This is a genomic window from Methylorubrum podarium (assembly GCF_040270385.1).
Lineage (GTDB): Bacteria > Pseudomonadota > Alphaproteobacteria > Rhizobiales > Beijerinckiaceae > Methylobacterium > Methylobacterium podarium.
Genome location: NZ_JBELQE010000030.1, coordinates 55,411 through 109,333 on the forward strand (window position 1 = coordinate 55,411; position 53,923 = coordinate 109,333).

Annotated in this window: 58 protein-coding genes, 1 tRNA gene and 1 pseudogene (2 of these 60 running past the window's edge); 31 read left to right on the plus strand and 29 right to left on the minus strand. The window is 69.9% G+C overall.

Features of this window, described 5'->3' with window-relative positions; translation table 11 throughout:
• On the plus strand, window positions 1-851 hold the 3' portion of the coding sequence (locus ABS772_RS04310; protein WP_350392423.1) for a hypothetical protein. The gene continues 376 nt to the left of window position 1, outside the view; the window shows 851 of its 1,227 coding nt (coding positions 377-1,227); the start codon falls outside the window, past its left edge; it ends in the stop codon at window positions 849-851.
• On the opposite strand, the gene ABS772_RS04315 is transcribed toward ABS772_RS04310, so the two are convergent.
• The gene (locus ABS772_RS04315) at window positions 839-1,264 is read right to left on the minus strand and encodes a GtrA family protein (protein WP_238255181.1); all 426 of its coding nucleotides are present in this window, start codon (window positions 1,262-1,264) and stop codon (window positions 839-841) included. The two genes, ABS772_RS04310 and ABS772_RS04315, sit on opposite strands and share 13 nt — an antisense overlap.
• Complete coding sequence (locus tag ABS772_RS04320) at window positions 1,264-2,805, minus strand: UbiA family prenyltransferase (RefSeq protein WP_350392425.1); 1,542 nt, start codon at window positions 2,803-2,805, stop codon at window positions 1,264-1,266. The genes ABS772_RS04315 and ABS772_RS04320 overlap by 1 nt, the downstream gene beginning before the upstream one ends.
• A gap of 321 nt (window positions 2,806-3,126) precedes the next feature.
• Between ABS772_RS04320 and ribH the strand changes: the two genes are divergently transcribed.
• The 4 genes from ribH to ABS772_RS04340 all read left to right on the plus strand — a co-directional run bounded on the left by ribH (window position 3,127) and on the right by ABS772_RS04340 (window position 5,556).
• Window positions 3,127-3,636, plus strand: a complete 510-nt coding sequence (gene ribH, locus ABS772_RS04325) for a 6,7-dimethyl-8-ribityllumazine synthase (RefSeq protein WP_238255179.1) — start codon at window positions 3,127-3,129, stop codon at window positions 3,634-3,636.
• Window positions 3,633-4,154 (plus strand): transcription antitermination factor NusB, encoded by a 522-nt coding sequence (nusB, locus tag ABS772_RS04330; protein ID WP_350392427.1) that lies wholly within the window; start codon window positions 3,633-3,635, stop codon window positions 4,152-4,154. The genes ribH and nusB overlap by 4 nt, the downstream gene beginning before the upstream one ends.
• A 5-nt stretch (window positions 4,155-4,159) precedes the next feature.
• Window positions 4,160-5,137 carry a thiamine-phosphate kinase gene (gene thiL, locus ABS772_RS04335; RefSeq protein ID WP_350392429.1) on the plus strand — a complete coding sequence of 326 codons (978 nt, stop codon included), beginning with the start codon at window positions 4,160-4,162 and terminating at the stop codon, window positions 5,135-5,137.
• Window positions 5,138-5,340: 203 nt separating this feature from the next.
• Window positions 5,341-5,556 (plus strand): hypothetical protein, encoded by a 216-nt coding sequence (locus ABS772_RS04340; protein WP_350392431.1) that lies wholly within the window; start codon window positions 5,341-5,343, stop codon window positions 5,554-5,556.
• 118 nt (window positions 5,557-5,674) lie between these two features.
• On the opposite strand, the gene ABS772_RS04345 is transcribed toward ABS772_RS04340, so the two are convergent.
• The 3 genes from ABS772_RS04345 to ABS772_RS04355 all read right to left on the minus strand — a co-directional run bounded on the left by ABS772_RS04345 (window position 5,675) and on the right by ABS772_RS04355 (window position 8,127).
• The gene (locus ABS772_RS04345) at window positions 5,675-6,520 is read right to left on the minus strand and encodes an SDR family oxidoreductase (protein WP_350392433.1); all 846 of its coding nucleotides are present in this window, start codon (window positions 6,518-6,520) and stop codon (window positions 5,675-5,677) included.
• 16 nt (window positions 6,521-6,536) lie between these two features.
• Window positions 6,537-6,716, minus strand: a complete 180-nt coding sequence (locus ABS772_RS04350) for a DUF1328 domain-containing protein (protein ID WP_017486406.1) — start codon at window positions 6,714-6,716, stop codon at window positions 6,537-6,539.
• A 73-nt stretch (window positions 6,717-6,789) separates the two neighbouring features.
• On the minus strand, window positions 6,790-8,127 hold the full coding sequence (locus tag ABS772_RS04355; RefSeq protein ID WP_350392436.1) for a chloride channel protein: 1,338 nt from the start codon (window positions 8,125-8,127) through the stop codon (window positions 6,790-6,792).
• Between the two features lie 270 nt (window positions 8,128-8,397).
• Between ABS772_RS04355 and ABS772_RS04360 the strand changes: the two genes are divergently transcribed.
• On the plus strand, window positions 8,398-8,835 hold the full coding sequence (locus ABS772_RS04360) for a DUF3429 domain-containing protein (protein ID WP_350392438.1): 438 nt from the start codon (window positions 8,398-8,400) through the stop codon (window positions 8,833-8,835).
• Between the two features lie 78 nt (window positions 8,836-8,913).
• On the opposite strand, the gene ABS772_RS04365 is transcribed toward ABS772_RS04360, so the two are convergent.
• From ABS772_RS04365 to ABS772_RS04380, 4 genes are all read right to left on the minus strand, one after another.
• On the minus strand, window positions 8,914-10,032 hold the full coding sequence (locus tag ABS772_RS04365) for a heme-binding protein (RefSeq protein WP_350392440.1): 1,119 nt from the start codon (window positions 10,030-10,032) through the stop codon (window positions 8,914-8,916).
• A 90-nt stretch (window positions 10,033-10,122) separates the two neighbouring features.
• Window positions 10,123-10,353, minus strand: a complete 231-nt coding sequence (locus tag ABS772_RS04370; RefSeq protein ID WP_350392442.1) for a hypothetical protein — start codon at window positions 10,351-10,353, stop codon at window positions 10,123-10,125.
• Between the two features lie 23 nt (window positions 10,354-10,376).
• A complete protein-coding gene (pdeM, locus tag ABS772_RS04375; protein WP_350392443.1) occupies window positions 10,377-11,090 on the minus strand; it encodes a ligase-associated DNA damage response endonuclease PdeM in 714 nt (237 codons plus the stop codon).
• 41 nt (window positions 11,091-11,131) lie between these two features.
• Window positions 11,132-13,801, minus strand: a complete 2,670-nt coding sequence (locus ABS772_RS04380; protein ID WP_407942960.1) for a ligase-associated DNA damage response DEXH box helicase — start codon at window positions 13,799-13,801, stop codon at window positions 11,132-11,134.
• A gap of 431 nt (window positions 13,802-14,232) precedes the next feature.
• Here ABS772_RS04380 and ABS772_RS04385 point away from each other — a divergent pair, with 431 nt between their 5' ends.
• From ABS772_RS04385 to ABS772_RS04400, 4 genes are read left to right on the plus strand one after another with little or no spacing between them, the layout of a single operon-like run.
• On the plus strand, window positions 14,233-15,150 hold the full coding sequence (locus tag ABS772_RS04385; protein WP_350392445.1) for a DUF6662 family protein: 918 nt from the start codon (window positions 14,233-14,235) through the stop codon (window positions 15,148-15,150).
• Window positions 15,151-15,163: 13 nt separating this feature from the next.
• On the plus strand, window positions 15,164-15,688 hold the full coding sequence (locus ABS772_RS04390; protein WP_350392446.1) for an FMN-binding protein: 525 nt from the start codon (window positions 15,164-15,166) through the stop codon (window positions 15,686-15,688).
• A gap of 8 nt (window positions 15,689-15,696) precedes the next feature.
• A complete protein-coding gene (locus ABS772_RS04395) occupies window positions 15,697-16,515 on the plus strand; it encodes an FAD:protein FMN transferase (RefSeq protein ID WP_350392448.1) in 819 nt (272 codons plus the stop codon).
• Complete coding sequence (locus ABS772_RS04400; RefSeq protein ID WP_350392450.1) at window positions 16,512-17,000, plus strand: hypothetical protein; 489 nt, start codon at window positions 16,512-16,514, stop codon at window positions 16,998-17,000. The genes ABS772_RS04395 and ABS772_RS04400 overlap by 4 nt, the downstream gene beginning before the upstream one ends.
• On the opposite strand, the gene ABS772_RS04405 is transcribed toward ABS772_RS04400, so the two are convergent.
• Complete coding sequence (locus tag ABS772_RS04405) at window positions 16,948-17,898, minus strand: alpha/beta hydrolase (protein ID WP_350392452.1); 951 nt, start codon at window positions 17,896-17,898, stop codon at window positions 16,948-16,950. The genes ABS772_RS04400 and ABS772_RS04405 overlap by 53 nt on opposite strands.
• Before the next feature lie 216 nt (window positions 17,899-18,114).
• Here ABS772_RS04405 and ABS772_RS04410 point away from each other — a divergent pair, with 216 nt between their 5' ends.
• The 8 genes and pseudogenes from ABS772_RS04410 to ABS772_RS04445 all read left to right on the plus strand — a co-directional run bounded on the left by ABS772_RS04410 (window position 18,115) and on the right by ABS772_RS04445 (window position 24,619).
• Window positions 18,115-18,471: a DUF6460 domain-containing protein gene (locus ABS772_RS04410; RefSeq protein ID WP_238256493.1), complete on the plus strand. Its 357-nt coding sequence runs from the start codon at window positions 18,115-18,117 to the stop codon at window positions 18,469-18,471.
• Window positions 18,472-18,622: 151 nt separating this feature from the next.
• Window positions 18,623-20,011, plus strand: a complete 1,389-nt coding sequence (locus ABS772_RS04415) for a heterodisulfide reductase-related iron-sulfur binding cluster (RefSeq protein ID WP_350392455.1) — start codon at window positions 18,623-18,625, stop codon at window positions 20,009-20,011.
• Window positions 20,012-20,124: 113 nt separating this feature from the next.
• Window positions 20,125-20,511, plus strand: a complete 387-nt coding sequence (locus ABS772_RS04420; protein WP_238256491.1) for a response regulator — start codon at window positions 20,125-20,127, stop codon at window positions 20,509-20,511.
• Window positions 20,512-20,651: 140 nt separating this feature from the next.
• Entirely contained in the window at window positions 20,652-21,947 is a 1,296-nt protein-coding gene (locus ABS772_RS04425) for an O-acetylhomoserine aminocarboxypropyltransferase/cysteine synthase family protein (protein ID WP_350392457.1), read from the plus strand.
• Window positions 21,948-21,954: 7 nt separating this feature from the next.
• On the plus strand, window positions 21,955-22,503 hold the full coding sequence (locus ABS772_RS04430; RefSeq protein ID WP_350392459.1) for a L,D-transpeptidase family protein: 549 nt from the start codon (window positions 21,955-21,957) through the stop codon (window positions 22,501-22,503).
• A 50-nt stretch (window positions 22,504-22,553) separates the two neighbouring features.
• Window positions 22,554-22,755, plus strand: a pseudogene (locus ABS772_RS04435) (methyl-accepting chemotaxis protein); the annotation flags it as partial.
• Between the two features lie 482 nt (window positions 22,756-23,237).
• The gene (locus ABS772_RS04440; protein WP_350392461.1) at window positions 23,238-24,251 is read left to right on the plus strand and encodes a zinc-dependent alcohol dehydrogenase family protein; all 1,014 of its coding nucleotides are present in this window, start codon (window positions 23,238-23,240) and stop codon (window positions 24,249-24,251) included.
• A gap of 23 nt (window positions 24,252-24,274) precedes the next feature.
• The gene (locus ABS772_RS04445) at window positions 24,275-24,619 is read left to right on the plus strand and encodes a hypothetical protein (protein ID WP_407942962.1); all 345 of its coding nucleotides are present in this window, start codon (window positions 24,275-24,277) and stop codon (window positions 24,617-24,619) included.
• A 2-nt stretch (window positions 24,620-24,621) separates the two neighbouring features.
• Here the strand turns inward: ABS772_RS04445 and ABS772_RS04450 are convergent, their stop codons facing one another.
• The 4 genes from ABS772_RS04450 to ABS772_RS04465 form a co-directional block, all read right to left on the minus strand.
• A complete protein-coding gene (locus tag ABS772_RS04450) occupies window positions 24,622-25,359 on the minus strand; it encodes an RNA methyltransferase (RefSeq protein WP_350392465.1) in 738 nt (245 codons plus the stop codon).
• Between the two features lie 31 nt (window positions 25,360-25,390).
• Entirely contained in the window at window positions 25,391-25,687 is a 297-nt protein-coding gene (locus ABS772_RS04455; protein ID WP_350392467.1) for a type II toxin-antitoxin system RelE/ParE family toxin, read from the minus strand.
• Window positions 25,684-25,944, minus strand: coding sequence for a type II toxin-antitoxin system ParD family antitoxin (locus ABS772_RS04460; protein ID WP_350392469.1), 261 nt, complete (start codon window positions 25,942-25,944; stop codon window positions 25,684-25,686). Before ABS772_RS04460 ends, ABS772_RS04455 begins: the two co-directional genes overlap by 4 nt.
• Window positions 25,945-26,047: 103 nt before the next feature.
• Complete coding sequence (locus tag ABS772_RS04465) at window positions 26,048-26,596, minus strand: formaldehyde-activating enzyme (RefSeq protein WP_003597938.1); 549 nt, start codon at window positions 26,594-26,596, stop codon at window positions 26,048-26,050.
• A 349-nt stretch (window positions 26,597-26,945) separates the two neighbouring features.
• Between ABS772_RS04465 and ABS772_RS04470 the strand changes: the two genes are divergently transcribed.
• Entirely contained in the window at window positions 26,946-28,160 is a 1,215-nt protein-coding gene (locus tag ABS772_RS04470) for an NADP-dependent isocitrate dehydrogenase (protein ID WP_350392471.1), read from the plus strand.
• A 162-nt stretch (window positions 28,161-28,322) separates the two neighbouring features.
• On the opposite strand, the gene ABS772_RS04475 is transcribed toward ABS772_RS04470, so the two are convergent.
• From ABS772_RS04475 to glgX, 3 genes are all read right to left on the minus strand, one after another.
• Window positions 28,323-28,640, minus strand: coding sequence for a plasmid stabilization protein (locus ABS772_RS04475; RefSeq protein ID WP_238255094.1), 318 nt, complete (start codon window positions 28,638-28,640; stop codon window positions 28,323-28,325).
• A 26-nt stretch (window positions 28,641-28,666) separates the two neighbouring features.
• On the minus strand, window positions 28,667-30,262 hold the full coding sequence (locus tag ABS772_RS04480) for a hybrid sensor histidine kinase/response regulator (RefSeq protein WP_350392473.1): 1,596 nt from the start codon (window positions 30,260-30,262) through the stop codon (window positions 28,667-28,669).
• A 206-nt stretch (window positions 30,263-30,468) separates the two neighbouring features.
• Entirely contained in the window at window positions 30,469-32,739 is a 2,271-nt protein-coding gene (gene glgX / locus ABS772_RS04485) for a glycogen debranching protein GlgX (protein WP_238255096.1), read from the minus strand.
• Window positions 32,740-32,978: 239 nt separating this feature from the next.
• Here glgX and ABS772_RS04490 point away from each other — a divergent pair, with 239 nt between their 5' ends.
• The 3 genes from ABS772_RS04490 to ABS772_RS04500 all read left to right on the plus strand — a co-directional run bounded on the left by ABS772_RS04490 (window position 32,979) and on the right by ABS772_RS04500 (window position 35,455).
• Window positions 32,979-33,758, plus strand: a complete 780-nt coding sequence (locus tag ABS772_RS04490; protein WP_350392475.1) for an SHOCT domain-containing protein — start codon at window positions 32,979-32,981, stop codon at window positions 33,756-33,758.
• Between the two features lie 58 nt (window positions 33,759-33,816).
• Entirely contained in the window at window positions 33,817-34,881 is a 1,065-nt protein-coding gene (locus ABS772_RS04495) for a spore photoproduct lyase family protein (RefSeq protein WP_350392477.1), read from the plus strand.
• A gap of 112 nt (window positions 34,882-34,993) precedes the next feature.
• A complete protein-coding gene (locus tag ABS772_RS04500; RefSeq protein WP_350392478.1) occupies window positions 34,994-35,455 on the plus strand; it encodes a nucleoside deaminase in 462 nt (153 codons plus the stop codon).
• Between the two features lie 9 nt (window positions 35,456-35,464).
• Here the strand turns inward: ABS772_RS04500 and ABS772_RS04505 are convergent, their stop codons facing one another.
• From ABS772_RS04505 to ABS772_RS04515, 3 genes are all read right to left on the minus strand, one after another.
• Window positions 35,465-35,776 carry an ETC complex I subunit gene (locus ABS772_RS04505; protein WP_238255100.1) on the minus strand — a complete coding sequence of 104 codons (312 nt, stop codon included), beginning with the start codon at window positions 35,774-35,776 and terminating at the stop codon, window positions 35,465-35,467.
• Between the two features lie 28 nt (window positions 35,777-35,804).
• Window positions 35,805-35,881, minus strand: a tRNA-Pro gene (locus ABS772_RS04510).
• Window positions 35,882-35,932: 51 nt separating this feature from the next.
• Window positions 35,933-36,103, minus strand: coding sequence for a hypothetical protein (locus tag ABS772_RS04515; RefSeq protein ID WP_350392480.1), 171 nt, complete (start codon window positions 36,101-36,103; stop codon window positions 35,933-35,935).
• 216 nt (window positions 36,104-36,319) lie between these two features.
• Here ABS772_RS04515 and ABS772_RS04520 point away from each other — a divergent pair, with 216 nt between their 5' ends.
• Window positions 36,320-37,027, plus strand: a complete 708-nt coding sequence (locus ABS772_RS04520) for a glutathione binding-like protein (RefSeq protein WP_350392482.1) — start codon at window positions 36,320-36,322, stop codon at window positions 37,025-37,027.
• A 58-nt stretch (window positions 37,028-37,085) separates the two neighbouring features.
• On the opposite strand, the gene ABS772_RS04525 is transcribed toward ABS772_RS04520, so the two are convergent.
• From ABS772_RS04525 to ABS772_RS04535, 3 genes are all read right to left on the minus strand, one after another.
• Window positions 37,086-37,613 carry an SMI1/KNR4 family protein gene (locus ABS772_RS04525; RefSeq protein ID WP_350392484.1) on the minus strand — a complete coding sequence of 176 codons (528 nt, stop codon included), beginning with the start codon at window positions 37,611-37,613 and terminating at the stop codon, window positions 37,086-37,088.
• 25 nt (window positions 37,614-37,638) lie between these two features.
• Window positions 37,639-38,505 carry an NAD(P)-dependent oxidoreductase gene (locus ABS772_RS04530; RefSeq protein ID WP_350392485.1) on the minus strand — a complete coding sequence of 289 codons (867 nt, stop codon included), beginning with the start codon at window positions 38,503-38,505 and terminating at the stop codon, window positions 37,639-37,641.
• A gap of 66 nt (window positions 38,506-38,571) precedes the next feature.
• Entirely contained in the window at window positions 38,572-39,594 is a 1,023-nt protein-coding gene (locus tag ABS772_RS04535) for an alpha/beta hydrolase (protein ID WP_350392547.1), read from the minus strand.
• Between the two features lie 247 nt (window positions 39,595-39,841).
• Here ABS772_RS04535 and ABS772_RS04540 point away from each other — a divergent pair, with 247 nt between their 5' ends.
• Together ABS772_RS04540 and ABS772_RS04545 are read left to right on the plus strand one after the other, a co-directional pair.
• On the plus strand, window positions 39,842-41,146 hold the full coding sequence (locus tag ABS772_RS04540; RefSeq protein WP_407942963.1) for an MFS transporter: 1,305 nt from the start codon (window positions 39,842-39,844) through the stop codon (window positions 41,144-41,146).
• 82 nt (window positions 41,147-41,228) lie between these two features.
• Complete coding sequence (locus ABS772_RS04545) at window positions 41,229-42,020, plus strand: SDR family NAD(P)-dependent oxidoreductase (RefSeq protein WP_238255107.1); 792 nt, start codon at window positions 41,229-41,231, stop codon at window positions 42,018-42,020.
• 88 nt (window positions 42,021-42,108) lie between these two features.
• Here ABS772_RS04545 and ABS772_RS04550 read toward each other — a convergent pair whose 3' ends face one another.
• Entirely contained in the window at window positions 42,109-42,441 is a 333-nt protein-coding gene (locus ABS772_RS04550) for an SWIB/MDM2 domain-containing protein (RefSeq protein WP_017486375.1), read from the minus strand.
• A gap of 346 nt (window positions 42,442-42,787) precedes the next feature.
• Here ABS772_RS04550 and ABS772_RS04555 point away from each other — a divergent pair, with 346 nt between their 5' ends.
• The gene (locus ABS772_RS04555) at window positions 42,788-43,228 is read left to right on the plus strand and encodes a PRC-barrel domain-containing protein (RefSeq protein ID WP_238255108.1); all 441 of its coding nucleotides are present in this window, start codon (window positions 42,788-42,790) and stop codon (window positions 43,226-43,228) included.
• A gap of 49 nt (window positions 43,229-43,277) precedes the next feature.
• Here ABS772_RS04555 and ABS772_RS04560 read toward each other — a convergent pair whose 3' ends face one another.
• Window positions 43,278-43,652, minus strand: a complete 375-nt coding sequence (locus ABS772_RS04560; RefSeq protein ID WP_350392490.1) for a hypothetical protein — start codon at window positions 43,650-43,652, stop codon at window positions 43,278-43,280.
• 383 nt (window positions 43,653-44,035) lie between these two features.
• On the opposite strand from ABS772_RS04560, the gene ABS772_RS04565 reads away from it, so the two are divergent.
• The 4 genes from ABS772_RS04565 (at window position 44,036) to ABS772_RS04580 (ending at window position 49,193) form a co-directional block, all read left to right on the plus strand.
• Entirely contained in the window at window positions 44,036-44,683 is a 648-nt protein-coding gene (locus ABS772_RS04565; protein WP_350392492.1) for a PRC-barrel domain-containing protein, read from the plus strand.
• Window positions 44,680-46,050, plus strand: a complete 1,371-nt coding sequence (locus ABS772_RS04570; RefSeq protein ID WP_350392494.1) for an MFS transporter — start codon at window positions 44,680-44,682, stop codon at window positions 46,048-46,050. The genes ABS772_RS04565 and ABS772_RS04570 overlap by 4 nt, the downstream gene beginning before the upstream one ends.
• A gap of 204 nt (window positions 46,051-46,254) precedes the next feature.
• Complete coding sequence (locus ABS772_RS04575; protein WP_350392495.1) at window positions 46,255-48,021, plus strand: ABC transporter ATP-binding protein; 1,767 nt, start codon at window positions 46,255-46,257, stop codon at window positions 48,019-48,021.
• Between the two features lie 131 nt (window positions 48,022-48,152).
• Window positions 48,153-49,193: a threonine aldolase family protein gene (locus tag ABS772_RS04580; protein ID WP_350392497.1), complete on the plus strand. Its 1,041-nt coding sequence runs from the start codon at window positions 48,153-48,155 to the stop codon at window positions 49,191-49,193.
• Window positions 49,194-49,217: 24 nt separating this feature from the next.
• On the opposite strand, the gene ABS772_RS04585 is transcribed toward ABS772_RS04580, so the two are convergent.
• Window positions 49,218-49,409, minus strand: coding sequence for a hypothetical protein (locus tag ABS772_RS04585; RefSeq protein WP_350392498.1), 192 nt, complete (start codon window positions 49,407-49,409; stop codon window positions 49,218-49,220).
• 355 nt (window positions 49,410-49,764) lie between these two features.
• Here ABS772_RS04585 and parE point away from each other — a divergent pair, with 355 nt between their 5' ends.
• A complete protein-coding gene (parE, locus tag ABS772_RS04590; protein WP_350392500.1) occupies window positions 49,765-51,822 on the plus strand; it encodes a DNA topoisomerase IV subunit B in 2,058 nt (685 codons plus the stop codon).
• A 9-nt stretch (window positions 51,823-51,831) separates the two neighbouring features.
• Here parE and ABS772_RS04595 read toward each other — a convergent pair whose 3' ends face one another.
• The 3 genes from ABS772_RS04595 to ABS772_RS04605 form a co-directional block, all read right to left on the minus strand.
• Complete coding sequence (locus ABS772_RS04595; protein WP_350392502.1) at window positions 51,832-52,233, minus strand: type II toxin-antitoxin system VapC family toxin; 402 nt, start codon at window positions 52,231-52,233, stop codon at window positions 51,832-51,834.
• On the minus strand, window positions 52,230-52,505 hold the full coding sequence (locus ABS772_RS04600) for a type II toxin-antitoxin system Phd/YefM family antitoxin (RefSeq protein WP_350392504.1): 276 nt from the start codon (window positions 52,503-52,505) through the stop codon (window positions 52,230-52,232). The genes ABS772_RS04595 and ABS772_RS04600 overlap by 4 nt, the downstream gene beginning before the upstream one ends.
• A gap of 136 nt (window positions 52,506-52,641) precedes the next feature.
• Window positions 52,642-53,923, minus strand: the 3' portion of a protein-coding gene (locus tag ABS772_RS04605; protein ID WP_350392549.1) for a cyclic peptide export ABC transporter. It continues 392 nt past the right edge of the window; 1,282 of the gene's 1,674 nt are visible here — the last part of the coding sequence; its start codon lies beyond the right edge, outside the window — the gene reads right to left on this strand; its stop codon occupies window positions 52,642-52,644.

Genomic DNA, 53,923 nt, shown 5'->3' on the forward strand with positions numbered 1-53,923 from the left:
AGGCCCTGTGGCTGCTGGCGGCGCTCGCCTTCGCGAGCCCGCTCTATCAGGTCACCCTGCGCTCCGACGGCGTCTGGTTCTTCTCCCAGACCGTCGCCTTCCTGATGATGAGCCTGAGCCTCTGGGCGGTGATCGTCCGGGGATCGCTGCCGCTCGGCGGCCTGTTCGTCGGCCTCGCCTTCCTGTGCCGGCAGATGGCGATCTTCTACCCGCTGTTCCTGCTGGTTCTGGCCCTGCCCCGCGACCGCCCGCTGCTCGCGAACCCGGCGGCCGTCGCGCGTTCGGCGTTCCTCGCGGCCCTTCCGGTCGCGGCGGCCATCGCCGTCTACTGCGCCTACAACGCCGCGCGGTTCGGCAGCCCGTTCGAGACCGGCTACGCCTACATCCACAATCCCGGCCAGGACAGCTTCATCTGGCACCGCATCACCGAGACCGGTCTGTTCTCGCGCGACTACCTGCTGTTCAACACCCTCTACCTGTTCCTGCAGGGGACCCATTTCACATTCAGCGGGCCGCGGCTCATGGACCTCGTCGGGTTCGACAAGGCCGGCACGGCGATCCTCGTCGCGAGCCCGTGGCTGCTGCTGGCCTACTACGCGCGGCTCGACCGGGTGTTCTGGGCCGGGGCGGCGACCATCGCGGTCATCGCCGGGATCACCCTGTTTTACCACTCGAACGGGGCCGAGCAGATCGCGACGCAGCGCTACGTCCTCGACTGGCTGCCGATCCTGATGGTGCTGATGGTGCGCGGCGAGCGTCCGCCGGCCTTCGCTGCGCTGCCGCTTCTCGTCACCTGGGGCGCGGTGGCGAACCTCGCCGTGGTGACGCTGCTCTCCGTCTACAAGCTCTGAGGCGCGGGCCCCGGACCCGAGCCGAAGGTAACGAGCCGGTGGCCGAGATAGTTGGCTACGGCGCCCACCGCGATGCCGAGGCCGTGGGCCAGCGCCTCGGCGACGGACGGCCTCAGGGCCGGCAGCAGGCCGGTCAGGCCGTCGAGCACCACCGTGCTCACCGCGAGCACCACGCCCGCGCCGACGGCGTTGACCGCGAGGAACAGGCCGACCTGCCCGCGCAGCGATCCCCGCGACGCCCCCCGGAACACGAAGGCCCGGTAGAGCCAGAACGAGGCGAGCATGCTCAGCCCGTAGGCGGTCAGCAGGGCCGACTCGAAGGAGAGGACGAGCGAGAGCGGGATCCGCGTGAGCCAGTTGATCGCCGTCGCCGTGCCGCCGGCGATGAGGAAGCGGACGACTTCGTTGCTCATCACAGCCCGAGCCCCTGCGGCAAGAGGCTGGCCGGCAGGAGTCCGGGCGGCAGGCCGAAGGCGGCCGCCGCGAAGGCGAGGCCGGCGATCCCCGCCAGAGCGAGGCTCGGACGGTCCTTGATCGCGAAGGCGACCGGGTCGTCGTGGAGCGCGTCCCGTCCCGCCAGCAGCCAGACCCGGCCCATGAACAGGACGAGGATCAGCGGGAAGCTCCACAGGGCCAGGGGCGCGGTGAGCGCCGCGTGCTGGAACGCCTCGTTGGCGAGGTAGAGGATGAAGATGACGACGCTGGCGAGCCCCGAGGCGATGCCGAAGGCAAGCACCACCGCCTCGTCCGCCGGCTCGTAGCCGCGCCCGGCGATGGTGCCGGCCTGCCCGCGCCGCGCGGCGCCGCGCAGCTCGGTGTACCGCTTGGCGAAGGACAGCGAGGTGAAGAGGAACATCGAGAAGGTCAGGAGCCAGGGCGACCACGCCACCGCCACCGCCGCCACCCCGACCGCGATGCGCAGGGTGAACAGGCTCCCGAGCGTCAGCGCATCGAGCATCGGCACCCGCTTGAGCCACGCGGAGTAGGCGAGCGTCAGGGCGAGATAGGCGAGCACGCCGGCGAGGACCGCCGCCCCGGCATAGGCCGCGACCGCGAGTCCGCCCGCGAGACCGAGGCCGAGCGCCGCCAGGGCGGTGGCGATGGGAAGCCGGCCGCTCGCCAGGGGACGCTCGCGCTTCGACCAGTGCGCCCGGTCGTGGGACAGGTCGAGCAGGTCGTTCAGCAGGTAGCTCGCCGAGGCGACGAGCCCGAGGGCGAGGAAGGCCAGGAGCGCGCTGCCCCAGGCCAGCGCCTCCCCTGCCCGGCCGCCGAGGACGAGCGGCAGGAAGACCAGGGCGTTCTTGGCCCACTGGTGCGGGCGCAGGGCCCTGAGCAGTGCGCGGGACCGCGAGGCGGAAGGGAACTCCTCGACTGGCTTGCCGAGCCGCCGCGCCGCGCGGAGCACGCGGGGGGAAGCCCCTACCACGATCACCCCGCGCGAAGCGGCCCAGACGGGCAGGTCGGCGGCGGCATCGCCCGCGTAGTCGAAGCCCTGCGGGTAGAGCGCCCTTAGCTGCGCCGCCTTCGCCGCGCCCTTGAGGTTCCTCACCCCGTCGCTCGCCACCACCCGGTCGAAGACGGGGAAGCGTCTCAGGGCGCGCAGGGCCATCAGCTCGTCGGCGGCGGTAGCGAGCACGATCTCCTGGCCCGCCGCCTTGCGCGCCTCGATATGGGCGAGCAGCGCCTCGTTGGCGGGCAGGGTCGCGACGTCGAGGCCGGCACCTTCCGCGATGCGGCGCTTGAAGAAGGCCCGGCCCCGCGGAAGCCACAGCAGCATCGCCAGCAGCATCAGCGGATTGCGCCGTAGCAGGGCGATGATGCCTTCCAGCAGCAGATCCGTCCGCAGCAGCGTGCCGTCGAGGTCGATCACCAGCGGGACCGGCCGTGACGCCGAACCCGCCTCCTCGGTCAGGATCGGAGCCGTCCCGGCCCTTCGCGCCCGCGCCGTCGCCATGCTGGATAACCCCCGTTTCCAGTGCGGGGCCGAGTTTCGGGGGCCCGCAAACTTGCGTTCGACAGTCTATCGCCGGCACCGACTTCGGTCGGGTTAATAGGTGCGGCTGCACGCTGCGGGAGCGGCACTTCGGCGCGATGTGATTGATCAATCCTCTCCACTTCAACCAAAAAGGGAGGATCTTTCGCGCCGAGGCTTGCGCGTCGTGCGCCCGCGCCGCGCCGGGCGCGTGCCCTCTGCCGCTTGTGGAGCGCGCGGCACTTGGGCTAACCCTCCGGCCCGCCCCGAACTTCCGCGAACGCAGCCCGGAACGTCACACGCATGGTCTCCCAAACTCGGGACGCGGACGCGCCCAGAAGCATCCTCGAGAGCCTCGCCGGCACCCGCGTGCTGGTGGTGGAGGCGCGCTACTACGACGAGGTCGCCGACGCGCTGCTGGCGGGCGCCCGCGCGGCGATCGAGGCGGTCGGCGCCGAGGCGCGGGTCTTCACCGTGCCGGGCGCCCTCGAAATCCCCGCCGCCATCGCCATCCTGATGGAGGCCGGCCGCAAGGCCGGCGGGCCCTACGACGCGGCGGTGGCGCTCGGCTGCGTCATCCGCGGCGAGACGGGGCATTACGACATCGTCGCGGGCGAGAGCGCCCGCGCCCTGATGGACCTCTCCGTGTCCGAGCACCTTCCGCTCGGCAACGGCATCCTCACCGTGGAGACCATGGAGCAGGCACTCGCCCGCGCCCGGGTCTCCGAGATGAACAAGGGCGGCGGCGCGGCGGAGGCAGCTCTGAGCCTCCTCGCCATCAAGCGCGCCGCCAATCTGGAACCCCCGCGATGACCGACCCCGCCGCGACGCCGGCCCAGCCGAAACCGAACGCCCGCACCGGCGCCCGCCTCGCCGTGGTGCAGGCGCTCTACGAGATGGAGATCTCGGACAAGGGCGTGATCGACGCGCTCGCCGAGTTCGAGGCCCACTGGATCGGCCAGGAGATCGACGGCGTCGCCCATCCCCCGGCCGAGACCGCCTTCTTCCGCGACGTGCTGCGCGGCGCCGTCGAGGAGCAGCGCGCCATCGATCCGAAGCTCGACGGGGCCCTCGCCAAGGGCTGGCCGCTGCGCCGGCTCGAAGTCGTGCTGCGCGCGATCCTGCGGGCGGGCGCCTACGAGCTGATGTTCCGCCGCGACGTGCCGGCCCGGGCCGCGATCTCGCAATACGTCGATGTCGCCCACAGCTTCTACGGCGGCGACGAGCCGGGCATGGTCAACGCCGTGCTCGACCGGGTCGGCCGCGAGGTGCGCTCCACCGAGTTCGGCATCCCGGCCGCGCCCGGCCCGGCGACGGCGAAGAAGGGCTGAGCGGCATGGCGCGCGCGGGCGAGGAGGCGCTGATCGCGCGCTACTTCGCGCCGCTGAGCGGCCCCGGCGCCGAGGGCCTGCGCGACGACGCCGCGAGCCTGACGCCGACGCCCGGCCACGACCTCGTGGTGACCGCAGACGCCGTCGTGGCCGGAATCCACTACTTCCCCGACGACCCGCCCGGCTCCATCGCCGTCAAGGCGCTCGGGGTGAATCTTTCCGATCTGGCCGCAAAGGGCGCGGTTCCGCGCGGCTTCCTCCTGACCCTCGCCCTGCCGGACGACTGGACGGAGGCGTGGCTTTCCGCCTTCGCCGAGAGGCTCGGGGAAGCGAGCCGCGCCCATGGCTGCCCGCTCCTCGGCGGCGACACCGTGCGCTCCGGCGGCCCGGCGCTGATCGGCGTGACCGCCTTCGGCGAGGTGCCGGCGGGCGCGATGCTGCGGCGTCAGGCGGCGCGGGCCGGCGACCGGCTCTGCGTCAGCGGCAGCATCGGCGACGCGGCTCTGGGCCTCGCCCTGCGGCTCGCGCCCGATCCCGCGCTGGCGGCAAGCCACTGCGACGTCCTGCTCGACCGCTACCTGCATCCCCGTCCGCGTCTCGCCCTCGTCCCGGCTCTGCGCCGCCACGCCCGCGCGGCCATGGACGTCTCGGACGGGCTCGCGGGCGACCTGCACAAGATGCTCGCCGGGACGGGTCTGACCGCGCGGATCGATGTCCCGGCGGTGCCGCTCTCGACCGCCGCGGGCGCGGCCATCGCCCGCGATCGGAGCCGACTCGCGACGGCGCTCACCGGCGGCGACGATTACGAGATTCTCTGCGCGGTGCCGCCCGACTCGGTTGCAGCGTTCCTCGCCGATGCGCAGGCCGCCGGAGTGCCCGCGGCGGAGATCGGAACAGTGACGGCCGGCGACGGACCGCCCTGCTTTCTCGATGCGCAGGGACGGGAGATCACCTTCACCCGCGCCTCCTTCAGCCATTTCTGAGGCTCGGAGCCAAACGACGCTCCTCTCGGAACGGTTGCCGACTGACGTCGCAATCTTCCATTCTTTTCGGCAAGTGGAGCCTGGCTGCCGCGAAGTTTCATAAGCTTATAATACAATTATATATACGCTTGCTGTCGTGATTCCTCATTGCGCCGGTGTGCGAAAGCTGCATTATACTTTTGTCGATATGGGAGGAGTGAATAATGATGCATCTCTCGAAGTTCTTGCTCGCCGCTGCCGTCGTGGCAGGTGCCGCGGCCCTTCCTACGATGGCTTCGGCCGAAAGCTCCAAGGGGAGCAAAGCCGAGCCCGCGAGCGCGTCGAAGAAGAACCAGTCGAGTGTCGACGAGTTCGAAGAGAACCGGCGTGCTCACATGCAGAAGAGCAAGGAAAACAACGCGAAGAAGGGCGCGGAGTAAGCGTTTCGCCGCGCCGTTGCGACGACGCCTCCCGTCCCAACGCCCTGGTATGGTCGGTCGGGTCACGTGGGGGCGTGGATCGTCGTCGCTCGGATCATCGGTTCGGGCGGACGCCGGATCAGGGCTCGATCCCGAGCTGCCGCCGGCTCAGGGTCCACACCCGCTCCTGCAGGGCCTCGTCCCGGCTGAGGGCGGAGGAGGCCGTCTCGCGGCTCCTGGCGAAGTAGCGCCCGCTCACGCCGTCGAGGTCGGGCGCCGTGGCGACGTGGAGCGAGGTCTTGGCGCCGTCCGCCGCGGAGATCAGGAACGGGCGGATCAGGCCCCAGGCGAAGCCGAGGAGACCGTGGGTGTTCTTGGCGAAGTCGCTCGCCACCACGCCCGGATGCACCGCGTTGACGGTGATGGGGCTCCCGGCGAGGCGCCGGGCGAGCGCGCAGGTGAACAGCACGTTGCCGAGCTTGGCCTGCGCGTAGGCCTTCATCGCCGAATAGCGGCGCTCGCCGCCGAGATCGTCGAAGTCGATGCGCCCCCTCGTATGGGCGGCGGAGGCGAGGTTGACGATGCGGGCGCGGGGCGCGGCTTCGAGCGGCGCGCGCAGCTCGTGGGTGAGCAGCACGTAGGCGAGGTGGTCGAGGGCCCAGGTCCGCTCGATCCCGTCGGCCGTGACGTGGCGCTCCGAGAAGATCGCGCCGGCATTGTTCACGAGGATGTCGAGGGCGGGGTAGCGCGTCCTCACCTCGCCCGCGAGGCAGCGGATCTCGGCCTGACTCGACAGGTCGGCGAGGAAGACGTCCGCCGCGCCGCCGGTCTCCCGGCGCAGATGCGCGGCGGCGCGTTCCGTGCGCTCGCGGTCGCGCCCGACGAGGCCGACCCGCGCCCCGAGGCGGGCGAGCCCCAGGGCCGTCTCGGCGCCGATCCCGGAGGAGGCGCCGGTGACGAGGGCGGTGCGACCGTCGAGGCGCACGGTCGGATCCGCCGGATCAGAACACCGCCTGACCGATGGCCAGCGCGATCACCACGATGACGATGGCGAGCACGAGGAACAGGCCGAACAGGATGCGGGCGATCGAGCTGGCGCCGGAGGCGATGCCGGTGAAGCCGAGGGCGCCCGCGACGAGCGAGATGACGAAGGCGATGGCGGCCCACTTGAGAAGCGTCATGGCAGTTCACTCCGAAACGAAAGCGGAGCAGTAACGGCCGACGGGCCGGCGGCGTTCCGCCGCGCGCCGCGCTTTAGGGGCTTCGCTCCCCGGCCGCGCGCCGCACGATCAGCTCCGCCAGCGTGTGGTAGAGGCCGCCCCGGCAGACCGACTTCGACACGGCGTCGGCGATCAGCGCCGCGAGCATCAGCGGGATCACCATGGAGTGGTTCTGGGTCATCTCGGTGACGATGACGAAGGAGGTGATCGGCGCCTGGAGCACGCCGGTCAGGTAGGCGGTCATGCCGATCAGAACGAGCGCGCCCAGGGGCGTCGGGCCGAGGAGCTGCGGCATGACCAGGCTCGCCTGGGCGCCGAGCCCCGCGCCGACGGCGAGCGAGGGGGCGAACAGGCCGCCGGGGATGCCGCTGATCGAGGACAGCACGGTCGCCACGAATTTCAGCGGCGCGAACTCCCAGCGCGGATCGCTCTCGCCGTGCAGGATTCCCCGCGCCTCCTCGTAGCCGGTGCCGTAGACGGCCCCGCCGGACGCCAACCCGCACAGCGCGACACCGAGCCCGCACAGCGTCGCGAACAGGATGGGGCGGCGCTCGATCCACGCGCCGGCCCGGCCCGGAAGGCCGCGGCCGAACCCGATCACGATGCGGCTGAACAGCCCGCCCGCGAGCCCGCCCGCCACCCCGATCAGCGGCACGGCGAGCCACCCGGAGGCGAGGGAGAGCCCCGCGTCGGAGGTGCCGAAATAGGTGTAGTCGCCCAGGATCGTCAGCGAGGTTAGACCCGCGGCGACGATGGCGGCGACGATGAGGGCGCTGCCGCGCCGGTCATAGGCCCGGCCGAGTTCCTCGATGCCGAAGACGATCCCCGCGAGCGGGGTGTTGAAGGCGGCGGCGACGCCGGCCGCGCCGCCCGCGAGCAGCAGGCCGCGCATCCGCTCCGGGCTCAAGCGGCCGAGGGTGGCCATGATCGCCGCGCCGACCTGCACGGTGGGACCCTCGCGCCCGATCGAGGCGCCGCACAGGAGCCCGAGACACATCACGACGATCTTTCCCGCCGCGACCTTGAGCGAGATCAGGGCGTGGCGCGCCGGCCCGTCGTCGAGGGCGCGGGCAGCGATGACCTGCGGGATGCCGGACCCTTGCGAGTTCGGGAACACGGTCCGGGCGAGCCACGCGGCCAGCGCGAAGCCGGCCGGGCAGAGAAGCAGCGCCAGGACCGGCGAGACGTCGAGGGTTTGGCGAAACACCGCCTGCGTCGCGTCGGCCGCCTTCGCCATCAGCACCGCCGCCAGGCCGACGCAGATGCCGCCGGCCAGGAACAGGGCGCGCCTGCGCCAGATCGTCCAGGCGTCGCCCGAGACTCCGCGCAGCCGTCGCAGGGCGACACTCAGGTCGGAGGGGGGGCGCCGCATCGCGACAGAGTACGCGGTTCGGCCGGCGCGGGGCCATGCCTGCGCCGCCACTATCCCGCACCGATTGCGGTGCGTGATCCGCGGGACACGGCCTCGCACTGCAACAAATGGTCCCGGTTGCGGGATGGGAGCCGATCTGCGCGTTTGGGAGTCTTCGTAAGACCCCCGGTCGCGGCAACCCGATTCCGGATCACCGGCCATGGGCGTTCGAACGAGCCGAGCATCGATCCGTCGCGGGTCGGCGCGAGAGCAAACAGCCGAGGAGACGGCATGGGGCGGCTGAACACGGTTCCCGCGAGCGCGGTCCTTCTCGGCATCGCGGGGCTGATCCCGTTCGTGGGCTTCGCGGCCCTGTCGGTGAGCGGGACGGATGTCGGCCTCGGCACGATCGGCCTGTCACCGCGCACCATCCTCTCGGCCTACGGTGCGGTGATCGCCTCGTTCCTCGGCGGCATCCGCTGGGGCGTCGCGGCGGCGCGCGGGGCCGGCTGGCGCGATTACGGCCTCGCCATCGTGCCCTCGCTGCTGGCCTGGGCGGCGCTGGCCGCCCCGGCCCCGTGGGATCTGCGCATTCTCGGCGCCCTGGTCCTGCTCTGGGGAGTGATCGATCAGGATCTCGCCCGCCGCGGCATGGTCCCGAACTGGATGGGCCGGCTGCGCCTGGCGCTGTCGGTGGTCGCCGGGGCGGCGCTGCTGGTGGCCGCCTAGGGCAAGGCCCCGCTCAGCGGCCGCCGCGTGACGGCCGGGTGCGCCCTCTCTTCGTCCGCGGAGGGCGCGACGGAACGTCTAGCTCTCCACGAGTTCGTAGCCGGCGGGCATCTTCTCCAGCGTCGCGATGCTGATGTGGGGCCAGACGGCCCTCTCCGGGAACTCGTCTTCGCGGGGGCGGAAGAAGTGCATCATCACGACCTGCGAATATTGCAGTCGCAGTTTCGGGTTTCCCTGTTCGTCCTTCTCCGCCAGCTCCTGAATCCAGAACGTCGACTTCATGCTGACCGGTTCGGCCTCGCGAACCGAGAAGGGGACATTCGAGATTCCGGCGCTCTTGCGCGTCGAATCGACGGTGAGCGTGGTCGTCCGAACGATCTTGACGTTCTGGTTCGCGAACCGAAGGATCTCGTTCATGTCGGCCGGACTGAAGCCGGGAAACCCGGGCGCCGTGACATTCCCCATGAACGGGTTGTCGATGTAGTGCCGGTAGGGCTCGAAATACGGATCCGGATCGGTGGCGGACCTGAAGTCGTAATCCGGGGTCGCGACGTCCTCGAACCGGCCCGAGGGTAGCCCGCTCACGGGCGGGATCGGCGGCATCCCGTCGTGCACCGCCGACTTGCCGAGGGCCAGGACCGAATTCCCGTGCGGGATCGAGGCAAGCCGGGCGACGTCGAGTTCGACCTCCGAGACCTTGTCGCCCTTGATCTGATCGTCCTTGGACCGACGGTTCTTCTCGTAGAGCCACAGGCCGGGCTCGTGGTGGATCGGCAGTCCGACCGGGCCGGCCAGACCGCCGCTGCTGGGCCGATCCTCCGCGGCGACCTGAGCGATCTTCTGCTGATAATCGAGCGTGACGACGAATTGGTCGAAGTCCGGCTGGCTCGGCCTCGAGAGACCTCGGTTGGGAACGTCGTCATCGACGAACGTGAATCGAAGCTCCTCGTCGTACTGGTTCATCAGCACGCGGAATTTGAAGCCGGCCGGCGGCGGTGGTGCCTTGTGAAACGGCAAGGCGATCATGTTCCAGCCCGTGCCTTGCGCGGTCCACACGCCGAGCAACTGTTCGAGGGGGCCGAGTTCCTGAGGAGGGGCCGCACCCCGGGTGGTCAGCCTGCGGGTGCGGAGGGGCTGCGGGGTGACGACTTCGGAAAACTTGCGGGTCCTGCGGTCGGGATTGTTGCCGGCAGTCATGGCGCCTGTCCTCCAATGAGGGGGGCACCTTTGCAGATGACGACGGCGTTGACCTGCGCGCGAAAGTGGTAATCGGAGGATGATTTCGGATCAGAAGATGTCGCAGTGCAACTGGGCAGTATTCGCCGGCTGCAAGCGTCCGTTCGGCGTTACCGTCGCGGTGTTCGAGATGGTCGGCGCGTCGAGGAACGGAGCGGGAGACACGATGCACGCGCGACGATCCTCCCGGTGGACCGGCGCCGGGGGATCGATCGTTCCGGCACGGTTCGAGGCCGGTTCATCGCGCGGCGCCTCGGCCTGAAAGGCGATGCGCCGCGACACCCGCGCCGGTCAGGCTCCGACCCTCAGTCCCGCCCCAGCATGGTCCGGCCGATGGCGAAGACGCGCCCGTCCCCGAGCAGGTAGGCGGTGAACCCCTTGGGGAAGAGCGGCTCGAAGGCGGCGTCGCGCACGTTGAGCCCGCCCGTATAGGCGCCGAAGGCCGGCATCACGAGGCGGTGGCCGTCGCTGACGAAGCAGCGGCGGCGCACCGAGCGACCGCGCATGGTGACCTTGCCGCAGGGATGGAGGTGGCCGGCGACTTCGCCCGCCTCAGCCCCGGCCAGCGGCTCGTGGCGCAGGGTCAGACCGCCGAGGGAAACCGTCTCGCAGTAGCGGCCGCCGACGCCCTCGCTGACCGCCGCGTCGTGGTTGCCGGCGATCCAGACCCAGTCGCGGCCTTCCTGAAGCGCGGCGATCATTGCCCGGTCGCCGGGCTCCATCCGCTCCGGGCCGCGGGCGTCGTGGAAGGAATCACCGAGCGCGACGAGGCAGGCCGGATCGAGCCGCTGGATCACCTCGTGCAGGCAGGCCAGCGTCTCGCGGGTGTCGTAGGGCGGCAGGAATTGGCCGGAGCGGGCGGCGAAGGACGAACCTTTTTCCAGGTGGAGGTCCGACACCACCAGGGTTCGGTGCTCGGGCAGCCACAGCGCGCCGGTCCTGTCGAGGCTGAGCGCCTCGCCGGCGAGCGCAAGGTCGGTGCCCTTCACGGTCTTCTCGAGTCTCTGGCCGAGTGCCAAGGTCGCATCCTCAAATCGCGCGGAGGAGGCGGCACACCCCGTCAACCGAGCGCTTCCTGAAGAAGCTCGGCTTCGGCCTCGGCCAGGATCTCGTCGGCCCCCTCCCCGTAGACCCGTTCGCGCCCGATTTCGAGCATGACGGAGACGGAGAGCGGCGAGACGCGGTCGAGCGCCCTGTGGGTGATTCGCCCCCGGATGCGCTTCAGCATCATGCCGAGGCGGGTCACGTCGAGGAGTCCGGTTGCCGCATCCTGCCGCGCGGCGCGCAGGAGCAGGTGGTCGGGCTGGTGGCGGCGCAGCACGTCGTAGATCAGGTCGGTCGAGATGGTGACCTGCCGGCCGGTCTTCTTCTGCCCCGGAAAGCGCCGCTCGATCAGCCCGGCGATCACCGCGCATTGGCGGAAGGTGCGCTTCATCATCGCGGATTCGTCGAGCCACGCCTCCAGGTCGTCGCCGAGCATGTCCTCGTCGAACAGGGCCTCCATGAAGCCGGGCGAGAGCGCGGCGCGCTCGCTCACGTCCTTCGTGCACCAGATGGCGATGCCGTAATCGTTGGCGGCGAACCCGAGCGGGCGCAGCCGGGCGCGCTCCAGGCGGCGGGTCAGCAGCATGCCCAGCGTCTGGTGGGCGAGCCGCCCCTCGAACGGGAACGCCGTGAGGTAGTGGCGCCCCGCGCGTGAAAAGGTCTCGACCAGGAGGTCGCGCTCGCCGGGCAGCACCGAGTGCCGGCGCTGCTGCGCGAGGTAGTCCGAGAGCTGGCGCGGCAGCCGGTCCCACTCGAACGGGTCGGCGATGATCGCCCGCACCCGCGCGGCGAGGAAGGTCGAGAGCGGGAATTTCGCGCCGGCATAGGAGGGGATCGCCGGATCGGTGCCGGCACCGGCCCGCGTCACGAGGCACTCGTCCTCGGCGAGCCCCTCGAAGCGCAGCACCTCCCCCGCGAACAGGAAGGTGTCGCCCACCGTCAGCGTCTCGGCGAAATCCTCCTCGATCTCGCCCAGCGTCCGGCCGCCCTTCGGCAGCACGGTGCCGGGCTTCGAGCGTAGGCTGCGGGCCATCCGCACCTTGATGTGGGTCGACTCGATGATGGTGCCGATGTTCATCCGGTATTGCTGCGCCACCCGCGCGTCGCGCACCCGCCACCGGCCGTCGGCGCCGCGCAGGATCTTGGCGAAGCGCTCGTAGGCACGCAGCGCGTAGCCGCCGGTGGCGACGTAATCGACCACCGCCTCGAAATCCTCCCACGACAGCGTCGCGTAGGGCGCGGCCGAGACGATTTCCTCGTAGAGTTCGAGCGGATCGAAGGCGTCGGCGCAGGCCATGCCGAGGACGTGCTGGGCCAGCACGTCGGGGGCGCCGAGGCGGGCGTCGGGGGTGTCCTGGGCCGCCTCCTCCACCGCGTCGAGGGCGGCCCGGCATTCCAGCATCTCGAAGCGGTTGCCCGGCACGAGATAGGCTTTCGAGGGCTCGTCCATGCGGTGGTTGGCCCGGCCGATCCGCTGCATGATCCGGCTCGCCCCCTTCGGCGCGCCGACATTCACCACGAGATCGACGTCGCCCCAGTCGATGCCGAGATCGAGCGTCGCGGTGCAGACGATGGCGCGCAGCTGCCCCGCCGCCATCGCCGCCTCGACCCGGCGCCGCTGCGAGGCGTCGAGGGAGCCGTGGTGGAGAGCGATGGGCAGGGTGTCGTCGTTGAGCCGCCACAGCTCCTGGAAGGTGTACTCGGCCTGGAGCCGGGTGTTGACGAAGACGAGCACCGTGCGGTGCGCCCGGATCAGGTCGTAGATCGCCGGCATGGCGTGCCGGGCGGTGTGGCCGGAGAGCGGGAGCGTGCGGCCGATATCGAGCATGTGCAGGTCGGGCTTGGCGCCGCCCTTCACCACCACGAGATCGGCCATGGGGGCCGCCGACGGGGCCGCCGACGTCCCTCCCCCCTCTGCGGGGGAGGGTGGCCCTCGCGTCAGCGAGGGTCGGGAGAGGGGAGCGCCCTCTCCGGAGACGGCACCCCCTCTCCCGCCCGCTCCGCGGGCACCCTCCCCCGCAGAGGGGGGAGGGTTTTGGGCGACGAGGTACTTCCTCAACGCGTCCGGCTCGCGCACCGTGGCTGAGAGGCCGATGGCGCGGGCCTCGGGCGCCAGCCGCCGCACCCGGGCCAGCGCCAGCGAGAGGAGATCGCCGCGCTTCGAGGTGACGAGTGCGTGCAATTCGTCGAGCACGATCGTGCGCAGGCCGGCGAAGAACGTCTCGGCCTCGCGATGGGCGAGGAGCAATGAGAGCTGCTCGGGCGTGGTGAGCAGGATGTCCGGCGGGCGCTGGATCTGGCGGGCGCGCTTGTGCGCGGGCGTGTCGCCGGTGCGGGTCTCGACCGTGACGGCAAGCCCCATGCCCTCGATCGGCGCTTCGAGGTTGCGGGCGATGTCGACCGCAAGCGCCTTGAGCGGCGAGACGTAGAGAGTGTGGAGGCCGCGCGCCTTTCCCTTCCCATTGCCCGCTCTCTCGCTCAGCTCGACCAGGCTCGGCAGGAAGCCCGCCAGCGTCTTGCCCGCGCCGGTCGGCGCGACGAGCAGCGCCGAGCGCCCGGCCCGGACGGTCGCGAGCAGTTCGAGCTGATGCGGGCGGGGCGACCAGCCGCGGGCGGCGAACCACGCGGAGAAGCGCGGCGGCAGGGCGGCGGGCGGCACGGAGGAGGACAGGGCTTCGACGGTCACGCGCCCTTATGTGGGGCGCGCGCCGACGGAACGCACCCGAGGACAGGCGCCCGGTGCTCTCGCCCATGATCCGGTCCGACCGCGTGCCGCCTCACTCACGGGGATCGGGCGTCGCCACCCTCGAAGTTGCTCGGTCTGCGTGACTTATAATAATTCTCATTCTTGAGCTTTGTTTGAAAAATACCAGGTCTGTGCGGAGGATTATTTTTATATATCAGACGTTGTGGCGTGTTGACATTGATGTGCCTCTCGATAATCAATGCTCAAGCTCGATGGCCTGATAAAAATCAAGATAAGCCAGTCCCATTGGGCGGCATGCAACTCGTTATGCCGGGCTGATCATGATGACGATTGGTATTGTTCCGTGCGGGGGCGCGTGCCGTCCTCGTCGTCCGCAGTCGCGCGCCTGGACGCTGCCCGTCATCGGCGGATTGCGACCCCTCCTGATCCATTCGCTGATCCTGGCGCTGCTGTTCGTCTGCTGCGACGCGATGCTCGGTGTCATCTCGACGGCGGAGGCGGGCGAGGCGTTCTTCGGCTGGATCTACACCGCCGACATCCATCCGCCGGGCACGTTCGAGTACGAGCACCGCTCGTTCCTGCAGCGGAGCCAGTCGCGCGGCCAGTACGCGTATCTCCAGAACAGCGAGGAGCTGGAGCTCGGCGTCACGCCGAACCTTCAGGTGGCCGGCTACCTGAACTGGAGCTACCGCAACGCCTTCCGCAACGGCATCGACGGCACCACCGGCGGACCCGGGGTGTCGATGTTCGAGGGGCCGAACTTCAACCCCTACAGCCGGCTGAGCGGCGCCCGGTTCGATTCGGCCTCGGTGGAGGTCATCTACCAGATCCTGAACCCCTACACCGACCCGATCGGCCTCGCGCTCTACCTCGAACCGGAATTCGGCCCGCGGGAATGGGAGCTCGAATGGCGGATCATCGTCCAGAAGAACTTCCTCGACGACAAGCTCGTGGTGGCCGCCAACCTGATGGGACGGCACGAGAACGAGCGCTACTCCGACCGGACCACCAACCGCGAGTCGCCGCTCGACGTCACCCTGGGCGCCTCCTACCGGGTGGCCGACAACTGGTTCCTCGGCATCGAGGGGCGGGTGCACAACGAGTTCGCCGGCATCCTCTGGCGCTCGCCCGACCATTCCGCCTTCTTCCTCGGGCCGAACGTGCACTACGCCACCAAGGGCTGGTGGGTGACGGCGGCGTGGCGGCACCAATTGCCGATGACCCTCGCCTACAACCGCGATCAGGCCGACGTGATGTGGCACGGCCGGATCTACGGCGACGAGCATGCGCGCGACGAGGTCATGCTCAAGTTCGGCATGCCCTTCTGAGGAGATCGCCGCCATGCGCTGGGAAGCCTTCGCCGCCGCTCCGCTCGTCGTCCTCGCCGCCCCCGGGGCGCAGGCCACGGAGTACCTCACCGTTGCCCAGGCCCAGGCCGCCCTGTTTCCCGGCGCCTCGTTCCAGAAGGTCGCCGTCTCCGTGCCCGAGGCCGTCCTGGAGGCGATGCGCGAGCGATCCGGCGTCGACGAACCGTTCAATGCCGGACGGGTCTGGCGGGTCTCGACCGGCGGGTGGTTCATCGTCGATGCCGTGCTCGGCAAGCACGAGAAGATCACCTACGCCGTCGGGATCGACGCGTCCGGCGCGGTGCGCGGGATCGAGATCCTGACCTACAACGAGAGCTACGGCTACGAGGTGCGCGACCCCGGCTGGCGCGCCCAGTTCCGCGGCAAGACCGCGGCGAGCGCGCTGCAGCTCAACGGCGACATCCGCAACATCACCGGGGCGACCCTCTCCTCCAAGCACCTGACCCAGGGGGTCAGGCGCCTGCTCGTGCTGCACCAGATGGCGCTGGCGCGGTCTTGAGGACGGCGGTGACGCGTCCGCGGACGCCGCGGCGGGCCCAGGCTCGCCTCGGTACCTTCGTCGAGATCGAGGCCGATGCCTGCGGCGATGCGGCGTCCATCGATGCCGCCTTCGCCGTCATCGCCCGGGTGGAGCGGGAGATGAGCTTCCACGATCCCGCGAGCGCGCTGTCGCGGCTCAACCGCGCCGCCTGGCAGGGCCCGCAGCCGGTCTCGCCCTGGCTGGAGCGGGTGCTGCGCACGGCCCGCCGCCTGCATCGCGACAGCGGCGGCGTGTTCGATCCGTCGGTGGCCGGCCATCTCGTCGCCGCCGGGCTGCTGCCCGCGCCGGACGGTCCGGAGCCGGACCCGGGCGCGTGCTTCGGCGACGTGGTGATCGAGCCCGGCCGGGTGCGGTTCCTGCGCCGCCTCTGGCTCGATCTCGGGGGCATCGCCAAGGGCTTCGCGGTCGACGCGGCGGTGCTGACCCTGCGGCGCCTCGGCCTGCGCGCCGGAATCGTCAACGCGGGCGGGGATCTGCGCGTCTTCGGCCCGGAACCGCGGACGATCCACCGCCGCGACGCCGACGATCCAGGCCGCGGCGTGCCGATCGGGCGCCTCGCCTCCGGTGCCTGCGCCACCAGCGGCGGCGACTTCTCCGCGGGGGCCGCCGACCTCTGGCCGGTCTTCGCCCCATGCGGCGCGCGCCTGACCCGCCGCGGCAGCGTGACCGTGATCGCCCCGCGCTGCATCCTCGCCGACGGGCTGACCAAGGTCGCCGCGCTGATGCCGGCGGAGGAGGCCGCGCGGGTGTTGGACCGCTACGGCGCGCGGCTGGTGGCGCCGTGAGCGACCCGCGCCTCCGCCCGCCCCTCGGCGCGGGCCTTCGCCTCGACCGGTCGCTCTATCGCATCCTGGTCGCGGCCTTCGTCGGGGTCGGCGTCTCGGGCGCGGTCTGGGCGCTGGTGGGCGACATCCTCGCGCTCGACATCGATGGCCTCGGCCACCTGATGGCGCAGATCCACGGCGGCTTCGCCTTCCCGGCGGTCGGGATCACCGGCGCGCTCCTGGCCCACCACGCCCGCGCCGGCTGGCGCGCGCGGCGCAACCGGGCGAGCGGCAGCCTCGCCGTGACGCTCGCGCTGCTGCTCGGGCTCACGGCCTGGGGCCTCTATTACGGCAGCGAGCCGTGGCACGCCGCCCTCGTCTGGACGCATATCGCGGCGGGGGCGGCCGCGCTCCTGCTGATCCCGCTGCACGTCCGGCTCGGCCGGCGCGCGCTCACGCCAGAGCCATCAGAAACCGATCGATCAGTTCGAGCGCCCGCTCGGTGAGCGCGCCGGGATAGCGCACGAAGATATGGCAGCCGCCGGCATAGACCGCCGTGTGGCCGCCGTTGTTGGCCGCCGCCCAGCGGGCCGACATGTAGAGCGTGTCGTCGAGCAGCGGGTCGGCGGTGCCGACCGTGAACAGGGCGGGCGGCAGGCCCTTCAGGTCGGCGTAGAGCGGCGACACGTCGGGCCGGCGCCGGTCGATGCCCACACGGACGTAGCCGTCGGCGAAGCGCTTGAGGTCGGTGGTGTTGATGACGAGCCGCTCGTCGCCCCACAGGCGCACGCTCGGAGTCAGGCCAAGATCGAAGAAGCCGGCATTGAGGTTGGCGCCGCGGAAGGCGCGGGGCAGGCCGTGGCGGTCGCGCAGGCGCAGCAGCGTCATCACCGCGAGGTGGGCGCCGACGGATTCGCCGCCGATGGTCAGGGCGTGAACCCCGAGTTCCGCCTTGCCGGGGCCGGCGAGCCAGAGGGCCGCGGCCTCGCAATCCTCGAGGGCGGCCGGATAGGGATGCTCCGGCGCCAGCCGGTACTCCACCGAGAGGCAGACGAAGCCGCAGGTGTCGGCGATGCGCTCGAGCCAGGGGTCCTGCTCGTCCGCCGCGCCCCAGACCCAGCCGCCGCGGTGGATGTGGAGGTAGGCGCCCCGGGCCTTGCCCTGCGGACGGATGACGCGAAGCGCGAGCGGACCGCCCGGTCCGTCGATGGTCAGGATCTCGGCGCGCGGGCTGCGCGGCATCGCGGGGGATGCCTGCGTCCCCGCCCGGCGCCGCGCCCGCACCTCCTCGATCGGCAGCGACCATGGATCGGCCTGTGCGGCGTGGGCGGCCACGATCTCGGCGTTGAGCGCCTTCGTCTCGGCATCGATGGTTGCCGGGTCGAACAGAGCGTGATCGATCATGGCCTTCGTCAAGTCGCGCGGGGTGGAGGCATGGGGCCGGCAGGGCCAGATTCGGCCTGCCATCTTGAGCGGAACGTTCGAGGATGCCATCTGGCTGCTACCCCGAACGCGTTGAATGAAGCGATCACCCCGCGGTTTGGCATGAGTGTGGCGGTGAAGCAACGCCGTTGCGGGGTTGCCACGAAGTCTTGAGGATCAGGCGAGGATACCGACCGAATGATCGGCGATCACGAGACCCGGCGTCGCCCTCCCCTCGATTCCGGCGCCTACCCGGCCGATCCGCGCGCGGCCGCCCCGCGCCGCCGCTCCGGCCTCAACCGATTCCTCGGCGGCTCGCCCGCCGCGGTGTTCGTGAAGCTGCTGTTCCTGTCCGTGCTGGTCGGCTCGGTGATGGCGATGCTCGGCCTGACGCCGGGCCTTTTGTTCTGGCACCTTTACGATCTCACCCGCTCGCTGATCGACCTCGGGCTCGACACCTTCCACGATTTCGGCCGGTGGATCCTCGCCGGCGCGGTGGTGGTGGTGCCGATCTGGTTCATCGCGCGCCTGATGACCGTGTCGCGGGAGCGCTGACGCGCCTCCGCTCGTTCCGTGTCGAGAACGTCGCCGCCTCGGCGGGAGCCCGTGCGACACAGCAACAGCTTAGAACCGTTCCGATTGCCTCGCCCTCGCGAACGGTTCTAAGAGACGTCAAGAGAAGCAAGAAACCGCATCGAGGCGCGTCGTGCAGACCAATTTCGCTCCCGAGCAGCTCGCCGACCCCGCCATGGCGGCCTCGGAGAAGATCCTGCGCACCTGCGTCCATTGCGGGTTCTGCACCGCGACCTGCCCGACCTACCTCCTGCTCGGCGACGAGCTCGATTCACCGCGCGGGCGCATCTACCTGATCAAGGACATGCTGGAGGGCGGCAAGCCCGCGAGCCGCGAGGTGGTGAAGCACGTCGATCGCTGCCTCTCCTGCCTGTCCTGCATGACGACCTGCCCGTCGGGGGTGCATTACATGCACCTCGTCGATCACGCCCGCACCCATATCGAGAAGACCTACCGGCGCCCGCTCTCTGACCGCGCCCTGCGCGCGGTGCTGGCCCTGGTCCTGCCCTACCCGAACCGGTTCCGGCTGGCGCTGCTCGCGGCCAAGCTCGGGGCGCCGTTCCGGCCGCTCGTCGCCCGGCTGCCGCGGGTCGGCAACCGGCTCGCGGCGATGCTCGACCTCGCCCCCGCGCAACTGCCGAACCGCAACCGGACCGACCGGCCCGGCACCTTCCCCGCCGATCCCTCGGCGCAGGAGATCAGCGCCCTCTTCCAGACCGGCGAGGACAGGGGACCGGCTCCGCGCCGCGGCCGGGTCGCGCTGCTGCGCGGCTGTGCCCAGAGCGTGCTGCGGCCGGACTTCAACGAGGCGGCGATCCGCTTGCTCAACCGCCACGGCGTCGAGGTGGTCCAGCCCAAGGGCGAGGGCTGCTGCGGCGCGCTGACCCACCATATGGGCCGGGAGGATTCCGCCCACGGCCACGCCCGGCGCACCATCGATGCCTGGATCGCCGAGATGGACGGGCCCGGCCTCGACGCGATCGTCGTCACCGCATCCGGCTGCGGCACGACGATCAAGGATTACGGCTTCATGTTCCGCGACGACCCCGCCTATGCCGAGAAGGCGGCGCGGGTCTCGGCGATCGCGAAGGACGTGACCGAATACATGGCGGAGATCGGCCTGCTGCCGCCGGTGGAGGATACCGACCTCGTGGTGGCCTACCATTCCGCCTGCTCGATGCAGCACGGGCAGGCGATCCGCACCGAGCCGAAGACTCTCCTGAAGAAGGCCGGCTTCACGGTGAAGGACGTGCCCGAGGGCCACATCTGCTGCGGCTCGGCCGGCACCTACAACATCCTCCAGCCGGAGATCGCCGCCCGCCTGCGCGACCGCAAGGTGGCCAATATCGAGCGGATCAGGCCCGACCTGATCGCCACCGGCAATATCGGCTGCGCCACCCAGATCGGGAAGGGCACCGACATCCCGATCCTGCATACCGTCGAGCTGCTCGATTGGGCGACCGGCGGGCCGCGGCCGGAGGCGCTGGCGAATCTGCCGGCGGCTGCGCGAGTGCCGGCTTAAGGTCAAGATTGATTTTCCCGCTATGCACAATTGAAGGCCGCGCCTTCCTTGACCTCGCTGCAGGTGCGAATTAGGCCCGCAACCAGTGTCGGCCCGAGATCGTTTGCAGCTTCATGACAGAGAACCCCCCAGAGCCGCCCGTCGTCCTCCTGGTCGAAGATGACGGCCTGCTGCTGATGGAAGCGTCCGATACGCTGGCGGAGGCAGGGTTCAACGTCCTCGAAGCGCACCACGCCGACAAGGCCCTCGACGTGCTTCAGGATCGCCCCGACGTCGAGATCCTGATGACCGACGTCGACATGCCGATGGGCTCGATGGACGGGTTCGCTCTGGCCCGCGTCGTGGCCCACCGCTGGCCGGAAATCCCGGTGCTGATCGTCTCCGGCATGGGCACGCCGGGCCCCGGCGACATGCCGGAGGGGGCCCGCTTCATTCCGAAGCCCTACGCGCCGACCATGCTGGTGCGCACCCTCAAGGCCTGCCTCAAGCGCGCCGCCTGACGCGCACTCCCAGACGTTTCGCGCATGGCCGATGCGCGCGGGGACCAATCACGGGTTCCGTCGCGGATCGTTTCGCGGCAGAAGGCGCCTGAGACCGGTGCGCTCCGCGCCCCGACAGACCGATCGATTCAGGTCCCGCCATGACCGCCGAGCCAAAGACCCTCCGCCTCGCCACGCAGGCGGTCCATGCGGGCGCCGCGCCCGATCCCGCCACAGGCGCGCGGGCGCAGCCGATCTACTTCACCAACGGCTTCGTGTTCGATTCCACCGAGCAGGCGGCCGACATCTTCGCGATGCGCAAGACCGGCTTCTCCTATTCGCGCGGCTCGAACCCGACGGTCGCCGCGCTGGAGCGTCGCATCGCCGCGCTGGAGGGCGCCAAGGCGGCGGTGGCCGTGTCCTCGGGGCAGTCGGCGGTGCTGCTCGTGATGATGACGCTGATGCAGACGGGCGACGCCTACGTCGCCTCACCGCGCCTGTTCGGCGGCTCGCTCGGCCTGATGCGCCGGCTCGAAGGCCGCTACGACCTGACGCCGCACTTCGCCGCCGACCTGACGCCGGAGGCGTTCGAGGCGGCGATCACGCCGCAGACCAAGGCGATCATCTGCGAGTCGATCGTCAACCCCTGCGCCACGGTGATGGATCTGGAAGGCATCTCGGCGGTCGCCAAGCGCCACGGCCTGCCGCTCGTGATCGACAACACCCTGGCCTCGCCCGCCCTGATCCGCCCGATCGAGTACGGCGCCGACATCGTCGTCCACTCGACCTCGAAGTTCCTCGGCGGCTCGGGGCAGGTGATCGGCGGCATGATCTGCGACGCCGGCACCTTCGACTGGAAGGCGCAAGGGTCGCGCTACAACCTCATCAACGAGCCCTGGCCGGACTATGACGGCCTGATCGTCAGCGACCGCTTCCCCGAGATCAGCTTCGCCGTCGCCTGCCGCCTGTTCGGCCTGCGCGACCTCGGCCCCGGCCTCTCGCCGATGAACGCCTTCCTCACGCTCACCGGCATCGAGACCCTGCCGCTGCGGATGGAGCGCCACTGCGCCAACGCCAAGGCGGTGGCCGCCTACCTGAAGGACCATCCGGCGGTCGAATGGGTGAGCTACCCGGCCCTGCCCGGTCAGAAGGGCGAGGCTCTGGCCAACCGCTACGTGCCGCAGGGGCCGGGCTCGATCTTCACCTTCGCGCTCAAGGGCGGCGAGCCGGCCGCCCTGCGCTTCATCGCGGGCCTGGAGCTGATCTCGCACCTCGTGAATATCGGCGAGATCAAATCGCTGGCGATCCACCCGGCGACCACGACCCACCGCCAGCTCCGGCCCGAGGAGCGGGCGGCGGCCTGCGTCGGTCCCGAGACGGTGCGCCTCTCGATCGGCCTGGAGGATCCGGAGGATCTGATCGCCGATATCGAGCAGGCGCTCGCCAAGGTCGGCTGAGGCCGCCATGGCGCGGCGGGGACGCAACGCGGCGGTGGTCGGCGGCCTCGCCATCCTCGCCTCGGGCGCGATCGTGCTCGCCGACTTCCTGCAACTCGGCCGCACCGAGCCCCCGCTGGTGGCCGAGCCGGACCGCGCCGACCGCGTCCTCGTCGAGAAGGCGGCGCGCCGCCTCACGCTGCTGCGCGAGGGGCGGGTGCTCGCGACCTATCCCGTCTCCCTCGGCTTCGCGCCGGAAGGGCACAAGGCCCGCGAAGGCGACGGGCGCACGCCCGAAGGCCTCTATGCCATCGCCTTCCGCAATCCGCGCAGCGTCGCCCATCTCTCCCTCAAGGTCTCCTACCCCGCGCCGGCCGACGAGGCGGCGGCGCGGGCCGGCGGCTACCCGCCCGGCGGCGACATCATGATCCACGGGCTGATGAACGGCTTCTCGTGGCTCGGCCGCCTGCATCGGCTGATGGATTGGACCCAGGGCTGCGTCGGCGTCACCAATGCCGAGATGCGCGCGATCTACGCCCGCGTCGATGTGGGCACGCCGATCGAGATCAGACCGTAGCGGCCTCAGGTCTTCGCGTCTGCGAGGGGGAGTGCGAACCGGGTGGCCGAATCCGCGCCACGATCGAGTCCGCCCGCGCGGGTGAGGCCGGCCGCGGCTTCGCGGTGGTCGCCGCCGAGGTCAGGGAACTCGCCAACCAGACCGCGCGGGCGACCGGCGAGATCGCTCAGCAGATGGGCACGATTCAAGGGGGCGACGGACCACGCCGCCGCGGCCATCGACGGCATCCCGGGCCGCATCCGCGAGATCGACCTCACGACGGTGCGTGCCGCCTGACGGCGATGATCCGTGGGATCCGAGGGCCGGCGCCGCAACACCGGTCCTCAAGATGACACGGTGTCGCATCCGGATCAAAAGAGAGGTGATCACAAAGGTCAAGAACGCATCGGCAAGTGTGGGGTGGTCAGATCAGCGATCACGATCGATCGTGGTACAAGTCAAAGGACAGCCTCATGACTCAGCCGAACCAGCACACGAAGGGTGACAACTCTCGCAATGCTGATCATGATGGATCGAAAAACTCTGGGAGCGCGCACAAGGGCTCGGTTCAGCATTCGGATGACGGCCGTCTGAAGGAGGATCGCGACCAGGGCGTCCACCGCGGCGACAAGGCGTAGTCCCGGGCGGGCGAGCCTGAAGCCGTCTTCGGGATCGTGCGGAAGAGGTCGCCTTCGGGCGGCCTCTTCCCATATGGGCCTGCGTCGATCCGAGAACCGAACCCGAGGGAGACCGCCATGCGTGCCTACGAAATGTCCGCCGCCGCAGGCCTCGGCAGCTGGAAGAGCGCCGAGCGACCCACGCCCGAACCGGGGCGCGGGCAGGTTCTGGTGCGGATGCGCGCGGCCTCCCTCAATTACCGCGACCTGCTGATCTGCGAGGGCCGTTATCCCTTCGCGATCAACCTGAACCGGCTGATCCCGGTCTCGGACGGGGCCGGCGAGATCGTGGCGCTCGGCGACGGCGTGCGCCGCTTCCAGGGCGGCGAGCGGGTCGCCGGGATCTTCTCGCAGAGCTGGCTCGGCGGCGCCCAGGTGGCCGACACGTGGCAGACGGCGCTGGGCGGCGCCATCGACGGCGTGCTCGCCGAGTACCAGGTGTTCGACGAGGACGGGCTCGTCGTCCTGCCCGACCATCTGAGTTTCGAGGAGGGCGCGACGCTGCCCTGCGCGGCCGTGACCGCCTGGAACGCGCTCTACGGCCTCAAGCCGCTCAAGGCCGGTGAGACGGTGCTGACGCTCGGCACCGGCGGCGTCTCGATCTTCGCGATCCAGCTCGCGCACGCCGCGGGGGCGCGCGTCATCGCCACCTCGTCGAGCGACGCCAAGCTGGAGAAGGCCCGCGCGCTCGGCGCGAGCGAGACCATCAACTATCGCACCCATCCGGACTGGGAGCGGGAGGTGCGCCGGCTGACCGGCGGCGTGGGCGTCGATCACGTGGTCGAGGTCGGCGGCACCGGAACGCTCCCTCGCTCCATCGCCTCGACCCGACCCGGCGGCCATGTCGGCCTGATCGGTCTGCTCGCCGAGGGCGAGGCGATCGACCCGCTGGCGATCCTCGGCGCGAGCTGCATCGTGCGCGGCGTCGCCGTCGGCCCGCGGGAGATGTTCGAGGACATGAACCGCTCGATCGCCCTGCACCGGATCAAGCCGGTGATCGACCGGGTCTACGGCTTCGACGAGGCACCCGCCGCCCTCGCGGCCCTGGCCGAGGCGTCGCATGTCGGCAAGATCGTGATCCGGATCGGCTGATGGCGTTGCTCGGGGACGGATCGATGATGCGCGCGGCAGCGTGCTGCGGGCTGGTCTCGGCGCTGCTCGCGCCGGCGGTGGCGGGCGCGCAGGATGTCACGACGGTGCGGACCGAAAGCTTCCCCCGGCCGCCCTATTCCGGGGCGACCTACTACGTCTACGAGCGGGCGGGCCGGACGATCTGCACCAAGCTCGCCGTCTGCAACAAGTTCGACCAATGCGAGACGAGCTACGTCCCCGGTGCCTTCCGGGCGCCCGAGGACACGGCGACCGGAGAGCCCTACGGGACGACGCCGGCCGCACCGATCGCGCCCGGCTCGCTCGCCAAGCACGTCTGCCTCACGCGGTTCGGGCTGGCGAGGCGGTAAGCCTACGGTTCCTCGCCCTTCGGCCCGCGGCGGCTCAGCGCCCGCAGCGCCCCTCGGAAGGTGCGCACGTCCTGCTCGGTCATCGCCATGCGGTGGAGCATGTCGCGCATGTTGCGGGCGATGATCTCGCGCTTCTCCGGCGGGTAGAAGCCGGCCCCCGCCAGCGTCTCCTCCAGGCTCGCGAACAGCGACAGCAGCGCCTCGCGGGTCGCGGGCGGCGAGAGGAGCTCGCCGGAGAAGCGCAGCGTGGCGAGCCCGGCGGCGCGGCGCCACTCGTAGCCCATCAGCAGCACCGCCTGGGCGAGGTTGAGCGAGGGAAATTCTTCCGTCACCGGGAAGGTGACGATGGCGTCGGCGAGCGACACCTCGTCGTTGCTGAGGCCGACCCGCTCGCGCCCGAACATCAGCCCGACGCGCTCGCCGCGGCCGATCCGCTCGGCGACCGCCGTCATGGCCTCCTCGGGGGCGAAGACCCGCTTCATCTGGCCGCGCTCGCGGGCGGTGGTGGCGAGGACGCAATGCAGGTCGCCGATGGCCTCCGGCAGCGTGGCGTAGACCTTGGCCCCGTCGAGCACGTAGGTCGCGCCGGAGGCCGCCTCCCGCACGCCCTTCTTCGGCCAGCCGTTCTTCGGGGCCACGAGGCGCAACTCGGACAGGCCGAAATTCGCCATGGCGCGGGCGGTCATGCCGATATTTTCGGCGAGCTGCGGCTCGACCAGGATGACGACGGGGGCGGTCATGGCCGCCCTCTCGCACGCCGCGGTCGCGGCCTCAATCCGGGAAAAGCAGCGATTCCCAATCCCGCACGCCGCTCAGGATGTGCAGGATCTCGATCCGTCCACCGTCGACCCGGTAGAAAATGAGGTACGAGCCGTGAGGGCGTCGCCGGATGCCGCTCGACGCATGTCGCGGCACCAGCGGGAAGCCTTCGGGAATGTCGGCCAGTTGCAGACAGCGCTCGACCAGTTCGGTGACGAAGCTGACGGCCCGGCGCGGGTTGTCTTGAGCGATGAAGTCGCCGACGCGCTCCAGATCGGCCTCAGCCTCCGCGGTGAAGACGACGATCATGCATCCGGGCCGGACAGCGCATCATACTTGGCGACCAGCCGTGCCCTGACGTCTTCGGCCGGCGTGACCCGGCCGGCCTCCGCATCGTTGACGCCGCGGGCCAAGGCCGCATCGAGCAGCGCCAGACGCTTCTCGCGCTCCTCGACCAATCGGACGCCTTCGCGCAGAACCTCGCTTCGGGAGCCGTAGCGCCCCTCCTTCACCAGCGAGGTGACATAGCCCTCGAGGCGGGGTCCGAGATCGGCGCTGCTCGGCATGGTCGCTCCCCATCGCGGCGGACGAGGGATGATAACTGTTATCGGCCGCGGCGCCAACGGGCCTGCGCCTCCGGCCTCGTCGGCGGCGCAGGTCTCAAAAGCCTCAGATCTTACCGTCGAGGCCCATCTGGTAGTACTTGTGGACGATCTTGTCCTGGTTCTCCAGGAGCCAGTCGATCGAGGGCTCGTTGGTCATGGCCTTGCGGATCGCCTCGGTCATGCCCTTGCGCTGGATCTCGAACAGCGCCTTGTGATCGACGCTCTCGGCCTGGATCACGCCGGGGCTGAGCCAGACCGAGCAGATGATGCCGAGATCGTTGGCCTTCTCCTTGGGGATGTAGCCGGCCCGCACCGCGTCGAGCACGCCGTTGGCGATGGCGTACTGCACCGTGCCCATCAGGATCGAGGTGTACTTGTTCTCGGTCACGCTCACCTTGGAAACGCACAGCGTCACAGGGCGGACCATGATGTCGGTGTTCAGGAGCGCGAAGACGCGGCTGTGGCCGACGACCTGATCGCCGGTCAGGGTGGCGAGCGCGGTGCCGACGGGCCCGTCGAGCTCGCCGATGATGACCTCGGGCTCGCTCGCCGTGTTGGGCGGCCCGCCCGCGACGAGGGCTTCGCCGGCGCGCAGGATGATGCGGTCGCTCATGGTGTGTCCTTCCTCGTGATCGGCCGTTCGTGCGACGCGCAGGGTCGTCGCAGTGCCGGCCGCGTTTGTCCAGGCCGCTTAGCGCTGCGCAACCGCGCGCTCTTGTGCCGGACCGACACTCGCTTTGGCCGAACGACCGTCCCGCTGGCCGGACTCACCGCGTAGCCGGGTTCGGGGCACACCACCCTACCGCAAGGGCCGGTAACAGTTTCACGGATCCGAAACAGGCTTCCCGAGCCCGGCTTTGTCGCCTTGCTGCGCTGCGTTATAGGGGCGGCGACAGGGTTCCGGACAGACGCGCGGAGGGCAGTCGGCCGATCGCGCGGCACCGGGCAATCGAGGGACCGACATGGCGAAGATCAAGGTGGCCAATCCGGTCGTCGAGCTCGACGGCGACGAGATGACCCGGATCATCTGGGCGGAGATCAAGAACAAGCTCATCCACCCCTACCTCGATCTCGACCTCGACTATTACGACCTCGGCGTCGAGCACCGCGACGCCACCAATGACCAGGTCACGATCGACGCGGCGGAGGCGATCAAGCGCCACGGCGTCGGCGTGAAATGCGCCACGATCACGCCCGACGAGGCCCGCGTCGAGGAATTCAAGCTCAAGGAGATGTGGCGCTCGCCCAACGGCACGATCCGCAACATCCTCGGCGGCGTGATCTTCCGCGAGCCGATCATCTGCTCGAACGTGCCCCGCCTCGTTCCCGGCTGGACCCAGCCCTTCGTGATCGGCCGCCACGCCTACGGCGACCAGTACCGCGCCACCGACTTTAAGGTGCCGGGCAAGGGCCGCCTCACCATCAAGTTCGAGGGCGACGACGGCACCGTCATCGAGAAGGAGGTGTTCAAGTTCCCCGACGCCGGCGTCGCGATGTCGATGTACAACCTCGACCAGTCGATCATCGACTTCGCCCGAGCCTCCTTCAACTACGGACTGGCTCGGAAATACCCGGTTTATCTCTCGACGAAGAACACCATCCTGAAGACCTATGACGGCCGCTTCAAGGACCTGTTCCAGAAGGTGTTCGACGAGGAGTTCAAGTCGAAGTTCCAGTCGCTCGGCCTGACCTACGAGCACCGCCTGATCGACGACATGGTAGCCTCCTGCCTCAAGTGGTCCGGCGGCTACGTCTGGGCCTGCAAGAACTACGACGGCGACGTGCAGTCCGACACGGCGGCGCAGGGCTTCGGCTCGCTCGGCCTGATGACCTCGGTGCTGATGACGCCGGACGGCCAGACCGTCGAGGCCGAGGCGGCGCACGGGACGGTGACCCGCCACTACCGCGAGCACCAGAAGGGCAAGGCGACCTCGACCAACTCGATCGCCTCGATCTTCGCCTGGACCCGCGGCCTCGCCCACCGGGCCAAGCTCGACGACAACGCCGAGCTCGCGAAGTTCGCTGCGACCTTGGAGAAGGTCTGCGTCGACACGGTCGAGGCCGGTCACATGACCAAGGACCTCGCCCTCCTCGTCGGCCCGGACCAGAAGTGGCTCACCACCAACGGCTTCCTCGACAAGGTCGACGAGAACCTGAAAGCGGCGATGGCGGCCTGAAGCTGCCGCTTCGATCGCCCTCCCCCCTCTGCGGGGGAGGGTGCCTCGCGGATGCGAGGCGGAAGAAGGGAGCGACGCTTCCGGAAGAACCTGAGCCACCCTTCACCCGACCCCCTTCGGGGTCCACCCTCTCCCGCAGAAGGGAGTGGGAGCAGCGGCGCGTTACCCCGTCTTCTTCGCCGCGTTGCGCTTGCGTGTCTCGGCCGCCTTCTTCGCGGACGCCGAGCGCTCTTCCTTCGTGCGCGAGGCCGACGCCGTGCCGCCGCTGCGGCCGCCCTTGTGGGCGGCGGGATGGCCGGTCGAGCGGCCGCGGCCCGAACCGCCGGGCTTCTTGCCGCCGCCGTCGTCCTTGTTGACGGTCGCCCAGGCCCGGGATTCGGCTTCCTTCTCGGGCACGCCGCGGGACTCGTAGGATTCGGCGATGTGCTCCGCCTTGCGGATCTGCTTGTCGGTGTATTTCGACTTGTCGCCCTGAGCCATGATGCTCTCCCGATTGGCCGCGCCGGTCAGGTACGGATCGGCGCGTCGAGGGTCGCCCGCACCCGCCGGATCAACTCGGCGCGCCGGTACGGCTTATTCAGGATATCGAACTCCGGACGCCCCATGCCGGTTCGCTCCAGGCTGGCCTCGGCATAGCCGGTGGTGAGCAAAATTCTGAGAGCGGGGTGGCGGCGGCGCGCCTCGCGGGCGAGCGACAGGCCATCCATGCCGCCGGGCATGATCAGGTCGGAGAAGAGCAGGTCGATCTCCGGGTGGTCGCCGAGGATCTCCAGGGCCTCGCGGCCGTGGCGGGCCATCAGGGTGCCGTAGCCGTAATCGCGCAGGATCGCCCGGGCGAGCTCGCCGACATCGGCGCGGTCGTCGACGATCAGCACCGTCTCGGTCCCCGGCCGCTCCTCGACCGGCGGAGGCTCCCGGCTCGGCTCACCCTCCTCCTCGATCGCCGGGAAGGACAGCCGCACCGTCGTCCCCTCCCCCACCACCGACTCGATCTGCGCGAAACCGCCGGACTGCTTGGCGAAGCCGTAGACCATCGACAGGCCGAGACCCGTGCCCTTGCCCTCCTCCTTCGTGGTGAAGAACGGGTCCATCACCCGCGCGAGGAGATCCGAGGGAATGCCGGAGCCCGTGTCCGTCACCGCGACGCTGACGAGGCGATCCGTGCCGTCGGGGCGGCCGGATTCCTCGTTCCGGGTCGTGATGGTGACGCGCCCGCCCTCCGGCATCGCGTCGCGGGCGTTGATGAGCACGTTGAGCAGGGCCACCTCGGCCTGGGTCCGATCGATCCGGCAGGCGCGGAGATCGGGGGCGAGGTCGGTCTCGATCGTCACCGCCTCGCCCAGGGTGCGCTCCGCCAGCTCCTTCGTCTCCGAGACGAGATCGTTGAGGTTGAGGGTGCGGCCGACGAGGCGCTGCTTGCGGGCGAAGGCGAGCAGTTGCTGCGTCAGCGTCGAGGCCCGCTCCGCCGCCTCGCGGATGTTGCCGACGGCGCGTCCCATGCGGCCCGGATCGGCGTCCGGCCGCTCGAGATTGGTCGCCAGCGAGTCGGCGTAGCCCAGGATGACCTGGAGCAGGTTGTTGAAGTCGTGGGCGATCCCGCCCGTGAGCTGCCCGATCGCCTCCATCTTCTGCGCCTGATGCAGCGATTCCTCGGCGAGGCGGCGGCGGGTGATGTCGAGCTGCGAGCCGAAGAAGTACACGAGGTCGCCGGCCGCGTTGTAGACCGGGCTCACGAACAGGGCGTTCCAGAAGGTCGAGCCGTCCTTGCGATAGTTGAGGATCTCGGTGGCGATGTCGCGCCGCGCGGTGATGGCCTCGCGGATCTGCGCCCGCGTCGCCGGATCGGTCTCGGGGCCCTGGAGGAAGCGGCAGTTGCGGCCGATCACCTCGTCCCGCGCGTAGCCCGTCATCTCGAGGAAGGCTTGGTTCGCGAAGACGATCGGGTGGTCCGGCCGGTTGGGATCGGCCACCACCATCGGCATGCGCGTCAGGGCGACGGCCGCGAAGAAGATGTCGCTGCCCGAATCGAATTCGTGGCCGGCCGCGCCGGTCTCGACGCTCGGATGGTCGCCGTGGGGTCTCTTCTCGGGGATGTCGATCATGCGAACCCGCGGCGTGGCGTGGCGGTCGAGGCCACCGGCGTCGGCGCCGTCTCCTCTCTCCGAAGGGTGAGCGTCGTCCGGAAGGGGGCCTCCCGGCTTTGGCGGAAAGACGTTGCAAAGTGCAGGACGAGGCGGCGGGGCCGATCCCGGCCTCGGAACCGTGGCGGGGAGGGGCCGCCCGCGGGGGCGGCCCCTCCCCGGGGCGTTCAGCCCTCCTCGTCGATCCCGAAGCTCACGCTCTCGACGTTCGCGCGCTCGAAGGCCTGCATCACGTACTGGTAGGAGCGCTCCATGTCGCTGTGCTCCTCGTCATGGTTCTCCACCGGCTTGAGGACGAACATCAGCATCGAGCGGCCGGTGACCGAGTAGCTCTCGCCGACGGCGAAACTCTCAACCTCCTGGCTGTCCGGCAGGTTGGTGTCGAGGAGCCGCGTCCAGGCCGTGCCGCCCGGCGCCTCGGGCAAGGTGAAGTCCACCACGTCGTGATAGGCGTTGTAGAACAGGAGCAGGGTCGCGTCGCCGCCGCGCTTGTGGATGCCGCTCGCCTGGGCGCGCCCGTCGAGCAGCACGGCCAGCGTGCGCGAATTGCCGTCGTTCCAGTTCTCCGGGGTCATCTCGGTGCCGGCGGGGGTGAGCCAGGTCACGTCCTTGACGCCGAATTCCTCGTCGTAGGCCCCCGTCACGAAGCGGCCGCGCGACAGCATCGGCAGGGCGTTGCGCAGCAGAATCAGGCGCTGCGTGAACTCGGCGAGATCACGCTCCTCCTCGCCGATGGCGCCCCAATCGACCCAGGACACCTCGTTGTCCTGGCAATAGGCGTTGTTGTTGCCCTGCTGCGTGCGGGCGAACTCGTCGCCGGCGAGCAGCATCGGCGTGCCCTTCGACAGGAACAGGGTGGCGAGCAGGTTGCGCATCTGGCGCAGGCGGACCGAGCGGATCTCCGGATCGTCGGTCGGGCCCTCGACGCCGTAATTGTAGGACAGGTTGTGGCCGTGCCCGTCGCGGTTGCCCTCGCCGTTCGCCTCGTTGTGCTTCTCGTTGTACGAGACCGTGTCGTTGAGGGTGAAGCCGTCATGCGCGGTGATGAAGTTCACCGACGCCCAGGGCCGGCGTCCGCGCTTGTTGAACTTGTCGGCCGACGCGGTGATGCGCGAGGCGAGCCCCGGCAGGAGCCCGGCATCGCCCTTCCAGTAGCCGCGGACGTCGTCGCGGAACCGGTCATTCCACTCGGCCCAGCCCGGCGGGAAGCCGCCGACCTGATAGCCGCCGGGGCCGCAATCCCACGGTTCGGCGATGAGCTTCACGTCGTTGAGCACCGGATCCTGGCGGCAGGTGTCGAGGAAGCCGCCGCCCTCGTCGAAGCCGTAGGGCTCGCGGCCGAGGATGGTGGCGAGATCGAAGCGGAAGCCATCGACCCGCATCTCGTTGGCCCAGTAGCGCAGGCTGTCGGTGACGAGCTGAAGCACGCGGGGATGCGAGAGATTGAAGGTGTTCCCCGTGCCGGTGTCGTTGATGTAGTAGCGCGGCTGGTTCGGCAGCAGGCGGTAATAGGAGGCGTTATCGACGCCCTTGAAGGACAGCGTCGGCCCCTTCTCGTTGCCCTCCGCCGTGTGGTTGTAGACCACGTCGAGGATCACCTCGAGGCCGGCGCCGTGCATCCGGGCCACCATCTCCTTGAACTCGGAGAAGGCGAAGTCCGGCACCGCGGCGTAGCGCCGGGCGGGCGTGAAGAACGAGATGGTGTTGTAGCCCCAGTAATTGATCAGGCCCTTCTGCTGCAGGTAGTCGTCCTGCACGAAGGAGTGGACCGGCAGAAGCTCGACCGAGGTGACGCCGAGGCTCTTGATGTAGTCGAGTACCGCCGGGTGCCCCATGCCGGCATAGGTGCCGCGCAGCTTCTCCGGCACCGCCGGATGCAGCTTGGTGAAGCCCTTCACGTGGGTCTCGTAGACGATGGTGCGCTCCCACGGCACGCGGGGCTTGGCATCGCGGCCCCAGGTGAAGGCCGGATCGATCACGCGGGAGCGGCGGGTATAGGGGGCGGAGTCGCGCTCATCGAAGGTGAGGTCGTCGCCGGTCTCCATCTTGTAGCCGAACAGGGCCGGGTTCCACTCGATGGTGCCGACGAGACCCTTGGCGTAGGGGTCGATCAGGAGCTTGTTGTGGTTGAAGCGGTGGCCGGCCTCCGGCTCGTAGGGTCCGTGCACGCGATAGCCGTAGATCGTGCCGGGGCGCGCATCCGGCAGGTAGCCGTGCCAGACCTCGTCGGTGTATTCCGGCAGCTCGATGCGCTCGACCTCCTTCTCGCCCGCATCGTCGAACAGGCACAGCTCGACCTTCGTGGCGTGGGCCGAGAACAGCGCGAAGTTGACGCCGCGCCCGTCCCAGGTCGCCCCGCGGGGATGCGGCGAGCCTTCGCGGATTCGCGTGCGCGACGTGCGCGGCTTCGGCATCCCGTTCCTTTCGGTATCGGCCATCGTGGTCCCATTCTCGCTGGTGGCGGCCCCCGCGGGTCCGGCCGGACTCTGAACGTTCACGGAACCGCGAAGCTCCGTTCCGGCTGACGCGGCGCAGCAAATTTTTCCCGACCCGCTGCGCGCCGCCGCGGCTGTGGTTGGCCGGTGTGATAGGTCTTGAACGAAACTCGCGGTGGGGGCTCGCGTTGCAACGCTCTCCATCGACCGAAACGGACACGTTCACAGGGGGACAATCGCCGATGATCGAAGACCCCGAACACCGGCCCTCCGGGCTCCCGGCCCTGGCCGAGCGGCACGGCGTGAGCCTCGACGCGGTGCGCCACCTGCTGCGCGCCCTCCAGTCGGGCCAGGGCAACATGGCCCAGTTCGACCACCCGGACCTCGGCGGGTTCGGCCAGTGGTCGCGGGGCGGCATGGTGATGGTCGGATCGATGAACGACCATGCCCTGAAGGCCCGGGTCGACGCCCTCTGCACCGAACTCGCCGCGGCCCTGCCGCTCTCCGGCTTCCGCGAGGAGGCGGCCTCCGGGAACTGGTGGCCGGACGCGCTGGGCCTTCCGTCGAGCGCGGGGGCGCAAAACGGGACGCGCTACGCCTTCTTCCCCGAGAAGCGGCGGCTCGCCGTCGAGACAAACGGTCGGCTCGCCCTCTACGACACGGCCGAGCGCATCGTCACCGGCGCGAGCCAGCAGCAGGGCGCGACCGCCTCGCTGCGCTTCAGCGGCCCGCAGGGGGATTTCACGCTGGAGGATCTGACGCCGGTGGAGCAGGACACGGCGGCCGTGTCGTCGGCCCCGACGAGCGGCGTATCCTCCGCCTCGGCGTCCGTATCGTCGGCGTTCGCGGCCCGCCCGATGTCGCTCCGGCCCGCCGCCCAAGCGCCGAGTCCGGCCGCAGCGGGGGCAGGTCCCGCCGACATTCTCTCGATCCTCGAACGGCTGGCCGAGCTGCACAGGAAGGGCGTGCTGACCGACGCGGAGTTTTCGGGAAAGAAGGCGGAGCTGCTGGCGCGGCTCTGACCGACGGCCTCTCGCCGCAGGCCGCGCCGCGGCGCCGCGCTCGCCCTAGATCCGGGCGATGCCCCCGCGCGACCTCATCGACATCGACCGCATCTTCCACGAGCCGGCGGTCGCCGACTTTCCGCGCGGGCGCGAAATCCTGGCCCGCTACCCGAACGCCGAGCGGATCGCGGTGCCCTCGCACTGGAACATCCCCGAACTGCACGGCAATGCCGGCTCGGTGGAGGATTGGGTCCGCATCAAGCGCTCGACCCTGGTGCTCGGCGTCAAGAAGGGCCTCGCGATGCGCCCCAACGGCCGCTCCGCCCACTTCATCGCGCCCTCGACCTCGAACGGCTGCGCCATGTCGTGCGCCTACTGCTACGTGCCGCGCCGCAAGGGCTTCTCCAATCCGATCTCGCTGTTCGTGAACGTCGATGCCGTCGGCGCGGCGATCGCGCGCCACGCGGGCAAGCAGGGTCCGCTGCCCGCGCCGGACCAGATCGACGGGCAGGCCTGGGTCTACGATCTCGGCGAGAACGGCGACCTCTCGGTCGATGCGATGATCTGCGACAACGTCCGCGACCTCGTCGCGCTGTTTCGCGGGCTGCCCAACGCCAGGGGCTCCTTCGCGACGAAGGCGGTCAACCGCGACCTCCTCGCCTACGATCCGCAGGGGCGCACCCGCATCCGCTTCTCGCTGATGCCGGCCCGGATCGCCCGCATCGTCGATGTCCGCACCGCGGCGATCCCCGAGCGGATCGCCGCGATCGACGACTTCCTGAGGGCCGGCTACGAGGTCCACGTCAACTTCTCGCCCGTCATCCTCTACGAGGGCTGGGAGGCGGATTGGGCCGCCCTGTTCGACGCGATCGACGGGACGATCTCGGACGCGGCCAAGGGCCAGCTCGCCTGCGAGATCATCATGCTGACCCACAATGCCGGGCTGCACGAGGTCAATCTCGGCTGGCACCCGAAGGCCGAGGCTCTACTCTGGCGGCCGGACATCCAGGAGACCAAGCGCTCGGAGGGCGGCGGCGACAACCTGCGCTACCGCACCGGCTGGAAGGGGAAATGGCTCGCCCGGTTCAAGGCCCTGCTCGCCGAGCGGATGCCCTATTGCCGCGTGCGCTACGCGTTCTAGAGCATCGTCCCGGATATCGAATCCGGGACGATGCTCCAGGATTTTGTCTTGCATCATCTTTTTCCGAAGGCCGGTGGCCACCGTTCGAGATGATGCTCTCAGGAGGAGACGAATGCCGGATCACGAGAGCTACCTGCGCGAGGCGACCGAACTCGCGCTCGCCAACGTCGCCGAGGGCGGCAGACCCTACGGCGCGGTGATCGTGCGGGACGGGGAGGTCGTCGCGCGGGCGGCCAACCGCATCCACCGCACCAACGATCCCAGCGACCATGCCGAGATGGTGGCCCTGCGGGAGGCGAGCCGGCGGCTCGGCCGGCCCAAGCTCGACGACTGCATCGTCTACGCCAGCGGGCGGCCCTGCCCGATGTGCCACGCGGCGATGCGGCTCGCCGGTGTCAAACAGGGCTACTTCGCCTTCACCGCAGAGGAGGCCGAAGCGGAGGGGCTGCTCAGCGCCGGGATCTACGCCGAGCTGTGTCGGCCGCTCGCGGAGCAGCCGATGCAGGTCCGCCACCACCCGCTGGCCGGTGGGCCGAGCCCCTACCGCGCCTGGGCGGAGCGGAAGGGGGGCTGACGCCCGCCCTCAATGCGTCCAGGGCGCGGTGCGGTTGAACTTGAAATTGTCGGAGTAGGACAGGCCCTTGCGCGCGATCGGCGGCGGCGTCTCCTCGACCCGGTAGGCGATGCCCGCCGACTTGGCGTAGGCCACCGCCTCCTCCACGGTGTCGAATTCGAGCCGGACCTGCTGCAGCATGTCCGAGGATCCGGTCCAGCCCATCAGCGGGTCGGTCTCGCGGGGCTCGGTCTGGTCGAATTCCAGCACCCACTGCTTGGTGCGGGCGAGCCCGGACTGCGTGGGATCCTTGGCGGGACGGTAGATGCGGGCGCTCGGCATCGGACGGCTGACGTCTCCGGGGAAGGTATGGTCGGGGCGATAGGATTCGAACCTACGACCCTCTGCTCCCAAAGCAGATGCGCTACCAGACTGCGCTACACCCCGACGCTGCGACGGAGATACCGCCTCGGCTATCGGCCGGCAAGGCGCCGCTGGTCACACGAGGATGTCGAGGACGCGCTTCTCGGCCTCGATCGAGGATTTCAGCACCGCCGTGTTGATGGAAACCCCGAGCGACGCCGAGGCGAGGTCCGTCACGGCCGTGACCGGCTCGGCGGCGGATCGGGGCGAGGCGACCCGGGCAGCCGCGCCGTCGAAGCGCTGCATCGCGGCGCTCAGGCCCGCCGAACTCGTAGAGATTGCCGAGACCATCGACCGTCCTTCCTGCGTTCGGTGCAGCTCAGCACGGGAAAGGTAAAAGACATCCTCAGCGGATCGGCGCAACGCGATGCATCGGCCGCGGCTTGATCGAATCGCACGACGATCCCACTTCGCCGCAGGCCGGAAGCCCCGCCCCGCGGGCCCGGAGACAAGGCGTAGCCGATGATCGATCTGTACTACTGGCCGACCCCGAACGGTCACAAGGTGACGATGTTCCTGGAGGAGGCCGGCCTCCCCTACACCATCCACCCGGTGGATATCGGCAAGGGGGCGCAGTTCGAGCCGTCCTTCCTGGCGATCGCGCCGAACAATCGCATGCCCGCCATCATCGATCGGGCCCCGTCCGACGGGGCCGAGCCGGTCTCGCTGTTCGAATCGGGCGCGATCCTGCTCTACCTCGCGGAGAAGACGGGGCGCTTCCTCCCCGCCGACCTGCGCGGCCGGGCCGAGACCCTGCAATGGCTGTTCTGGCAGATGGGCGGCCTCGGGCCGATGCTCGGCCAGAACCACCACTTCTCGCAATACGCGCCCGAAAAGATCCCCTACGCCATCGACCGCTACGTGAAGGAGACGAACCGTCTCTACGGCGTGCTGGACCGGCGGCTCGCCGACTGCGCCTTCGTCGCGGGCGCCGACTACACCATCGCCGACATGGCCGCCTATCCCTGGATCGTGCCGTGGGAGAAGCAGGGCCAGCGGCTCGACGACCACCCGAACCTCAAGCGCTGGTTCGAGGCGATCGCCGCGCGCCCCGCCACCAAGGCGGCCTATGCGCGCGCGGCCGAGGTCAACCCGAACCACGGACAGCCGATGAGCGAGGACGCCAAACGGGTGATGTTCGGCCAGACCGCGGCGAATACGAACCGCTAGACGTCCGATCCCGGGGCGCGGCCGGTCGCTTCGGCGGCGGCCTCGCTCCGTGTCGCGGTCACGCCGGAACGAAGGACGGCGCAGGGCCCGGAAATCCGGACGGAAAGATTCTCGATCTCACCGCGCCGCTGAGCAGAGCCGCCAGGACCGTCGTCATCGGCCCGTCGAAAAGATCGTGATCCGGCCCGCGCGACTCGTAGACGAGAACCGGCCAGCGATCGGGCGACGGCGACGTCTTCCAGTAGAACGTGTCGCCGTTGTCGGTGATCGCGAAGGGCAGGATGCCGCCGGCCACCGGGAAGCGGTCGAACCGATAGTGGCCGGGATGCTCGTCCTTCAGGAGCGACATCCCCTCGGGATCGTGCAGGGCGTGATCGATCAGGTCGATGTGGCGGTTCGCCGTGAACGGATTGAGCACGACGAGGAAGTCGGCGATCCGGCCCGTGCCGTAGGTCTCGATGAAGCGCTTGTAGTCCGTCGGCAGCGCCGTCGAGAGCCGGCGCTCGACCTCCGGCCACGGGGCGCCGCCGGTCTCCCGCGGATGGGACGGCGGCGCGAGGACGGCCAGCAGCTCGCTCAGGGCCATCGTGAGACCGTCCTGATGGCGCGGCTCAGCGCCCGCTGCGCCGGGCGGCCACCGTGGCGAGCCCGGCCAAGTCAATGTCGCCGTCGCCGTGGGCGATGGCGTCGAGGAGATTGTCGCGCAGCACGCTGGCGAACGGCATCGGCACGTTGGCCGCTTCCCCCGCGGCCAGCGCGAGGCGGACGTCCTTGAGGCCGAGCCGGACGGTGAAGCCCGGCGGCTCGTAACGGCCCTCCATGATCATCGCGCCGTAATTCTTGTAGACCGGCGCGGCGAACAGGGTGCCGGTGAGCATCTCCAGCACCTCGGCCCCGGCGACGCCGTGACCCTCGGCGAAGGCCGCGGCCTCGCCCATCGCCTCGATGGCCGCGACCAGCATGAAGTTGCCCGCGAGCTTGACGGCGTTGGCCTTCTCCGGCTCCGTGCCGAAGTGCCATGTCTTGGTGCCCATGGCGTCGAACAGCGGCTGGACCCGCGTGATCGCCGCATCGTCTCCGGCGGCGATGATATTGAGCGCACCCTTATCCGCCGCGTCCGGCCGGCCGAAGACCGGGGCGGAGATGTAAGCGACCCCGGCCCGTTCGTGGACCGCCGCCAGCTCCTTGGCGAGCGCCACCGAGATCGTGGACATGCCGACATGGACGCCCGGCCGCCGGCCGGAATCGAGCAGCCCGCCCTCGATCGTCACGGCGCGCAGGGCCGCGTCGTCGGCGAGCATGGTGATCGCGGCATCCCCGGAAAAGGCCTCGGCGGCGCTTTCGACGGGCTCGGCGCCCTCGACCGACCTCGCCGCCTCCGGCGAGCGGTTCCACACCCGCACCCGGTGCCCCGCCGCGACGAGCCGCGCCGCCATGGCCCGGCCCATGCGTCCGAGCCCGATGAAACCGACATCCATGGATCGTCTCCCGATTGCCGCCTCGTCCCCCGTCTCGGGGGAGCGCCCTGGGCCTCGATGCGTGCGTCAGTGCGTGTTGAGGAATTCCAGCGTCAGCGTGTTGAACATCTCGGTCGCCTCCATGTGGACGAGGTGGCCGACATTGTTGATGACTTCCGCCTTGCCGTTCGGCATCCGGCCGGCGAGCGCGCGGGCATGCCCGGTGTTGTCGCCCATGCCGGAGCGCATCTCCGCCGGGGCGAAGCCCTTGCCGGGGGCGTTGTGGTCGTTGGCGCCCATGATGAACAGGGTCGGCGCCTTCACCAGCGGGATCTCGTGGACGACCGGCTGGCCCCAGATCATCTGGTAGGAGTTCACGAAGGACTTGAGCCAGCGCGGATACTCGCCCGAGCCCTTCACCCGCTCGCGGATCGAGACGAACGGCTCGATCGCCGCGGCCGGGATCGAGAGCGCGTAGCTCGTCATCAGCTGCTTGCGGTAGGCGTCGGCGCTGAGATCGCCCTCGCGGGCGAGAAGCGTCTCGTCGGAGACCGGCGGGACGGTGAAGCGGTAATCCTCCAGCCCGATCGGGGCCTCCAGCACGAGGCTGTTGACCCGCTGCGGGTAGCTTCGGGCAAGCCGCACCGCGAGCATCCCGCCCATGGAATGGGCCACGATGTCGAAGCGCGGGACCTTGAGGCTGTCGGCGAGCGCGATCGTGTCGGCGGCCATCCGGTCGAAGGTGAAGGCGCCGACCGGCTTCGACGACTTGCCGAAGCCGAGCTGGTCGGGGACGATCACCCGGAAGCCCGCGTTCGTGAGGGCGCGGATCACCGGCTCCCAGTAGCTCGAAGGGAAGTTGCGCCCGTGCAGCAGCAGCACCGTGCGTCCGTTGGCGTTGTCGGCGGGCGGCACATCCATGTAGGCGAGGCGCTGGGCTTCGCCGTCGCGCGTCAGGGGCAGGAACCGGACCGGAAAGGGATAGGCGAAGCCTTCGAGGCCGATGCCGAGGGGCGTCTGCTCCTGGGCAAGGGCGGCGGCCGGTGTCAGGGCCAGGAGCGGCGCGAGGCAGAGTGCGAGGCAGGGCGCAAGGATCGAGTGGGCACGCATGGACACTTCGCTCTCCGGTGGCCGGCTTTCAGAAACGGACGAGACAGTCGCAGAACGGTGCGCGGTCGGCTCGGGCTCTGCCCCGACGACGGGCCCGTGCCGAAGCGCGGGCATCGTCCGGTGAGGGACAGATAGGGCGGATCGGCGGCCTGCAAGCTCCGGATGGTGGACGGTGACGGCACGGAAAACGGGAGAGGCGGGCGGCGACGGGTTGCCGCCGCGGGAGCGGCTCCTGGCACTCTCCGCCATGTCGCTCGCCATCGCCATGGCGGTGCTCGACGGAGCGATCGTCAACGTCGCCCTGCCGGTGATCGCCCGCGACCTCGACGTGCCGGCCTCGGACGCGATCTTCGTCGTCAGCGCCTACCAGATCGCGGTCACCGCGACCCTGCTGCCGCTGGCGACGCTCGGCGAGATCTGGGGCTACCGCCGGGTCTATCTCGCCGGGCTCGCCGTCTTCACCGCGGCCTCGCTCGCCTGCGCGGTGGCTCCGAACCTTGCGGGCCTCACCGCCGCGCGGGTCGCCCAGGGGCTCGGCGCGGCCGGGATCATGAGCGTCAACATCGCGCTCGTGCGCTTCATCTATCCGCACCGGCTGATCGGGCGCGGGGTCGGCAATGTGGCGCTCGTCGTGGCGATGGCCTCCGCCGCCGGGCCGACGGTCGCCGCGGCGATCCTCTCGGTCGCGGCCTGGCCCTGGCTGTTCCTCGTCAACCTGCCGGTCGGGATCGTGGCCCTGGCGGTCGGCCTCCGCACGCTGCCGCACACGCCCCGCTCCGCCCGCCGCTTCGACCTGCGCAGCGCGGGTCTCAACGCCCTCACCATCGGCCTGCTGATCGTCGGGCTCGACGGCCTCGCCGATCCGGAGGGCCGCCGGCTCGCCGCGGCGGCGATCGTCGCCTCGATCGCGATCGGCCTCGTCTTCGTGCGCAGCCAGATCCGGCTCGCGACGCCGCTCCTGCCCCTCGACCTGCTGCGGATCCCGGCCTTCGCCCTGTCGATGGTGGCCTCGGTCTGCTCCTTCGCGGCGCAGATGATCGCCTACATCGCCCTGCCCTTCTACTTCCACGACGGGCTCGGCTTCTCGGAGACCCGCACCGGCTTCCTGATGACCCCCTGGCCCCTCGCCATCGCGGCGATGTCGCCCTTCGCCGGGCGGCTCGCCGACCGCGTGCCGCCGGGGCTGCTCGGCAGCCTCGGCCTCGTCCTCCTGGCGGCGGGGATGGCGGCCCTCGCCCTTCTGCCGGAGGCGCCCACGACCCTCGATGTGGTCTGGCGGCTGACGCTCTCGGGCGTCGGCTTCGGGCTGTTCCAGTCGCCCAACAACAAGGTGATCATCACCAGCGCCCCGCGGGAACGCAGCGGCGGCGCCAGCGGCATGCAGGCGAGCGCGCGGCTCGTCGGTCAGTCGCTGGGCGCGGCACTGGTTGCCGTGCTGTTCGGCCTGATCCCCGGCGGCCCGGTGGGCGCCTTCGCCGTCACGCTCTGGTGCGCCGTCGCCCTGGCGCTGACCGGCGCCCTGGCGAGCGGCCTGCGGCGGACGGGACCCTGACCCCGAATCCGCGGCCAGCACCAAGCCGCCTGTCACGCGTTGTGGCTTCGACAGGACGGATCGCCATGAGCGGAGGCGGAGAATGGACATCGATCTGAAAGGGCGCAGCGCCCTGGTCACCGGCTCGACCGGCGGCATCGGCTACGCGATCGCCCGCGAACTCGGCCGGCTCGGCGCCTACGTCGCCGTCAACGGCCGCACCGCCGAGCGGGTGGACGCGGCCATCGAACGCCTGCGCGGCGAGGTGCCGGAGGGAGAGTTCATCGCCGGCATCGGCGACGTCGGCACCGAGGAGGGCGCGGCCGAACTCGTCGCCGCCCTGCCGCGGGTCGACATCCTCGTCAACAATGCCGGCATCTTCGAGCCGAAGCCGTTCTTCGAGATCGCGGATGCCGAGTGGCGCCGCTTCTTCGAGGTGAACGTGATGAGCGGCATCCGCCTCGCCCGCGCCTACGGACCCGCGATGGTCGAGCGCGGCTGGGGGCGGATCGTGTTCATCGCCAGCGAGTCGGGCGTCAACATCCCGCCGGAGATGGTCCATTACGGCATGACGAAGACGGCGCAGCTCGCCGTCTCCCGCGGTCTCGCCGAGACGGTGGGCGGCAGCGGCGTCACCGTCAACAGCGTCCTGCCCGGCCCGACCATGACCGAGGGCGTGGTGGATTTCCTGGAATCGATGGGCGCCGGCGAGGGTGACCTGGAGACAAAGGGCCGTGCCTTCATCGCCGAGAACCGGCCGACCTCGCTCCTGAAACGCCTCGCGCAGCCGGAGGAGGTGGCCAACATGGTGGCCTATCTCTGCACGCCCGCCGCGAGCGCCACCACGGGGGCGGCCCTGCGGGTCGATGGCGGCGTGCTGCGCGGCATCGCCTGAGGCTGACCGCTCCCGAGCCCGCCGGACGTACGGACCGGTCTGACCGGTTCCGTACTCCGAGGGACGGCCCGCGAACGGCTTTCCGAGATCAGGACTTCAGGTGCGCCGCGAGATGCTTGTTCATCTCGAACATCGAGCACTTGTCCTTGCCGAAGATCTTCTTGAGCTTGTCGTCGGCGACGATCTCGCGCTTGTTCTCCGGATTCTGGAGGTTGTGCTTCTTGATGTGCTCCCACACCTTGCTGACGACCTCGCCGCGCGGCAGGGGCTTGTCGCCGACGATGGCGGCGAGTTCGGGAGACGGCTTCAGGGGCTGCTGAAGCGCGTTGGGCTTGGTGCCGGAGGCGGCCTTGGTGGCGGTCTCCTTCTTCGGGGCACTCTTGGGCGCAGCCGCCTTCTTCTCCGTCGTCTTGGTAGCCATGGTTTCCCTCCGTCCTGCGGACCGGCAGATTCGTGTCCCGGGCCCGAGGGCATCACCAAGGGGCATCGGGCCACTGAGGAGCAACAACTAAGCGGTGCCGCGCCCGTTCCAAGTGGAGAACGGCACCGCTGCGCCGTCCATCCACAGATCAGCGGGCCTTTCCGCAGCCCAATCCGCCCCAGAAGGGGTTTTTCGCACCGATCGGGCCGGATGCGGGCGCTCACGCCCGCCGTTCACACCGCGGTGCCGCCCCGTGACGGGAACCGCGCCTGCCGCATCGCATTCAAGAAGATCTCTTCGATCGCAGGCCCGTCGGGGCCCGATCAAGGACATGCGGGAGACTTGGATGCCGACGGATCTGCCCGAGGAGCGGGCCTATCGAAAGCCGGGAACGCTCGAACTGGACCCCGCTTCCGGCGAGGGCGTGGCGACCGACGAGACCCCTCGGCTGATCGCCTCCGACAAGGTCGAGGGCACGCCGGTCTATGACGGGACCGGCCGTCACCTCGGCAGCGTCTACAACTTCATGGTCGACAAGGTATCGGGACAGGTCGCCTACGCCGTCCTGTCGTTCGGCGGCTTCCTCGGCTTCGGCGAGACCTACCATCCGCTGCCCTGGAACGCCCTGACCTACTCGGTCGAACTCGGCGGCTACGTGGTCGATATCGACCCCGCCGACCTCGAAGGCGCGCCGACGCACGGGCCCGGCGAGGACCCGTTCTCCGATCCGGGCTACGGCGGGCGCCTCGACGACCACTGGGGCGGGCGGAAGGTGCCGACGGCCTGAGCCGCCGACGCCGCGCTTCGCGAGCCTCCTGATGCGAGAGGCGCGGGGCTTAGAACTTGCCGCCGAGGCCGACGCTGCCGCCCGAACCCATCTGGGGGGCGAGGCCGCCGGAACTGGTCCGCGTCGTCGGCTCGCCGTCGATCTCCTCACGGCGGATCCGGCGCGGGCCTTCGTCGGCGGTGCGGGTCTGGCCGCGGATGTTCTTTGGCAGTTCCAGGGCGCGGGTCGGCGCGGCCGCGAGGGGACGGCCGTCCTCGTCGGTCTGGGCGCTGCGCAAGGGGCGGCCGGGCAGCGTGCCGCGGGCGGAAGGCGGCGGGCCGACATCGGATTCCGGCATCACGCCGCCGCCGCCGCCCAGGGCTTGGCAGCCACCGAGGCTCGCCGCAAGGAGCGCCGCGGCGCAGAGTCTCGACGGGTGAAACATGAATGTCTTGTCCTCGTACCCGCCGTCCCCGGCCAATCCGGACTCCGACGGAGGCCCGGACGGGAGAACGGCCAGGAGGCGGCAACGTTAAGATCTCCTGCATCCGTCTAAGGCAGGGTTTTGGCGAAAACCAGACGGGGCGTGCCCGTGTCCACCCCGTTGCGGCGGGCCGGAGGCGGCCTCGCGGCGCGACGGCGCCCCCGCCGCGAGCCGTCCGTCCCCGCCGGGATCGAGGCGGCCGGATCGACTTTTCGCACCCATCCACAACTTCGCCGTGGTTGCCGGGCATGGACGATGCGTCCGCCCGCCCCATACCGTCCGTTCAGCGGCCGGCCCGTCGCGGCCGGCACGCGGACTTTTTCAGACTGTCGAGAGGTACAGGGGTGCGCAGACTGATCCGGCCGATCGTGACACCGGCGATCGTCCTCCTCGCCACGGCGGCCATGGCCGCGGACGGCTCGTCGGGGACCCCCGGCGAGACCACATCGCCTCCCGCGGCCGCTTCGCCCCCCGCCGCAGCGCCCGCGACGGCACCCGTGACGGCGCCCGCCGCGCCGGCGGCACCCGCCAACGGCGCCGCGTCGCCGTCCCAGGGCGGCGGCACCCCGGCCGTGGTGCTCGATACCCAGGACTACGAGAGCCTGCTCGGCAAGAGCGTGCGCGCCATGAACGGCGACGACCTCGGCCGGATCATCGACGTCATCGTCGACCGCGAAGGCCGTCCCCGCGCCGCCGTGATCGATTTCGGCGGCTTTCTCGGCGTCGGCTCGCGCAAGATCGCGGTGGATTGGCGCGTCCTGAAGTTCAGCACCGAGGGCAAGGTCGGCCGCCTCACGCTGCAGCTCAACCGCAACCAAGTGCGGGTCTCGCCGGAGTACAAGTCCGGCGAGCCCATCGTCGTCCTCGGCGCCACCAGTCCCGGCGCCCCGGTCCAGCCGACGGAAGGCGACGCCTCCGCCACCGCCGAGAAGGCCGCCGCCCCGTCCGACAAGGCCCCTGACCGGCCGCAGGAGAAGTCGCCGGACAAATGACGGCAATCCCGGTGACGGAACGGCGCGCGCATCCGGCGCGCGAGCGCGACACGCATCGCACCGACCTCCGCGAGCGGGGCGGGGCCCGTCCGCTGCGCCGGTCGGGCCGGCCGAGCGAGCCGGCGTCGGGCCCGGCTGGGCCGACCGGGCCGTCGCGCCGCGCGACCTACGGTCTCGACGCGTTCACGTTCTTCATCGCCAACCTGCAGACCGGGTTCGGGCCGTTCCTGGCCGTCTACTTCACCCAGCAGAAGTGGACGCAGTCCGATATCGGCCTCGCCCTGACGGTCGGCAGCCTCGTGAGCCTTCTCGGGCAGATGCCCGGCGGCGCCTTCGTCGACGCCTCCCGCTCGAAGCGCTTCGCCGCCGGGTTCTCGGCCTTCTGGGTCGGGGCGAGCGCGGTGATGCTCGCCGCGCTCCCCACCTATCTCGTCGTCATGCTCGCCATGGCGATCCACTCGGCGGCGAGCTGCGTGCTGACGCCGGCGATCGCCGCGATCTCCATCGGCCTCGTCGGCCATGCCCGGGCCGGCGAGCGGCTGGGGCGCAACGCGAGCTTCTCCGCGATCGGCAACGCGCTCGGTGCCGCCGGCATGGGCGCGATCGGCTACTACCTGTCGAACAACGCGGTGTTCTACCTCGCCGGGCTCCTCGTGATCCCGGCCCTGCTCTCACTCTCCTTCATCCCGTCCGGGCGCGCCGCGGAGGCCGCCAAGGCCCGGGCGGCGGCCCACGAGCCGGAACCGCGGGAGGCCGGCGGCGTCGCGGTACTCCTGAAGAACCGGGCGCTGCTGTGCTTCGCCGCCTGCATGGTGCTGTTCTTCCTGGCCAACGCCGCGATGCTGCCGCTGGTCGGCAGCGTCATGACGCTGCGCGCCAGCGAGACCGCCACGGCGCTGGTGGCCGCCTGCATCATGGTCCCGCAGGCGGTGCTCGCCCTCACCGCCCCCTTCGTCGGGCGCCTCGCCCAGAGTTGGGGACGCAAGCCGCTGCTCGTGATCGGCTTCGCGGCGCTCCCCGTCCGCGGCCTGCTCTTCGCCTTCGTGAACGATCCCTACTGGATGGTGGCGATCCAGGTCTTCGACGGGATCTCGGCCTCCGTCCTCGGCGTCATGGTTCCGCTGATCGTCTCCGACGTCACCCGCGGCACCGGCCGGTTCAACACCGCGCTCGGCGCGGTCGGCACCGGCATGGGCATCGGCGCGGCCCTCTCGACGGCTTTGGCCGGCTTCATGGCCGACGAGCTCGGCAGCCAGACGGCGTTCCTGGGACTCGCCGTCGTCGGCGCCGTCGGCTTGGCCCTCGTCCTGCTGATCATGCCCGAGACGCGGCGCAGGGACGGGGACGAGGCACGCGAGCCGTCTTGACCTGCGCGAGCCGACGCGGTTGGAATCGTTTCGCGTCGCACATCCGCTCAAGCCAGGTTCATCTTCGCTCCGCTATCCGGCGGAAAGCTGCGCGCGCTTGAAACATAAGGCGACGCTTCGCGTTGCGGTTAAAGGGCCTTTCCTGCGCCCTCCAACCACAATCGGCGCCCAGCGGGTCTGATCGAATCGGGACTGACGATCGCGATGGAAGATCTCTGCCAATACGCCAACAGACCGGGGGCCTTCGTCGGGCGCTATCTCAAGCGCCGGATCGTCCCACACCTCGTGATCCTGTTCGCCGTGCTCGGTGCCGTGACCTTCTCGGTCTCGACCGATTACGCGCTGAAGGGGGTGGTCGACGCCCTCGGCAAGGGTCCGAGCGCCGGGCAGGTCTGGTCGGCGCTCGCCCTGCTGATCGCCTTCATCGCCGCCGACAACATGCTCTGGCGCGTGGCGGCCCTGGTCGGCGCCTTCACCTTCGTCGGCGTGACCGGCGACATCCGCCGCGACCTCTTCCGCCACATGACGGGCCACGCGCCCTCGTTCTTCGCCGACCGGCAGCCGGGCACGCTGGCCTCGCGCATCACCGCGACCTCGAACGCGATCTTCACCGTCGAGAACATGTTCACGTTCAACGTGATGCCGCCCTGCGTGGCGGCCACGCTGTCGATCATCTACATCGGCACCGTGAACATGACGATGGCGCTCGTGCTCGCCGGCATCTTCGCCGCGGTCGTGCTGCTGATGTTCAAGATGGCCTCGGCCGGCAAGCCGCTCCACCACGACTTCGCCGCCAAGGCCGCCAGCGTCGATGGCGAGATGGTCGACCTCGTCGGCAACATGCCGCTGGTGCGCGCCTTCTCCGCCTTCAACCGCGAATTCGTGCGCTTCGACGGCACCATCGGCACCGAGATGCGGGCGCGCCGCTCCTCGCTCCTCTACCTCGAGAAGCTGCGCATCACCCACGCCATCCTCACCGTGCTCTCGATCCTCGGCCTGCTCTACTGGTCGATCAAGATGTGGGAGGCCGGTCAGGCGACCACCGGTCAGGTCGTGCTGGTCTGCACCCTCGGCATCCGCATCCTCGCCGCGACCCGCGACCTCGCCGTGGCGCTGGTGGACGCGACCCAGCACACCGCCCGCCTGTCGGAGGCGCTGCACACCCTGCTGCAGCCGCACGAACTCGTCGATCACCCGGAGGCGGAGACGCTCGTCGGCCAGACCGGCGCCGAGATGCATTTCGACCACGTGGCCTTCAGCTATCCCGACGGGCGCGCCGTCTTCTCGGATTTCGACCTGCTCATCCCCCCGGGGCAGACCGTGGGGCTGGTCGGCAAGTCGGGCGGCGGCAAGTCGACCCTGTTCTCGCTGATCCAGCGCTTCTACGAGGTGCAGGGCGGGCGCATCCTCATCAACGGGCAGGACATCACCCGCGTCACGCAGGAATCGTTGCGCGAGGCGATTACGGTGGTGCCGCAGGACGTCTCGATGTTCCACCGCTCCCTGCGGGAGAACATCCGCTACGGCCGGCCCGACGCGACCGACGAGGAGGTCTGGAAAGCCGCCGAGGCCGCCCACTGCACCGACTTCATCCAGGCCCTGCCGGAGGGCTTCGACACCATCGTCGGCGACCGCGGCGTGAAGCTCTCCGGCGGCCAGCGCCAGCGCATCGCCATCGCCCGGGCGATCCTGAAGGACTCGCCGATCCTGCTGCTCGACGAGGCGACCTCGGCGCTGGACGCCGAATCCGAGGAGGCGATCCGCGCCGCGCTCGCCAACCTGATGAAGGGCCGCACGGTGATCGCCATCGCCCACCGCCTCTCGACGCTGAAGGATTTCGACCGGATCGTCGTGCTGGAGGGCGGCAAGATCGTTCAGGACGGCTCGCCGGAGAAGCTCACGCATCTCGACGGCTTCTATCGCGAGCTGATGAAGAAGGAATCGATGTCGATGGCGCTCGCCGCCGCCTGACGCGGCGCGCCTGCCGGACCGGCGGGCGGGGTATGAAGATCGAGCGGCCGGGAGACAATTTCATCGTGAGGCCGGGCGGGTTCCCCACCGTCCGGCCTTTCGCATTCGACGGGACCGAGCGGGAGCCAGCCGTGGCCGAGCAGCAATTCGCCAGCGACAACTATGCCGGGATCTGCCCGGAGGCGCTCGACGCGATGCAGGCGGCCAATGCCGGCCACGCCCCCGCCTACGGTGCCGATACCTGGACGCAGGCCGCCGCCGACGGGTTCCGCCGTCTGTTCGAGACCGATTGCGAGGTCTTCTTCGTCTTCAACGGCACGGCGGCCAACTCTCTGGCGCTCGCCTCGCTCTGCCAGTCCTACCACAGCGTGATCTGCGCCGACTCGGCGCATATCGAGACGGACGAGTGCGGCGCGCCGGAATTCTTCTCCAACGGCTCGAAGCTGCTCACCGCCGCGACCGCGGACGGGAAGCTCACCCCGGAGGTCGTGCGGACGATCGCGGGCAAGCGCAGCGACATCCACTTCCCCAAGCCGCGGGCGGTGACGCTGACGCAAGCGACCGAGACCGGGCGCGTCTACACCCTCGACGAGGTCGCCGCGATCGCCGCCGTCTGCCGCGCCTCGGGCCTGCGCCTGCACATGGACGGAGCCCGCTTCGCCAACGCCTGCGCCTCCCTCGATGCGAGCCCGGCCGCGCTGACCTGGAAGGCCGGCGTCGACGTGCTCTGCTTCGGCGGCACCAAGAACGGGATGGCGGTCGGCGAGGCGGTGATCTTCTTCGACCGCCGGCTCGCGCTGGATTTTGACTATCGCTGCAAGCAGGCGGGGCAGCTCGCCTCGAAGATGCGCTTCCTCGCGGCCCCCTGGGTCGGCATGCTGGAGAGCGGCGCGTGGCTCGACAACGCCCGCCACGCCAACGACTGCGCCCGGCGCCTCGTGCGGGCGATCGCCGACGTGCCGGGCATCTCGCTCGCGGCCCCGGTGGAGGCCAACGGCGTCTTCCTGAACCTGCCGGTGCCGGTCCAGGAGGGGCTGCGCGCTCGCGGCTGGCAGTTCTACGGCTTCATCGGCGGGGCATCGCGCTTCATGTTCGCCTGGGATTCGGACCCGGCGCGGGTCGATGCGCTCGCGCGGGACATCCGCCTCTGCGCCCTGCCCGTGGCGGCGTGAGGGCGGCTCCGCGGGAAAGGCGCCTCAGACGAGATAGGTGATGGTGGCAGCCAGGGCCGTCGCGACGGTGGCGATGGCGAAGCTCGACGACGAGAGCAGCATCGCCGAACGGGAGACCACCGGCTCGGCCTCGTCGGCGTAGCCGAACGCTTGGCCCGCGGCCTGTTCCAGGCGCGTGAGGGAGATGTGACGCGCTTGGGCGGCGGCAGGGGTCATCGGCGTAGCTCCCTTACGGTCAAGCTGACCTTGGTGAGTTAACGTCCGGAAACCATCCTCTGTTCCCGGCGTCGGTCTGCGCCCCCCGCGGCGCGACGGTTCGCTGCCGCGTTTCGGCCACAGGATCGCCACCCGCTGGCGGGCTTCGTGAGGCACTCTTAACCATCCGCCCGCATCACTGTGATGACAGCGCTTCGGCCGCGCCGCAGCGGTCGGACTTCGAACAACCCCGGTCGCCGTGATACTGCGACCGGCGGAAGCGGACGGGAGGCTTTTTGTTTCCTGTTTGTTCCGCTACAACGAGGGTATGAAGAGCCATGCAGCCCGTCTCCGACCCGATTCGAGGAGCCGTCGCGTGAGCGATCCGGCACGCGACCTGTTCGGACCAGGAAGCAAGCCTCCCGCCGCGGAGGCCGAGCGCCGCCGCCGTCTCACCGCCGTGGCACCGCAGCCGGCGCCCGCGCCGGAGACGGCGGAAGCGGGTTACGACGCCTCGACGATCGAGGTGCTGGAGGGGCTGGAGCCGGTGCGGCGCCGGCCCGGCATGTATATCGGCGGCACCGACGAGCGGGCGCTGCACCACCTCTTCGCCGAGGTGATCGACAATTCCATGGACGAGGCGGTCGCGGGCCACGCGAGCTTCATCGAGGTGGAGTTGGAGGAGACGGGCGCCCTCGTCGTCACCGACAACGGCCGCGGCATCCCGGTCGATCCGCACCCGAAATTTCCGGGCAAGTCGGCGCTCGAGGTCATCATGACCACGCTGCACGCGGGCGGAAAGTTCGACTCGAAGGTCTACGAGACCTCGGGCGGCCTGCACGGCGTCGGCATCTCCGTCGTCAACGCGCTCTCGGACGTGCTGGAGGTCGAGGTCGCCCGCAACCAGACTCTCTACCGCCAGACCTTTTCCCGCGGCCACGCGCAGGGAAGCCTCGAGACGGTCGGCCGGGTGCAGAACCGGCGCGGCACGCGGGTGCGCTTCCACCCCGACGCGCAGATCTTCGGCTCGCTCAAGTTCGATCCGCGCCGCCTGTTCAAGATGGCCCGCTCCAAGGCCTACCTGTTCGGCGGCGTCGAGATCCGCTGGCGCTGCGCCCCGGCCCTGCTCGAAGGGCTGGAGGACGTGCCGGCGGAGGCCGTGCACCGCTTCCCCGGCGGCCTCTCCGACTACCTCGCCCGCGACATCGAGGGGAAGGAGCTCGTCCTCGACTCCCTCTTCTCGGGCAAAGTGACGAAGCCCGGCTCGCACGGCTCGCTCGAATGGGCCGTGGCCTGGACGGTGACCGACGACGGCGTCTCGCATTCCTACTGCAACACGATCCCGACGCCGGAGGGCGGCACCCACGAATCCGGACTTCGCGTCGCCCTGCTCCGGGGCCTGCGCGAGCACGCCGAGCGCGTGAACCAAGCCAAGCGCATGAACGCGGTGACCACCGACGACGTGATGGCGACCTGCGCCTCCATGCTCTCGGTCTTCATCCGCGAGCCGGAGTTCCAGGGCCAGACCAAGGACAAGCTCGCGACGGTGGAGGCATCCCGCATCGTCGAGACGGCGGTGCGCGACGCGTTCGACCACTGGCTCGCGGCCTCGCCCGCCCAGGCCAACAAGCTGCTCGACTGGGTGATCGACCGGGCGGAGGAGCGCCTGCGACGCCGCCAGGAGAAGGAGGTCGCCCGCAAGTCCGCCACGCGCAAGCTGCGCCTGCCGGGCAAGCTCGCCGACTGCTCGGCCGCCGGCACGGCGGGCTCGGAGATCTTCATCGTCGAGGGTGATTCCGCGGGCGGCTCCGCCAAGCAGGCCCGCGACCGCGCCACCCAGGCGGTGCTCCCCTTGCGGGGAAAGATCCTGAACGTGGCCTCGGCCAGCCGCGACAAGCTCGGCGCCAACCAGCTCATCTCGGACCTGACCCTGGCGCTCGGCTGCGGCACCGGCGCCAATTTCCGCGAGGGGGATCTCCGCTACGACAAGGTCATCATCATGACCGACGCGGACGTGGACGGCGCCCACATCGCCTCGCTGCTGATCACCTTCTTCTACCGGCAGATGCCGCGGCTGATCGACAAGGGCCATCTCTACCTCGCGATCCCGCCGCTCTACCGGATCAGCCAGGGCGCGAAGTCGGCCTATGCCCGCGACGACGCCGACAAGGAGCGGATCATCAAGACCGTGTTCAAGAACGGCAGGGTCGAGATCGGCCGCTTCAAGGGCCTCGGCGAGATGATGCCGGCGCAGCTGAAGGAGACGACGATGGACCCGCGCAAGCGCACGCTTCTGCGCGTCGCGGTCCTCGACGAGGCGCGGGAATCGACCGGCGACACGGTGGAACGCCTGATGGGCAACAAGCCCGAGGCGCGGTTCGCGTTCATTACGGAGCGGGCGGCGTTCGCGGACGGGTCGGAGCTGGATATCTAATCGCTGCGATCAGCGTCGCCGGTCCGAGCACGGACGGGCGGTGACCGGGTAGCGGGGTGCGTTGCGATCCTCGGAGAGGAACGTCGCGCCTTCGCCGATGGCTTGCGCGATCAGCAGATGATCGAACGGGTCGCGGTGATCCGCATGTCGCGGAAGTCCGACCAAGGTCGCAAGGTGCGACGGGGTGATCGGCAACAGCGCGAAGCCCTGCTGCTCGATCGTCTTCACGATGGCATCGATCTCGGCGTCGAGCTTCCCGATCCGAACCTTGACGACGATCTCCCAGAGCGTGACGGCGCTGACCAGCACGGTGTTGTGCGGATCCGCGATCAATGTCCGCGCCTGCTGTTCCAGCCGCGGGTCGTCACTCAGCCACCAGAGCAGGGCGTGCGTGTCGAGGAGGAGCCTCACTCCACCTCGCCTTCCATCGCCGCGAGCAGGTCGGGCGGGAGCAGATCGAAATCGGGTGCCATGCGGATCTGACCGCGCAGCGCTCCCGGTTGGCGTGCGGAGCGGATCGCGGCGGCGGGCGGTCGAAGCTCGGCGACGACTTCGTCGCGGGACATGATGAGGAACGAGCGTCCCTCACGGACCTCGCGCAGGAAGCCGGCCATGTTGCCGCGGAATTCGCGCATCCCGAGCCGCCGCGGTTCCGCTGCGTCACCCGGCTTCGATTCGCTCATCGCGCCACTCCCGGATCGTCGGTGTACGCGATATGCGTACACCGATCTCGTACCGGCATGCCAGACTTCCAGAACGCCTCTCGGCCAGGACCGGCACCGCGGGACCGCTCCGACGCCGTCCGGTCTCGCCGCCAAATCACACCGGCTCGGCCGCCCTCGCCTTCTCGGTGATCGCCACGATCCGCCCCTCGGCCAAGTGCAGCACCCGGTCGGCGGCGCCGAAGTAGCGGTCGTCGTGGCTGATGACGACGAGGGTCCGGCCGCCGCGGCGCAGCTCCGGCAGGAGTTCCTCGTAGAACCGGCGACGGAAGGTCGGGTCCTGCTCCGCCGCCCACTCGTCGAGCACGAGGACCGGACGTCCTTCGAGGGCGGCCTGCACCAGGGCGAGGCGCTTGCGCTGGCCGGTCGAGAGATCGGTGGTGGAGAAGCGGCCCTCGCCGACATCGACCTTGTGGGCGAGATCGAGCTTTTTCAGGAGGGGCCGGGCGGCCTCCGGGCCGGCGCCCGCGGCGGGGATCAGCTCATCGAACAGATGGTAGTCGAAAAAGATCGCCGAGAAGTGCTGGCGGTAGGCGTCGCGCGTCTGCGCCGTCACCGGCACGCCGTCGAGCAGGATCTCTCCCGCCTGCGGCGGATAGAGGCCGAGCAGCAGCTTGATCAGCGTCGTCTTGCCCGAGCCGTTCTCGCCGACGATGAACAGGATCTCGCCGGCCCGGATCGTCAGGTCGATCGGGCCGAGGGTGAAGGGCGCCTTGTCCTCCGCCGCCGGGAAGCCGTGGCTCACCCCGCGCAGGACGATCTCGCGGATGGCGCGGGCGGCCCGCGACGGTGGGGCCGAGAGGAGGCCGGCTTCCGCCTCCGCGCCCTCTTCCGAGAACTCGGCGATGCGCCGGTAGGCCACCTGGGCCTGCCCGATCATCGGCACGAAGTGGATGAGCTGCGCGATCGGCGTCTGGATGTAGAGCAGCACGAGGACGAAGCCGGAGAGCTCGGCGCCGCCGATGCCGGCCAGGATCTTGTAGGCGATGAGGCCGGCGAACAGCAGGAAGTTGGTCGATTGGCTCAGCATCGACAGCGATTGCTGGATGACGGCGATCCGCGTCATCAGCTGGCGCCCCTGCTCGATGCAGGCCTGGAGCGCGACGTCGCGCAGGTGAAGCCGGCGTTCGCGGCCGATGCGCAGCTCCTTGGCGGCCTCGGTCAGGGTGAGATAGTGCTTCTGGGTCGCCTCGCGGTTTTTCCGGATCTCCTCGAAGTACCGGAGCATCCTGCGGCGCAGCGCGTTCGCGCCGAGGCTCTCGACGAGCAGGACGGTGGCCGTCACCGCCGACAGGGCGGGTGACAGCACGATCATGTAGGCGCCGCAGCCGATGAGCGTCCCGCCCGCGACCACGACCGGCGAGAGGAACGCGATCGCC

What these genes read in the sequence shown, in the direction of transcription:
- ABS772_RS04440 (WP_350392461.1), top strand. Translation starts at nt 23,238, where the DNA reads ATGCGTGCCTACGAAATGTCCGCCGCCGCAGGCCTCGGCAGCTGGAAG.
- ABS772_RS04445 (WP_407942962.1), top strand. Translation starts at nt 24,275, where the DNA reads ATGATGCGCGCGGCAGCGTGCTGCGGGCTGGTCTCGGCGCTGCTCGCG.
- ABS772_RS04560 (WP_350392490.1), bottom strand. Translation starts at nt 43,652, where the DNA reads ATGTTTCACCCGTCGAGACTCTGCGCCGCGGCGCTCCTTGCGGCGAGC.
- nusB (WP_350392427.1), top strand. Translation starts at nt 3,633, where the DNA reads ATGACCGACCCCGCCGCGACGCCGGCCCAGCCGAAACCGAACGCCCGC.
- ABS772_RS04550 (WP_017486375.1), bottom strand. Translation starts at nt 42,441, where the DNA reads ATGGCTACCAAGACGACGGAGAAGAAGGCGGCTGCGCCCAAGAGTGCC.
- ABS772_RS04515 (WP_350392480.1), bottom strand. Translation starts at nt 36,103, where the DNA reads ATGCAGCGCTTCGACGGCGCGGCTGCCCGGGTCGCCTCGCCCCGATCC.
- ABS772_RS04575 (WP_350392495.1), top strand. Translation starts at nt 46,255, where the DNA reads ATGGAAGATCTCTGCCAATACGCCAACAGACCGGGGGCCTTCGTCGGG.
- ABS772_RS04480 (WP_350392473.1), bottom strand. Translation starts at nt 30,262, where the DNA reads ATGATCGACATCCCCGAGAAGAGACCCCACGGCGACCATCCGAGCGTC.
- ABS772_RS04360 (WP_350392438.1), top strand. Translation starts at nt 8,398, where the DNA reads ATGGGGCGGCTGAACACGGTTCCCGCGAGCGCGGTCCTTCTCGGCATC.
- ABS772_RS04365 (WP_350392440.1), bottom strand. Translation starts at nt 10,032, where the DNA reads ATGACTGCCGGCAACAATCCCGACCGCAGGACCCGCAAGTTTTCCGAA.
- glgX (WP_238255096.1), bottom strand. Translation starts at nt 32,739, where the DNA reads ATGGCCGATACCGAAAGGAACGGGATGCCGAAGCCGCGCACGTCGCGC.
- ABS772_RS04410 (WP_238256493.1), top strand. Translation starts at nt 18,115, where the DNA reads ATGATCGGCGATCACGAGACCCGGCGTCGCCCTCCCCTCGATTCCGGC.
- ABS772_RS04405 (WP_350392452.1), bottom strand. Translation starts at nt 17,898, where the DNA reads ATGATCGATCACGCTCTGTTCGACCCGGCAACCATCGATGCCGAGACG.
- ABS772_RS04470 (WP_350392471.1), top strand. Translation starts at nt 26,946, where the DNA reads ATGGCGAAGATCAAGGTGGCCAATCCGGTCGTCGAGCTCGACGGCGAC.
- ABS772_RS04340 (WP_350392431.1), top strand. Translation starts at nt 5,341, where the DNA reads ATGATGCATCTCTCGAAGTTCTTGCTCGCCGCTGCCGTCGTGGCAGGT.
- ABS772_RS04520 (WP_350392482.1), top strand. Translation starts at nt 36,320, where the DNA reads ATGATCGATCTGTACTACTGGCCGACCCCGAACGGTCACAAGGTGACG.
- ABS772_RS04355 (WP_350392436.1), bottom strand. Translation starts at nt 8,127, where the DNA reads ATGCGGCGCCCCCCCTCCGACCTGAGTGTCGCCCTGCGACGGCTGCGC.
- ABS772_RS04420 (WP_238256491.1), top strand. Translation starts at nt 20,125, where the DNA reads ATGACAGAGAACCCCCCAGAGCCGCCCGTCGTCCTCCTGGTCGAAGAT.
- ABS772_RS04600 (WP_350392504.1), bottom strand. Translation starts at nt 52,505, where the DNA reads ATGAGCGAATCGAAGCCGGGTGACGCAGCGGAACCGCGGCGGCTCGGG.
- ABS772_RS04505 (WP_238255100.1), bottom strand. Translation starts at nt 35,776, where the DNA reads ATGCCGAGCGCCCGCATCTACCGTCCCGCCAAGGATCCCACGCAGTCC.
- ABS772_RS04495 (WP_350392477.1), top strand. Translation starts at nt 33,817, where the DNA reads ATGCCCCCGCGCGACCTCATCGACATCGACCGCATCTTCCACGAGCCG.
- ABS772_RS04570 (WP_350392494.1), top strand. Translation starts at nt 44,680, where the DNA reads ATGACGGCAATCCCGGTGACGGAACGGCGCGCGCATCCGGCGCGCGAG.
- ABS772_RS04540 (WP_407942963.1), top strand. Translation starts at nt 39,842, where the DNA reads ATGTCGCTCGCCATCGCCATGGCGGTGCTCGACGGAGCGATCGTCAAC.
- ABS772_RS04430 (WP_350392459.1), top strand. Translation starts at nt 21,955, where the DNA reads ATGGCGCGGCGGGGACGCAACGCGGCGGTGGTCGGCGGCCTCGCCATC.
- thiL (WP_350392429.1), top strand. Translation starts at nt 4,160, where the DNA reads ATGGCGCGCGCGGGCGAGGAGGCGCTGATCGCGCGCTACTTCGCGCCG.
- ABS772_RS04535 (WP_350392547.1), bottom strand. Translation starts at nt 39,594, where the DNA reads ATGCGTGCCCACTCGATCCTTGCGCCCTGCCTCGCACTCTGCCTCGCG.
- ribH (WP_238255179.1), top strand. Translation starts at nt 3,127, where the DNA reads ATGGTCTCCCAAACTCGGGACGCGGACGCGCCCAGAAGCATCCTCGAG.
- ABS772_RS04555 (WP_238255108.1), top strand. Translation starts at nt 42,788, where the DNA reads ATGCCGACGGATCTGCCCGAGGAGCGGGCCTATCGAAAGCCGGGAACG.
- ABS772_RS04530 (WP_350392485.1), bottom strand. Translation starts at nt 38,505, where the DNA reads ATGGATGTCGGTTTCATCGGGCTCGGACGCATGGGCCGGGCCATGGCG.
- ABS772_RS04465 (WP_003597938.1), bottom strand. Translation starts at nt 26,596, where the DNA reads ATGAGCGACCGCATCATCCTGCGCGCCGGCGAAGCCCTCGTCGCGGGC.
- ABS772_RS04490 (WP_350392475.1), top strand. Translation starts at nt 32,979, where the DNA reads ATGATCGAAGACCCCGAACACCGGCCCTCCGGGCTCCCGGCCCTGGCC.
- ABS772_RS04500 (WP_350392478.1), top strand. Translation starts at nt 34,994, where the DNA reads ATGCCGGATCACGAGAGCTACCTGCGCGAGGCGACCGAACTCGCGCTC.
- ABS772_RS04320 (WP_350392425.1), bottom strand. Translation starts at nt 2,805, where the DNA reads ATGGCGACGGCGCGGGCGCGAAGGGCCGGGACGGCTCCGATCCTGACC.
- ABS772_RS04350 (WP_017486406.1), bottom strand. Translation starts at nt 6,716, where the DNA reads ATGACGCTTCTCAAGTGGGCCGCCATCGCCTTCGTCATCTCGCTCGTC.
- ABS772_RS04455 (WP_350392467.1), bottom strand. Translation starts at nt 25,687, where the DNA reads ATGATCGTCGTCTTCACCGCGGAGGCTGAGGCCGATCTGGAGCGCGTC.
- ABS772_RS04545 (WP_238255107.1), top strand. Translation starts at nt 41,229, where the DNA reads ATGGACATCGATCTGAAAGGGCGCAGCGCCCTGGTCACCGGCTCGACC.
- ABS772_RS04475 (WP_238255094.1), bottom strand. Translation starts at nt 28,640, where the DNA reads ATGGCTCAGGGCGACAAGTCGAAATACACCGACAAGCAGATCCGCAAG.
- ABS772_RS04390 (WP_350392446.1), top strand. Translation starts at nt 15,164, where the DNA reads ATGCGCTGGGAAGCCTTCGCCGCCGCTCCGCTCGTCGTCCTCGCCGCC.
- ABS772_RS04460 (WP_350392469.1), bottom strand. Translation starts at nt 25,944, where the DNA reads ATGCCGAGCAGCGCCGATCTCGGACCCCGCCTCGAGGGCTATGTCACC.
- ABS772_RS04525 (WP_350392484.1), bottom strand. Translation starts at nt 37,613, where the DNA reads ATGGCCCTGAGCGAGCTGCTGGCCGTCCTCGCGCCGCCGTCCCATCCG.
- ABS772_RS04585 (WP_350392498.1), bottom strand. Translation starts at nt 49,409, where the DNA reads ATGACCCCTGCCGCCGCCCAAGCGCGTCACATCTCCCTCACGCGCCTG.
- ABS772_RS04450 (WP_350392465.1), bottom strand. Translation starts at nt 25,359, where the DNA reads ATGACCGCCCCCGTCGTCATCCTGGTCGAGCCGCAGCTCGCCGAAAAT.
- ABS772_RS04315 (WP_238255181.1), bottom strand. Translation starts at nt 1,264, where the DNA reads ATGAGCAACGAAGTCGTCCGCTTCCTCATCGCCGGCGGCACGGCGACG.
- ABS772_RS04425 (WP_350392457.1), top strand. Translation starts at nt 20,652, where the DNA reads ATGACCGCCGAGCCAAAGACCCTCCGCCTCGCCACGCAGGCGGTCCAT.